The organism is Pseudomonas sp. NBRC 111130 (assembly GCF_001320485.1).
Taxonomy (GTDB): Bacteria; Pseudomonadota; Gammaproteobacteria; order Pseudomonadales; family Pseudomonadaceae; genus Aquipseudomonas; species Aquipseudomonas vlassakiae.
On record NZ_BCBG01000021.1, the window covers coordinates 1 to 56,946 of the forward strand.

General features: G+C 62.5%; 54 protein-coding genes (1 of these 54 only partly in view). 5 read left to right on the forward strand and 49 right to left on the reverse strand.

Annotated features, from left to right (window positions below; all coding sequences use genetic code 11):
- Positions 1-263 precede the first annotated feature (263 nt).
- The 19 genes from APH33_RS11910 to APH33_RS11995 all read right to left on the reverse strand — a co-directional run bounded on the left by APH33_RS11910 (position 264) and on the right by APH33_RS11995 (position 15,734).
- Positions 264-707, reverse strand: a complete 444-nt coding sequence (locus tag APH33_RS11910; RefSeq protein ID WP_054885402.1) for a lysis system i-spanin subunit Rz — start codon at positions 705-707, stop codon at positions 264-266.
- 35 nt (positions 708-742) lie between these two features.
- Positions 743-1,291, reverse strand: coding sequence for a glycoside hydrolase family 19 protein (locus tag APH33_RS11915; protein WP_054885332.1), 549 nt, complete (start codon positions 1,289-1,291; stop codon positions 743-745).
- 27 nt (positions 1,292-1,318) lie between these two features.
- Entirely contained in the window at positions 1,319-2,353 is a 1,035-nt protein-coding gene (locus tag APH33_RS11920) for a phage late control D family protein (protein ID WP_054885333.1), read from the reverse strand.
- Positions 2,354-2,357: 4 nt separating this feature from the next.
- On the reverse strand, positions 2,358-2,564 hold the full coding sequence (locus APH33_RS11925) for a tail protein X (protein WP_054885334.1): 207 nt from the start codon (positions 2,562-2,564) through the stop codon (positions 2,358-2,360).
- Complete coding sequence (locus tag APH33_RS11930) at positions 2,539-3,384, reverse strand: phage tail protein (protein WP_054885335.1); 846 nt, start codon at positions 3,382-3,384, stop codon at positions 2,539-2,541. Before APH33_RS11930 ends, APH33_RS11925 begins: the two co-directional genes overlap by 26 nt.
- A gap of 9 nt (positions 3,385-3,393) precedes the next feature.
- Positions 3,394-5,520: a hypothetical protein gene (locus APH33_RS11935; protein ID WP_054885336.1), complete on the reverse strand. Its 2,127-nt coding sequence runs from the start codon at positions 5,518-5,520 to the stop codon at positions 3,394-3,396.
- A gap of 125 nt (positions 5,521-5,645) precedes the next feature.
- A complete protein-coding gene (locus tag APH33_RS11940; protein ID WP_054885337.1) occupies positions 5,646-5,948 on the reverse strand; it encodes a phage tail assembly protein in 303 nt (100 codons plus the stop codon).
- Between the two features lie 10 nt (positions 5,949-5,958).
- Positions 5,959-6,468, reverse strand: coding sequence for a phage major tail tube protein (locus APH33_RS11945; protein WP_054885338.1), 510 nt, complete (start codon positions 6,466-6,468; stop codon positions 5,959-5,961).
- A gap of 13 nt (positions 6,469-6,481) precedes the next feature.
- Positions 6,482-7,648, reverse strand: coding sequence for a phage tail sheath family protein (locus tag APH33_RS11950; RefSeq protein WP_054885339.1), 1,167 nt, complete (start codon positions 7,646-7,648; stop codon positions 6,482-6,484).
- An 89-nt stretch (positions 7,649-7,737) separates the two neighbouring features.
- Complete coding sequence (locus tag APH33_RS26600; protein ID WP_082433577.1) at positions 7,738-8,145, reverse strand: phage tail assembly chaperone; 408 nt, start codon at positions 8,143-8,145, stop codon at positions 7,738-7,740.
- Positions 8,146-8,161: 16 nt separating this feature from the next.
- Positions 8,162-10,120: a phage tail protein gene (locus APH33_RS11955; protein WP_054885340.1), complete on the reverse strand. Its 1,959-nt coding sequence runs from the start codon at positions 10,118-10,120 to the stop codon at positions 8,162-8,164.
- Positions 10,113-10,721: a phage tail protein I gene (locus APH33_RS11960; protein WP_054885341.1), complete on the reverse strand. Its 609-nt coding sequence runs from the start codon at positions 10,719-10,721 to the stop codon at positions 10,113-10,115. Before APH33_RS11960 ends, APH33_RS11955 begins: the two co-directional genes overlap by 8 nt.
- Position 10,722: 1 nt before the next feature.
- A complete protein-coding gene (locus APH33_RS11965) occupies positions 10,723-11,604 on the reverse strand; it encodes a baseplate J/gp47 family protein (protein ID WP_054885342.1) in 882 nt (293 codons plus the stop codon).
- A complete protein-coding gene (locus tag APH33_RS11970; RefSeq protein WP_054885343.1) occupies positions 11,601-11,927 on the reverse strand; it encodes a GPW/gp25 family protein in 327 nt (108 codons plus the stop codon). Before APH33_RS11970 ends, APH33_RS11965 begins: the two co-directional genes overlap by 4 nt.
- A gap of 72 nt (positions 11,928-11,999) precedes the next feature.
- A complete protein-coding gene (locus tag APH33_RS11975; protein WP_054885344.1) occupies positions 12,000-12,560 on the reverse strand; it encodes a phage baseplate assembly protein V in 561 nt (186 codons plus the stop codon).
- Positions 12,557-13,054: a hypothetical protein gene (locus APH33_RS11980; protein ID WP_054885345.1), complete on the reverse strand. Its 498-nt coding sequence runs from the start codon at positions 13,052-13,054 to the stop codon at positions 12,557-12,559. Before APH33_RS11980 ends, APH33_RS11975 begins: the two co-directional genes overlap by 4 nt.
- A gap of 11 nt (positions 13,055-13,065) precedes the next feature.
- Positions 13,066-13,404, reverse strand: coding sequence for a phage holin family protein (locus APH33_RS11985; protein WP_054885346.1), 339 nt, complete (start codon positions 13,402-13,404; stop codon positions 13,066-13,068).
- A gap of 480 nt (positions 13,405-13,884) precedes the next feature.
- The gene (locus tag APH33_RS11990; protein ID WP_082433579.1) at positions 13,885-14,631 is read right to left on the reverse strand and encodes a S24 family peptidase; all 747 of its coding nucleotides are present in this window, start codon (positions 14,629-14,631) and stop codon (positions 13,885-13,887) included.
- A gap of 35 nt (positions 14,632-14,666) precedes the next feature.
- Positions 14,667-15,734, reverse strand: a complete 1,068-nt coding sequence (locus APH33_RS11995) for a hypothetical protein (protein ID WP_054885348.1) — start codon at positions 15,732-15,734, stop codon at positions 14,667-14,669.
- Positions 15,735-15,896: 162 nt separating this feature from the next.
- Between APH33_RS11995 and mutS the strand changes: the two genes are divergently transcribed.
- Positions 15,897-18,470 carry a DNA mismatch repair protein MutS gene (gene mutS, locus APH33_RS12000; RefSeq protein ID WP_054885349.1) on the forward strand — a complete coding sequence of 858 codons (2,574 nt, stop codon included), beginning with the start codon at positions 15,897-15,899 and terminating at the stop codon, positions 18,468-18,470.
- Between the two features lie 140 nt (positions 18,471-18,610).
- Complete coding sequence (gene fdxA / locus APH33_RS12005) at positions 18,611-18,934, forward strand: ferredoxin FdxA (protein WP_054885350.1); 324 nt, start codon at positions 18,611-18,613, stop codon at positions 18,932-18,934.
- Between the two features lie 610 nt (positions 18,935-19,544).
- On the opposite strand, the gene rpoS is transcribed toward fdxA, so the two are convergent.
- The 8 genes from rpoS to APH33_RS12045 all read right to left on the reverse strand — a co-directional run bounded on the left by rpoS (position 19,545) and on the right by APH33_RS12045 (position 26,783).
- On the reverse strand, positions 19,545-20,552 hold the full coding sequence (gene rpoS, locus APH33_RS12010) for an RNA polymerase sigma factor RpoS (protein ID WP_016392283.1): 1,008 nt from the start codon (positions 20,550-20,552) through the stop codon (positions 19,545-19,547).
- Positions 20,553-20,661: 109 nt separating this feature from the next.
- Positions 20,662-21,525, reverse strand: coding sequence for a peptidoglycan DD-metalloendopeptidase family protein (locus tag APH33_RS12015; RefSeq protein WP_054885403.1), 864 nt, complete (start codon positions 21,523-21,525; stop codon positions 20,662-20,664).
- Between the two features lie 160 nt (positions 21,526-21,685).
- Complete coding sequence (locus tag APH33_RS12020) at positions 21,686-22,324, reverse strand: protein-L-isoaspartate(D-aspartate) O-methyltransferase (RefSeq protein WP_176506620.1); 639 nt, start codon at positions 22,322-22,324, stop codon at positions 21,686-21,688.
- A gap of 41 nt (positions 22,325-22,365) precedes the next feature.
- Entirely contained in the window at positions 22,366-23,115 is a 750-nt protein-coding gene (gene surE, locus APH33_RS12025; protein WP_054885352.1) for a 5'/3'-nucleotidase SurE, read from the reverse strand.
- Positions 23,103-24,161 (reverse strand): tRNA pseudouridine(13) synthase TruD, encoded by a 1,059-nt coding sequence (gene truD, locus APH33_RS12030; RefSeq protein WP_054885353.1) that lies wholly within the window; start codon positions 24,159-24,161, stop codon positions 23,103-23,105. Before truD ends, surE begins: the two co-directional genes overlap by 13 nt.
- Positions 24,158-24,631: a 2-C-methyl-D-erythritol 2,4-cyclodiphosphate synthase gene (ispF, locus tag APH33_RS12035; RefSeq protein ID WP_054885354.1), complete on the reverse strand. Its 474-nt coding sequence runs from the start codon at positions 24,629-24,631 to the stop codon at positions 24,158-24,160. Before ispF ends, truD begins: the two co-directional genes overlap by 4 nt.
- Positions 24,632-24,807: 176 nt before the next feature.
- Positions 24,808-25,662, reverse strand: a complete 855-nt coding sequence (gene fghA, locus APH33_RS12040) for an S-formylglutathione hydrolase (RefSeq protein WP_054885355.1) — start codon at positions 25,660-25,662, stop codon at positions 24,808-24,810.
- Positions 25,663-25,670: 8 nt separating this feature from the next.
- Entirely contained in the window at positions 25,671-26,783 is a 1,113-nt protein-coding gene (locus tag APH33_RS12045; protein ID WP_054885356.1) for an S-(hydroxymethyl)glutathione dehydrogenase/class III alcohol dehydrogenase, read from the reverse strand.
- 108 nt (positions 26,784-26,891) lie between these two features.
- Here APH33_RS12045 and APH33_RS12050 point away from each other — a divergent pair, with 108 nt between their 5' ends.
- Positions 26,892-27,788, forward strand: coding sequence for a LysR substrate-binding domain-containing protein (locus APH33_RS12050; protein WP_054885357.1), 897 nt, complete (start codon positions 26,892-26,894; stop codon positions 27,786-27,788).
- Positions 27,789-27,914: 126 nt separating this feature from the next.
- Here APH33_RS12050 and ispD read toward each other — a convergent pair whose 3' ends face one another.
- The 22 genes from ispD to rpsB all read right to left on the reverse strand — a co-directional run bounded on the left by ispD (position 27,915) and on the right by rpsB (position 53,189).
- Positions 27,915-28,622, reverse strand: a complete 708-nt coding sequence (gene ispD, locus APH33_RS12055; RefSeq protein WP_054885358.1) for a 2-C-methyl-D-erythritol 4-phosphate cytidylyltransferase — start codon at positions 28,620-28,622, stop codon at positions 27,915-27,917.
- Positions 28,619-28,900 (reverse strand): cell division protein FtsB, encoded by a 282-nt coding sequence (gene ftsB, locus APH33_RS12060; RefSeq protein WP_054885359.1) that lies wholly within the window; start codon positions 28,898-28,900, stop codon positions 28,619-28,621. The genes ispD and ftsB overlap by 4 nt, the downstream gene beginning before the upstream one ends.
- A gap of 169 nt (positions 28,901-29,069) precedes the next feature.
- Positions 29,070-30,359, reverse strand: coding sequence for a phosphopyruvate hydratase (gene eno, locus APH33_RS12065; RefSeq protein WP_054885360.1), 1,290 nt, complete (start codon positions 30,357-30,359; stop codon positions 29,070-29,072).
- Positions 30,360-30,559: 200 nt separating this feature from the next.
- A complete protein-coding gene (locus tag APH33_RS12070) occupies positions 30,560-32,188 on the reverse strand; it encodes a CTP synthase (RefSeq protein ID WP_054885361.1) in 1,629 nt (542 codons plus the stop codon).
- Between the two features lie 269 nt (positions 32,189-32,457).
- Positions 32,458-33,741: a tRNA lysidine(34) synthetase TilS gene (gene tilS, locus APH33_RS12075; protein WP_054885362.1), complete on the reverse strand. Its 1,284-nt coding sequence runs from the start codon at positions 33,739-33,741 to the stop codon at positions 32,458-32,460.
- 141 nt (positions 33,742-33,882) lie between these two features.
- A complete protein-coding gene (gene accA / locus APH33_RS12080; protein WP_054885363.1) occupies positions 33,883-34,830 on the reverse strand; it encodes an acetyl-CoA carboxylase carboxyl transferase subunit alpha in 948 nt (315 codons plus the stop codon).
- A 105-nt stretch (positions 34,831-34,935) separates the two neighbouring features.
- Positions 34,936-38,460, reverse strand: coding sequence for a DNA polymerase III subunit alpha (dnaE, locus tag APH33_RS12085; protein ID WP_054885364.1), 3,525 nt, complete (start codon positions 38,458-38,460; stop codon positions 34,936-34,938).
- 182 nt (positions 38,461-38,642) lie between these two features.
- Positions 38,643-39,266, reverse strand: coding sequence for a ribonuclease HII (rnhB, locus tag APH33_RS12090; protein ID WP_054885365.1), 624 nt, complete (start codon positions 39,264-39,266; stop codon positions 38,643-38,645).
- Between the two features lies 1 nt (position 39,267).
- The gene (gene lpxB, locus APH33_RS12095; protein WP_054885366.1) at positions 39,268-40,395 is read right to left on the reverse strand and encodes a lipid-A-disaccharide synthase; all 1,128 of its coding nucleotides are present in this window, start codon (positions 40,393-40,395) and stop codon (positions 39,268-39,270) included.
- 1 nt (position 40,396) lies between these two features.
- Positions 40,397-41,173 carry an acyl-ACP--UDP-N-acetylglucosamine O-acyltransferase gene (gene lpxA / locus APH33_RS12100; RefSeq protein ID WP_054885367.1) on the reverse strand — a complete coding sequence of 259 codons (777 nt, stop codon included), beginning with the start codon at positions 41,171-41,173 and terminating at the stop codon, positions 40,397-40,399.
- The gene (gene fabZ / locus APH33_RS12105) at positions 41,170-41,610 is read right to left on the reverse strand and encodes a 3-hydroxyacyl-ACP dehydratase FabZ (RefSeq protein ID WP_003252314.1); all 441 of its coding nucleotides are present in this window, start codon (positions 41,608-41,610) and stop codon (positions 41,170-41,172) included. The genes lpxA and fabZ overlap by 4 nt, the downstream gene beginning before the upstream one ends.
- A gap of 113 nt (positions 41,611-41,723) precedes the next feature.
- Complete coding sequence (gene lpxD, locus APH33_RS12110) at positions 41,724-42,779, reverse strand: UDP-3-O-(3-hydroxymyristoyl)glucosamine N-acyltransferase (RefSeq protein WP_054885368.1); 1,056 nt, start codon at positions 42,777-42,779, stop codon at positions 41,724-41,726.
- A 1-nt stretch (position 42,780) separates the two neighbouring features.
- Positions 42,781-43,284 carry an OmpH family outer membrane protein gene (locus APH33_RS12115; RefSeq protein ID WP_054885369.1) on the reverse strand — a complete coding sequence of 168 codons (504 nt, stop codon included), beginning with the start codon at positions 43,282-43,284 and terminating at the stop codon, positions 42,781-42,783.
- 44 nt (positions 43,285-43,328) lie between these two features.
- Complete coding sequence (gene bamA, locus APH33_RS12120) at positions 43,329-45,677, reverse strand: outer membrane protein assembly factor BamA (protein ID WP_054885370.1); 2,349 nt, start codon at positions 45,675-45,677, stop codon at positions 43,329-43,331.
- A 74-nt stretch (positions 45,678-45,751) separates the two neighbouring features.
- Positions 45,752-47,104, reverse strand: a complete 1,353-nt coding sequence (rseP, locus tag APH33_RS12125) for a sigma E protease regulator RseP (protein ID WP_054885371.1) — start codon at positions 47,102-47,104, stop codon at positions 45,752-45,754.
- Between the two features lie 48 nt (positions 47,105-47,152).
- Positions 47,153-48,343, reverse strand: a complete 1,191-nt coding sequence (ispC, locus tag APH33_RS12130) for a 1-deoxy-D-xylulose-5-phosphate reductoisomerase (protein WP_054885372.1) — start codon at positions 48,341-48,343, stop codon at positions 47,153-47,155.
- Positions 48,340-49,155, reverse strand: a complete 816-nt coding sequence (locus tag APH33_RS12135) for a phosphatidate cytidylyltransferase (protein WP_054885373.1) — start codon at positions 49,153-49,155, stop codon at positions 48,340-48,342. Before APH33_RS12135 ends, ispC begins: the two co-directional genes overlap by 4 nt.
- On the reverse strand, positions 49,155-49,910 hold the full coding sequence (uppS, locus tag APH33_RS12140; RefSeq protein WP_027920033.1) for a polyprenyl diphosphate synthase: 756 nt from the start codon (positions 49,908-49,910) through the stop codon (positions 49,155-49,157). Before uppS ends, APH33_RS12135 begins: the two co-directional genes overlap by 1 nt.
- Before the next feature lie 15 nt (positions 49,911-49,925).
- Complete coding sequence (gene frr, locus APH33_RS12145; RefSeq protein WP_054885374.1) at positions 49,926-50,483, reverse strand: ribosome recycling factor; 558 nt, start codon at positions 50,481-50,483, stop codon at positions 49,926-49,928.
- Entirely contained in the window at positions 50,480-51,223 is a 744-nt protein-coding gene (gene pyrH / locus APH33_RS12150) for a UMP kinase (RefSeq protein WP_003252294.1), read from the reverse strand. The genes frr and pyrH overlap by 4 nt, the downstream gene beginning before the upstream one ends.
- A 180-nt stretch (positions 51,224-51,403) precedes the next feature.
- Positions 51,404-52,267, reverse strand: coding sequence for a translation elongation factor Ts (tsf, locus tag APH33_RS12155; RefSeq protein ID WP_054885375.1), 864 nt, complete (start codon positions 52,265-52,267; stop codon positions 51,404-51,406).
- Between the two features lie 184 nt (positions 52,268-52,451).
- Positions 52,452-53,189, reverse strand: coding sequence for a 30S ribosomal protein S2 (rpsB, locus tag APH33_RS12160; protein WP_027920037.1), 738 nt, complete (start codon positions 53,187-53,189; stop codon positions 52,452-52,454).
- A gap of 347 nt (positions 53,190-53,536) precedes the next feature.
- Here rpsB and map point away from each other — a divergent pair, with 347 nt between their 5' ends.
- Entirely contained in the window at positions 53,537-54,319 is a 783-nt protein-coding gene (gene map, locus APH33_RS12165) for a type I methionyl aminopeptidase (RefSeq protein WP_016712936.1), read from the forward strand.
- Positions 54,320-54,354: 35 nt separating this feature from the next.
- Positions 54,355-56,946, forward strand: partial view of a [protein-PII] uridylyltransferase gene (locus tag APH33_RS12170; RefSeq protein ID WP_054885376.1) — the 5' portion only. 111 nt of this gene lie beyond the right edge of the window; the window shows 2,592 of its 2,703 coding nt (coding positions 1-2,592); its start codon is at positions 54,355-54,357; the stop codon falls past the right edge of the window.

Sequence of the window (56,946 nt, forward strand, 5' to 3'; positions counted from 1 at the left end):
CCATGCTCCTGTTGGCTTCCGCCGATGCATCGCCATGCCCTTATTGGCTTCCGCCGATGCATCGCCATGCCCCTATTGGCTTCCGCCGATGCATCGCCATGCCAACAAGGCGGTCCCTGTTGGCTTCACAGGAGTAACTGGCCCGAAACAGATGTGGGAGCGGGCTTGCCCGCGATGCGCCGCGCGGGCGGCGCTCGATCTCACAGGCGCTGGAGCTTTCAAGGCATGCATATCCACAGGCGCTGCAGAACCCAAGGCCTGAACTAAGGCCCCCCACGCACTTCCCGCACATAATCCTGACAAGCCCGCAACGCCATCAACCCCCGGTCCCCTTCATCGGTGATGGCGATAATTCGTCGAGCATGCGCCGGCTCAAGTCCGGCGCGTACGGTTGCATGATCCACGCTGCCGGCGCTGGTGGCGGCTGGCACTGCGCTGCAGACGGCGCCACGTTCGACCAGGACCGACAAGCGCAGATCGGCAGTAGCAAGGCGATCACGCAGGCGAGCCTGAGACTGCTCGGCATCGGCAAGCTCCTTGTAATGACGGTTTTCACTTTGTTCCAGGCGTTGTTCAAGTACCTGACGCGCCTCACGTTCGGCGAGCAGCCGGGCCAGCTCGGCATCGGCCTGTGCTTGCGCCAGTTGCGCCAGTTGCCGCCCGCAGCGCCAGCCCTGCAGTTGCCAGGCCAGCGCAGAGCACACCATCAACAGCAACACACCAAGGCCAAGTTGCAATCGGCTCAACACAACACCTCGCGCGCACGCGCCCAAAGCCTGAGGCGATCCTCCAGCCCGTTGAGCCCACCATTGATATGGCGCGTGATGCGGTTGAACTCACCGCGATCAGCCAAGGCATTGAGCCCCCGCGAATGCCAGAACCACGCCGCCGACTCGCAGGCCCAGCGCGGTTGTTCGAGCAACTGCGGTTGCGCCAGCAAGCGCTCGTCGCCGAACAGCGCACGGCTGCAGGCCTGATAGTTGTTGCGCCCTGTGACCTGGATCAGGCCGCGCCCGCAGTACAACTGGCCATCGCCATCGGCCTGCGGCGTGTTGCCCAGGCGCAAGGCCTGGCTGCCGGTGTCATAGCGCGCCAGGTAGCGGTCGTTGCCCAGCTCCTTCACATAGCGGAACTGGCCGGACTCATGGCCGACCTGGGCGATGAACGCTGCCACACGCTTGGGGTTGTCGATTTCCCAGCGCGGCAGGGTAACGTTCAGTGCCGAAAGAAAAACGCCCGCAACGGGGCGGGCGTTCGGCAAAATCTGTAGCAATTGCGTTTCAGTGAGCATGTCTGACACTCCTTCCCTGTATCGTCCTCAAGCCTTGATCGCAGCCTTGCGACGGGGCGCTGCGCCCTTGGCCTGTACCTTGCCCGCCTTGCCGCCATTACCCAGCAGCGTGGTGCGCCAGCCCGAGGCGGTGAACACCTGCTCCACCGAGTCGATCTGGTATGGCCCGTCGAGGCCATCGACAAAGCCCTGCAGGTCGATGCTGCGTTCGGCGAACAGGTCGGTGCGCCCAGGCAGGTCGAGGCGCACATGGGCGGTGCTGCGGTTGAAGCTGGCCAGCCGCGCCCTGGCCGCCTGCTCGGCGGCGGCGCGGTTGGGGTACAGGTGACGGTCGGTGTGCACCGGCCGCTGGCCGTCCGCAGCGCCGTCGTTGGCCAGTTCGACCGTCACCAGCTCACCGCTGGCACTGTCCTGGTGACGGGTGCGTACGGCCTTGCGGGCGGATTTGTCGTCCAGGCGGAAATACCACTGGCTAACATCGCTACGGGCGATAGCGACTACATCCAGGGGCTTGCCACTGGCGCTTTGCCCGCCCTGGCGCGGCAGCACCAACAGCTGGCCGTTGGCGAGCTTGGCGGTGCTGTCGTACTGCAGGGCCAGACGGGTGATGAAGTTGAAATCCGATTCGTTGTACTGATCGACTCGCGGCACCAGGGTGAGCACCGGGCAGATCGCCTGCCAGCCATTGCGCGCACCAATTTCAGCGACGATGCGCTGCAACGGCACGGCCTCCCAACTGCCGCTGCGGATGGTCCGGCCCGTGCCACGCAGGTCACTGGCCTTGCCTCGGATCACCAGGGTGTCAGGCGGGCCGGACAACTCGACCTCATCGACGGTGTAACGCCCCAGCCGGGTCAGCGGCTGGCCGGCGTACCCCAGATGCACCTCGATCAACGCGCCGCGCGCGGGCAGCGCCAAGGCGCCGTCACGGGCGTCGATGCGCAGTTCGAAGTCGTCCGACTCCATGCCCGGCTTGTCGGTGGTGCGCAGCAACAACAGGCGGTCGTTGATCAGCGCAGTGATGTCCTTGCCGTCGGCCTGGATGCGAAATTGCGGTTGCATGGCATCAATCCCACAGCTGCACGACGTTGGCCTGCGCCAGCGCCAACATCGGCAAACGAATCATCACCCCGCTGCGAAACGGCTGGGCCTCGTCGGCCAGCCCCTGATTGGCTTGCAGCACCGCTTCGACACTGCCGTCGAGGTGCCCGTAATAGTGGTGGCAGAGGGTATCGAGCACATCGCCCTCAGACGTTTTGCAGGTCTTGTCCATAGCTGACGAACTCCAGTGAGAAGCCTTGTTTGCGGGGAATGCCGCCGGCCAGCAAGACGCCCTGGTCTTCCTCGATGCTGGTCAGGCACCAGGTACCGAGCACTTCGCCGTAACCGGTGGTCAGCGACAGCGGCAGCAACTGGCGGCCAATGCCGCGCAGGGCCTGCAACTGGCCGAGGCCACCTTTGAAACCGGGGAATATCGCGCCGTGGATGCTGATGGTTTCTTCACCCAGGCTGACCGCCTGCTGGGCGTTTTCCCGGCTCAGGCGCTCCTGCCCCGCCCAGCGAAAACGCGTTTGCCGGCGCAGCTGGTCGAAAGCGGCGGTGTCGAGGTTGAAGTAGTAAGGCGCGGCGTTGGCCTTCAAGGGTTGCAGCACCAGCAGGTGCGGGAACGGCTTGATCGCCTCGGCCGCCGGCGTGGCCTCGGGCGCGAAGCCAAAGGTCGACAGCACACCCTTGGCCACCGCCTTCACATCGCCGACCACTCGGCGAATGGCCGCCCCGGCCTTGCCCAGGTGCTCGGCAAAGGCATCGACCTGGTCACGCACCTTGCGCACCACCGCCAAGGTCTGGTCGTACTTGGCAATCACCTTTTCGACGCGCTGCTTGGCCGAGTCGATGGCGCGCATCGTGCGTTGCAGGCGCTTGCCGATTTCCTTGCCGATCCATGGCAGGGCTTCGAGTTCCGCGGCCGCCTCCTTGGCGTGGCCGACCGCCTGCTGCATCGGGTCGAGCATGGCGTCGGCACGCCGACGCCCCTCCTCGCCCGCCTTGACCAGTGCATGCAAGCCGCCTTGCAACTGTTCCAGGTAGGTCATGGGTCCTCCTCAGGGTTGGGGTTGATCGGCCATCTGCACCGAACGCGCCTGGCGCATCAGGTCTTCGAGCATGCGCCGGGCGATGGCTTCCAGTTGTTGCAGGGTGGTCGGGTCGTCGAGGCTGTTGTTGAAGGTCACCGGCATGTTGGCGGTGAAGGTGAATTGCTGGTTGATGGTGGGAGGGGCAACAGGCTGCGCGGTTTGCCCCGACGTGCCGATCGGCGGAGCGGATACGTCAGCGCGCTCCCTGGCTGTCTTGAGTTGACCTGCAGCGTCATTGCTCGAACCAGGCGCAGCGTTGCCGGTGATGGACGCCACCGTGCGGCCCAGCCAGCCACCTGCGGACTCACCGCCCATGCCGCCCAGCACACCACCGATCAGCCCACCGATCGCGGTGCCGATGACCGGCACCACCGAGCCAATCGCAGCACCCGCTGCCGCCCCTGCGAGCGTTCCACCCAAGCCTCCGGCAGCACTGCCGTACGCGTCCATCTTCTGAGCAGGCGTGCCGTCGCTGTTGTAGGTTTCCACCATCTGCAGCGACGCATCCACCAGCGCGGCACCGGGTACTTTCTTGAACAGCTTGCCAAAGCCGGGCAACCGAATGCCTGCACCTTTCTTCAGCAACGAGGGCAAGCTAAGGCCTACAGGCATTCCTGCCTCATCATCCTGCCCGGTGAGTTGTGGCGTTGCGGCTTCTTGAGCCTGCGGCTGCGCCTGAACTTGCGAGCCTTGAATAGCGCTTGCTGTTCGCGCGGCAGCCGGGTCAGGCGTAACTTCGGCATCCGGCTCAGCCTTGGCATCCTGGTTCACCCAGCCATACAGCGTGCCACCGAGCAGCGAGCCGAAAGCGTCGCCCAGATAGGCGCCGGCTTCGGCGCCATGTTTTCTGGCCAGTCGACTTTTGGTCAGCCTGGCCAGTACGGCACCCAGAACACGACCGCCGACTTCGCCGACCGCAGCACCAACACCCTGTGCCTGTTCTTCACCACTCTCACCTTCGACCAGCGCCTTGCCGGCCTTGCCGATGGCATCGACACGGTGTTTCTGCCACTCCTTGCCGGCGACCCTGGCAATCCTTCGCTGAGTGTTACGGGGCTGACGACGCATGACTGCTCGAGCGCCGCGACGACTAGCCAGCGCTGTCAACCCGAGCCCTGCGGCGACCACCGCGCCTCTGGCCACAGCCAGTTGCGGTGGTTCCTGGTCTTGCTCAGCAGGCAATGCGCTTGCCGCTTGCGGGTCAGGACTGGCCGGTGCCGCCCCCGTGTCCGGTTGGGCAACAGTAGCCTGGGTTACCCAGCCATACAGCTTGCCACCCACCCACTTGCCGAAAGCGTCGCCCAGATAGGCACCGGCTTCGGCGCCATGTTTTCTGGCCTGCCGGCTCTTGGTCAGCCTGGCCAGCACGGCACCCAGCACACGACCGCCGACTGCGCCGACCGCAGCACCAGCGCCCTGCGCCTTTTCCTCACCACTCTCGCCTTCAACCAGCGCCTTGCCGACCTTGCCGATGGCATCGACGCGGTGTGCCTGCCATTCCTTGCGGGCGACCCGGGCGATCCTTCGCTGGGTATTGCGAGGTTGGCGCCGAATGACTTCGTGAGCACCACGACGGCCGGCCAGCGCCGTCAATCCCAGCCCGGCGGCTACTGCAGCGCCTTTGACCAGAGACACCTTGGGATCAGCTGGGGCAGCTTTGCCCGGCGTCGCAGCATCTGACTGCGGGTCCGTTGCTTCACCCTTTTCCTCTCGCGCCACAGAAATCGACGCGCGAAAAATACTGAGGATCAAGCTTGCCTTGAACGGCTTCAACCGGGCCAATCCGGCAATCACCCGGTCCAGCATCAGGTAATGCTGACGTAAACGCTCGACGGCCTCGGTCTCATCGCCCAGCCGGGCGATCTGGTCTTCATGTTGCTGTTCCTGGTCCAACGCCAGCTGACGTTCGACCTGACGTACCTTGCCGAGCTCCAACCCCAGGCGGATCACCTCGCCGATGAGCCGGCCGAGCCGGGTGCCGTCGGCCTGCCTGCGCAGGCGTTCGACATCCCGGCGCAGCAGGTCGATGGCCTGGCCCAAGGGGTTGATGACGGTGACGCCGAGCCCGAGGGTGAACACCTGTGTGTTCGCCATAGGTTCCTCCTGGTCACGGCGCGAGCCACCAGACCATGTCGCTGTACGACATGGTCATGATTTCGCTCGCGGAAAAGTTCAGCTCCTTGGCCAGCCGCTTGGCGGCGGCCTTCTGCCGGGCCGGGTCAAAGTTCGTCGTCCTGCACCAGGCGAAAATAGCCGCTCTGCAAACGGCTATAGTCCTTCAGGGCCAGGCCTTCGAGGTCCTTGATGCCGACCTCGGCCAGCGACGCGAACAGGTTCAGCTCGCGCTGCTCGTCATCGACGCCGCCACCGGCCTGGGCATTGCGGATATCGCGCACGGTCGGTGCGCGCAGCGACAGGCTGTCGACCTGCACGCCATTGGCTTCGCTGGGGCGCGACAGGCGTACGCTGACGCGGTCGGCACTCAGGGTCAGCCACTGTGGCTGCTTTTTCACTTGAGCCATGGTCGCCCCCTTACAAGCCGAGCGCGGCGCGCTGGGCGGCCAGCTGATCAACGCCGTCGATCACGCGCTTCATGCCCAGCGCGTCGATCTCGTAGAGCAGGCGGCCATCGACTTCCAGCTTGTAGTAGCTCAGGCCGACGCTGTGCTTGATCTCGGCCTTGTCGCCGGACTTCCAGTCGCCCATGTCGATTTCCTTGAGGGTGCCACGCAGGGTCACCACCACCGGAGTGATGTTGCCCTTGAGGCCCTTGAAGGCACCGCGGAAGGTGCCGTTGAAGCCGCTGCCATCGGCCAGGCCGAAAAATTTCAGCGCTTCACGGCGCACGCCGGTGGTGGTGAAGGCCGCTTCCTGCTTCTCCATGCCCAGGTCCATCTCGACCGGCATGTCCATGCCACCGGGGCGGTGTTCTTCCATCTTCAGGGTGAGTTTGGGCAGGGTCAGGCTGGGTACATCGCCCTGGAAGCTGACACCATCGACGAACAGGTTCAGGTTGGCCAGGGTTTCGGGAATCATTGCCATGTAAGTGCGCTCCTTAAGCAGCGGAATCGAGGACTTCGGTCAGCCACTGGTTAGTGACTTCAACGCGGAAATTGGGGTTTTCGGCAGGCGGCACGTCGGTGAAGCGGATGTTCCAGTACACCTTGCCCTGCTCAAGCTGGCTGGCGGTGTTCAGCTCCGGGTCGGCGAAGACCTCGAAGTTGATGATCGCGCCCTGGTTCTTCAGGTCGCGCATAAAGGCCTGCAGGCCCTCGGTGACGTCCTTGACGTAGGTGGCAGTGATGGCGCGGTCGACGGCCCACTTGTGGCCGTAGAGGATCGCGTCCATGACGATGTCCATGGTCCGCACACGGGTGACAAAGGCCCATTTCGGGTCGCTGGACAGGGTGCGGTTGCCCCACAGGCGGAAGCCGTCATCGCGGATGATGGTGGCGATGTTGGCGTTGTTCAGCAGGTTGGCGCGGCAGCTGTCGTCGCCATCGAGGAACTCCACCGGGCGGGTGGTACCGGTGATGCCGACGAACTCCTTGTTCGACGGCGAGGCCCAGAAGCCATATTCGCTGTCGGTCCAGGCGAACAGGCCGGCGACCCAGGCCGAGCCCGGCGCGTCGACGGTAGCTTCCTCGCCGTTGTCGAAGTACTGCACGCCCGGGTCGACCAGGAAGGCGCGCTTGGCGCCAAAGTTCTTGGCGTAGTCGATGGCCGCTTCGTCGGTGGTGTTGGGGCCGTCGATGATGGCAATACCGCGCAGCTTGTCGGCCAGGGCCACCAGTGCGGTGCCGACCGCCTGGGTGGCGCTGTGGCGCGGGGCTGCCAGCAGGCGTGGCTGGGCGTTGAAACGGCTCTTGCCGTCGAGCAGCGCCTGCAGGCCGGTGCGCTTGCCGTCGGCCTGCACGCTGCCGATGATCGCGGCGGTCTGCTCGGCGGCATCGTCCAGCTTGGCAACGCCACAGGCGACGATGACTGCCTTGGCGCGGGTGAAGATGGCGCGGCAGGCCTTGGTGATGGCCGCGTTTTCGCCGAAGGCGGCAACGGCTTCACGTTCGCTGGTGATCAGTACCAGGTCGTTGGCCTTGGCGGTGGCGCCAGCACCTTCGGTGAAGGTGTCGACCAAGCCGATGATCGAGGAAGACGGCAGCGCGATGCTGCGGGCGCCAGTGTCGACGTTGGTTACGGTGACGCCGTGGAAGAATCCACTCATGTAGGTTTACTCCAGATATGAAAAGGCCCCGCGGTGCAGGGCCATGTGGTACAGCGGAAAAAGAAAACGCCCCGTCAATACGGGGCGTTTCAGATTTGATCAGAAAACCAATCAGGTGCCATGGGGCGCTGCGAAGTGTCAGGGAAGGCGGCCGACTGCGGCCAATCGCGCAGCTTTTGGATATACTCAAGTAGTTGCACGTACTGCTCGGGGTTAAGACTAGTGGTCCTGAATAGCTCTTGCTCATCGCGATGACGGTCGCGCACTGCACAAAATTTGATCAGTGCAACGTCGCGCCAAGCGCGCTCTTTTGACGGATGTATCTTAAGTTCAGGATCTTTAAGGGAGGGTGGCGAAGTATTCCAGTTGATCCATCTTCCCGACACCTCACCCTCTAAAAGATTCTGATGAAGATCCTCGCCGATCGCTCTTGAGCCTTGCGGCCTATTTTCCTCCGTCCAGAAACCCTTCTCACCTTTTAATACGTAAACTGTCATTCCATCCACCCGTTCATCAGTAGCCTATTGCTCGCCATACAACACTTCGACCCTGGTATGGGTAGTTCTCCATGATTGCCTGCCCTTCAAAGCCCACTTTTGTAGGACGGCCCGCATGTATTTGTTGCTTGCAAAGCCGGTACTCAACGCTTGCGTCATAATCAACGATGTTTACCCCAATACTGGTCTGAAGATTCAGGCAGGCATTAGGGAACGCAAGTGGGAATGTTACATTCACCGCTTGGGTTTCTATTGGCGCCGCAATAGTCACCGTCCCCCACTGCTCCAGCATACCGTTTGGGGAAAATGCGTAGCCGATAGTGTTTGGCAGCTTGTTCCACGGCACCCTTAAATAATCGACGCCGCTTCCATGCATGAGCCATACACCCGATCCGATGTGTAGTAAATCGACAAAACTATCAGGGGGTATTGTTCGAGCGGTACTGGATGCAGCATACGCGCTACTTTCTTGCAGCTTGTCATTGCCTTGTGGCGTGATCTGGAGCCGCCCGGAGGACCAATTCTGCACCCTGACAACCGCGCCCGTAGCGGCACCAGTGGTTACCGAGTTCGGGACGCTATAGGCCATCTGTGCATCGCCCCAGAAATGTACCACCCCTCCGATGTGCGCCACGGTACCAGCGTATGTCCCGGCCTGACTTGTCGCTGAAAACGTATTGAACTGCATGCCTCTCGACTGAACGAAGTCGGTCGTCGCCAATGTCGTGTCAGCAGTGAAACGGGGCCGCGTAGGGGCGGTTGGCTGGCCGGAAAAGACCGGGCTGGCCAGAGGAGCCTTGAGTGTCAGAGCATTCGTCACAGTAGTGGCAAAATTCGGATCATTACCCAATGCCGCCGCCAACTCGTTGAGTGTATCCAGCGCTCCGGGGGCTGACGCTATCAATTTCGCAATGGCCGCCTGGACAAACGCCGTGTTTGCCAACTGAGTTGAGTTGTTGCCTGCAATTGGCGTCGGTGCGGTTGGCGTCCCAGTAAAAGCGGGGCTCGACAGAGGCGCTTTTAGCACTAGAGCCTGATCGAGGTCTGACTTGGTATATACATCAGTGAGCCCATATCCGGCCGTTGTAGTAGGGTTGGTTGCTGAAGTTACTCGGCCATAAGCATCCACCGACACGCTGCGATAGGTGCCAGCGGACACTCCCGTACGTCCAAATGCCATCTGATAGGCCAGAGAGGAAACCCCCAAGCTGATGGGTGCATCAGTCACTAGCTGCCACGCACTATCCCCGTTGGCTGTCCCTCGCTCAACGATTACCAGCATGCCCGGACTCACTTTTTCAGTGGTATCAGCATCAGTGCAGCGGCTCCATGCCCCGCCAGCCACCAGATATACACCATTGTCCTTGGCTTCAGCCTGATTTTTCACCAGAACCCGAGCACCTGCTGTTAGCGCCACACCATCGATAGTCTGCAATCCGTTTAGGGCAATGTTCGCAGTTGTCGCCGCCAGCACCGAATGCTTGAAATCCTGCTTCGCCAACTCTTCGGTCACCCATTCACGAGTAGCCAGCACCACCGCCGGATCAATCTTCAACTGCACGTTACTGGCACTGCTGACCACCAGGTTCATCCGCACCACCTGGGTACGCCCCGAGCCCTGGCTCAGTAACGGTTTATAGGTCGGCGCACAGTTGGCCACGGCCACCATGTCGCCATCGGCATCATAAAGCGCGATCTCGCGGATCCACTTGCCGCCGACATCAGCCGGAATGACCTGCTCGGCAATGATGATCGCGCTGTTCTTGTCATCCACCTTCAGCTGGTTCAACGGCGCGCGGCGCCATTCGTTGATCAGGCTGGTCTGGCTGGCGTTGGGGGTGGGGTCGGAGCCGTTGGCGTCGCCGACACCCATCTGGGTGATTTTCCAGGCAATGCCCAAGGCATCGGCATTGGCCTGTTTCGCCGCGCCCACATTGGTGAGGATGGCGTAGAACTGAGAAGTCTGGTCAACCATGTGCAATGTCCAAGGTATCGATTGTATGTTCGCGGCCGCCCCGCCCTACGACGCCAATGACCTCGATGTCACGTGGCGTCAGCGGGTAGATGTCCAGTTCGTCGCCGTCCTGGATCGCGCAGCCGACATGAATGGCGCCTCGGCTTTCGAGGCTGATCACCAGGCCGGTCAGGTGGCGGCTGACTGGCCGGGCGTCATCGATCAGCGATGACAGTTCCTGGTAGGTGCTTTCACTGATGCCCGCATCGGAAACACCGATCTTCAGTGCGAAGGTGCCGGCCTGAGCCGGTGGCGTGGCCTGCCACCACTCTTGCACTTCGATCAGGTAGCCAAACGGCTCGACCACCCGCCTGAGCGCACCGAGGGTGCCTTTGTGGGCGTGGACGAAGAATGCCGAGCGGATCACCGAGCGCTTGATCTCGTCGCTCCAGCTGTCTTCCCAGCGGTCCACCGACCAGGCCCAGGCCAGGTGATAAAGCAGGTGCGCGGGGCAGCTGTCCGGGCTGTAGAGACGGCGCAGGCTGACTCTCAGGTCCTCATCGGCCGCCACTTCGATGGCTCGCTCCAGCGCTGTGCGATTGAGCGGCAACAAGCTCTGCATGTCAGCCACCCCGCTTGAGCGTGTAGCCCGCGCACCAGGCCGCCTGCGCCTTGCTTGGGCGGATGTCGGTCCATCCGCTCAACTCGACCCGGCTGACACCGTCGATATGCAGCTGGGCATCGATGCCCGAGCGGGCCACTTCCACGCCCAGGCGACGCCGTGGATTGATCCAGGCCTCGAGACGGCGCTGGCACTCGGTGAGGATCGCCTCGTACTCAGGACCGCTGTCGGCCAGGTACAGCACGGCATCGATGCGATAAGGCAGGATTTCGGCGCTGCGCACATTGACCCGATCGGCGACCGGGCGGATGTCGTCGTCATTAAGGTAGCTGGCCACCTGCGCCAGCAGCTCGGCACTGGCCTGGCCATTGCCCTCCAGCCCCAGCACGGTTACATCCACCACCGCCGGCGACGGGCTTTCGGCGGTGCCGTCAGCCACCTGCCCCGAAGCGTTGCGGGCGTGCAGGATGTAACTGTTGCGTGGACCGGCCGTGGTCAGGCCTTCGTAGACCAGTTGTACCCGCTCACGCAGGGCATCGTCGGACTCCAGCAAGGCCTCGACGGGCGGCACGCTGGCCAGGTCCTCGGCCTGGATCACCAGGCGCTGCAGGCTGACGTTGGCCGCCAGTTGGTCCAGGTCACTGCCTTGGGCGTAGGCCAACAGCAACGCCTTGGCAGCGTCGTTGATACGGGCCCGGTTGAGCAGCTTGCGATAGGCGCCGACCTCGAGCAGTTTGGTGACCGGATCGCTCTCCAGGCTGGCGGTCCAGCCGTCGCCCAGGTATTCGCGAAAGGTCTGCAGATCGGCCTGATAGAGGGCTTCGTAATCGAGGTCCTCCAACAGTTGCGGAGCTGGCAGTTGTGACAGGTCGACCTGGCTCATACACGCACCTCCAGCAACGCTTCATCGCCCAGGTAGCGCCCCTTCAAGGCCAGGCTGACCTGGCCATCGAGCACGGCGACGACCTTGACCCGATCCAGTTGCAAACGGGGCTCCCAACGGCCCAGTGCGCGAGCCACTTCGGCCTGCACGGCACTCTTCCAGCCCTCGTTGACCGGCAAGTCGACGAAACGCCGCAGCTGGCTGCCGTATTCAGGGCGCATGCGCCGGCTGCCCAGCGGCGTGGTCAGGATGTCTTCAATGGACTGGCGCAAATGATCGATGCCGGCCAGCGGCTGGCCGGTGCGGCGGTCCATGCCGATCATGGTGCACCGCCCTGTTCATGGGTATGCATGGCATTCTCCTGTTATGAAAAAGCCCGCATACGCGGGCTTGATTCAATGTTTGTGGTTGGCCGTATTGCCGGCGGTGTCGATGATCCGCCCACCGCCATTGATGTCGCCGCTCACCTGCAGTGGGCCGTCGACCGTGACATTGCCTGTGAGATGTATCGCTGCCGCCTGCAGGCTGATCGCCGCTTCACTGACCTGCGCGGTGCTGGCGCCGACCTTGATCGTCGCGCTGCCGCCAGGTAGTTCGATGTCGTAGTGGCTGGCCTGCCAGTCGTAGCTGAGCGAACCGCCATCGGCGAAACGCCAGACCTCGACATGCGCGCGGGCGTCCGGCGCACTGCCGGCATTGCCATAAAGCCCTGGCAGGAAGGTGCCCTGGGCCGGCTCGCCGCTGGGGCTGAGCAACACGCCCTGCTCGCCCAGGCTGGGGGCTCGCCAGTGCCGCGCCTGGCCGGCCGCCTGGGCGTGCCAGCGCAGCCAGGCGCTGGTCCAGCCGCTGCCGTCCGACACCCGCACCCGGGCGGCGGCAAGGTCAACTGCCACCACCCGGCAGGGAATGACCAGGCAGGCGAGCATGCGGTCATGCATGGCGCTGACATAGCTCATGACAGCTCCTCGGGGGCGATGTACTGCGCTTCATTGCCCACCCCGACTTCCGGCGCGAAACCCAGCACCAGGCTACCGGGAGGCTGGTCCGGCCAGTTCCAGCGGGCCTCGCCAAGCAGCACCGGCTGGTCCCAGCGCACGGTCCAGGCGCTGCCCTCGAACTGCGCCTGCACGTTGCGGCTGGCCTCGACGAAGTCCAGTGCCCAATGCTGCTGGCGCAGCAGGTCCATCAGTTGTGCGGCGAGCAGGCTGCCCTGCAGGCGCGCTTGCGGGTTAGCGCTGTCGGCGGTGATGTCGGCCTCGAAGGTGGCGATCAACACCGAGCGGCCATCACGCGGCGCTGCATCTGCCGTCATTTGCACGATGCCGTGGCGCAGTGCCGGTCGTTCCGGGGCATTTCCTACAGCGGTATAGGCATCGACCGAGGCCAACTCCGGCATTGCCTCACGAATGGTTGCGGTCACGGCCGCATGCAAAGTGGCCAGTTCGCTCATGCATATTCTCCTTATCGCTCGTCGGCCTGGGTGCTGTCGCGCAAGCCCAGGCGTCGAATCGCCCAGCGTTCGTACAGGCGCATGGCGACATCGGCGCCGCCAACCGCAGTCATGCAGCCCAATGCACTGGCCGCCCAGATCGACAGGCCACCGGCATACAGCAGCATCACCGTCGACACGCCGCAGACCATGCAGGCCCCGGAGCGCAGCGCCAGCCGTCGCAGCAGCGACCAGCCCGTGGCACCGGCCTTGTCAGCCCGCCACATCTCTCCGCTGAGGCCCCCCAGCAATGCCAGGACGATTACCAGCCAGAGCGGCATTTCCAGCAACGCTTGTTGCTCGTTCGTCACTGTCCTGTCTCCTGTGTAATGCCTGTTGGCGGGGGCCAGCAGGCGGGTTGTGGGTACTCTGTCTCTTTCAAAAGCCTCGGCATTCCAAAAGGCCCGGCTCGCCAGGCCTTTCAGTAATGCGTTGTCGAACCGCCGGACACGACTGGTGACGCCGCGCGGTTCCGCTCCAAATTGGTGACTCCGACCGCGGCCGCCTGCCCGCCGGATAACTGTTCGTGGTGCTTTACGCTGCACACCCGGGCCAGTTGCCAACCCTCTGGACAGTTGAGGCCTGTCCATCGCTGCCTGTGTAACAACCGGTTTCCGTCCGGCTTGAGACACAGGCTATGCATTTGTGCATATGCAGTCAATGCATTTCTTCACTTTTCTATGCATTGATTTTTGTTGATATGCATGCAAGCCATGCGCGGCCTGGTTTGTAGGGCTTTTCCGCAGACGAAAAAAAACCCGCCGAAGCGGGTTTGTTTGGCAGTGAGACTGTCAGCGAGCGTACATGCCCCACCAGAATACATGCCCAAGCAGGCTGATCTGCTCGTCCTGCATCTGCTGGAAGCTGTAATCCTCGTCGGGATGCTCATCGCGGTTGAAACTGCGCAGGCGGATGCCGGTAGGCAGGCGGTAGACCTGCTTCACCCGCAGCTGGCCATTATGGTTGATGGCGTAGAGGTCACCATCGATGATGTCGCCAATCGAACATTTGCCGGTATTCACCCCGACCGTTGCCCCGTCCCGCAGCACAGGCAGCATGCTGTTGCCACGCACGGTCACACACTTGGCCTGGTCGAACTGCACGCCATTGTGACGCAGGCTGCGCTTGCCGAAACGCAGCCGCGCACGCTCGCTCTCTTCGATGACGAATCTTCCTGATCCTGCTGCCAATTCGACCTCACGAAGGAAAGGTACCGACACCTCGTCATCCTCGACGGGGGTTTCATCGTCCCACAAGCTGATGTCGCTTAGGTCCGCGTGGCCGTGGGCCGGCAGCGCGGCGTCGCGCGACTCGCCAAGCTCGGCACGTCCGCGCAACTGTTCGGTGCTCACGCCGAAGTATTCGGCGATCTTCGACACGTGCTTGTCGGAAGGGTCGACGATCTTGCCGCCGAGAATCCGCGACAAGGTGGATTGAGGGACACCCGTGCGCCGGTACAGCTCCGTCGGGGACAGGCCGTGGCGGTCGAGCAGTTCTCTGAGTACGGAGGCTACGTTGCGTTTTTGCATAGCGTGCATAATGCAGGCATACGGCAGTGAATGCAATGCAGCGTTCAGGACGCCTCGAGGCTTTCACGAGCCATCGCCATGACCACTTGTTCGTCGGTCTCTGGCAGGCGTGGCAAGCCCCGGGGCCAACCGGTCGACCAGTCGCAACCACCCAGCCGGCGCATGTCCTCGATCGCCGAGCGCCACCAGATCACCTTGCATGCCTGTTGATACTCATCGTTGCCGATGAAACTGCCGTACAGCAGCTTGCGGCCGATGCCACGCATTTCTGGCGGCAGCCGCTTGAGGCTCCACTTGGCGATAAGGCGATCGAACCACGAAGGTTCTGGCCTTTGCACCGGCACCTGCAACGCCAGCTCGAGCATGCGCGCATCGAAGCGATCACCATAGCACGCGAAGAAGACCTCGAGAACGGCATGAATAAACGGCTTAATCGCGAAGTAGTGGCTGATGACGCCCCGCGCCTGGTTGATCTGCTTACCATGTAGCTCGAATGAAAAGGCGATCTGCTCAATGGTATGCAGGGTAGCAGCATAAGGCGTCCAGGCGTCTATGCGATGCACGGCACGCTCGGCGATACCGGCGTTTTCCAGGGAAAAGCCCAGTACTCCGCTGTTACAAAGCCGCAAGTCGCTTGCCGGCGCGTCCCCGCAGTCGGTCAGCGCCTGGGTGAAGCTTGCGTAGTAGTTGGCGCGTGAAGCCTCTACCCAGCTCATCTCGATTTCATCCACCAGGAACTGGCGAGCATCGACCTGCTGGAACAACTGCATCGGTGACTGCAGGAACACGGTATCGGTATCGATGAAGATGGTCTTTTCTGCCCAGGGCGCAGCATGGGCGATTGCGCATGCCTTGCGGCGGTGAATATAGCCACCGTCGCCGCTCCAGGCCTGGAGCTGTTCAGCCTCAAGAGTGATCACTTCCACCGGCCAGCCATCGAAGGCCTGTGGCTGGTCGGTCAGCACGCGAATGGTCGGCAGCTCCCCAGGCTTGTTGCGCGCCAGCGCAGTGAGGATGCTCAGCTTCGCCTCCAGCTGGTAGATCCGCCGCTCACCATAAAGTAGGTAGATCAGCTGCTGTTTGGCAAAAGAGACCGTGCTGGAAACATTCATCGTGAAATTCAGGAATCGCGCTGCAAAGGGGGGGCATTGTAGGGAAGTGCGCGGCGCTTAACCACACTGCTTGCCGCGCGCCTCGCCTGCAACTCGGCGAAAAAGCCTGTACCATTGCCGGTTTCACAATCGCCAACCAGATCACCCGCTGTAAGGCCCCGAATGTCTGATCTTTCCGCACACACACCGATGATGCAGCAGTACTGGAAGCTGAAAAACCAGCACCCGGACCAGCTGATGTTCTACCGCATGGGCGACTTCTACGAAATCTTCTACGAAGATGCGAAGAAAGCCGCGAAGCTGCTGGACATCACCCTGACCGCGCGCGGTCAGTCGGCCGGCCAGTCGATCCCCATGTGCGGGATTCCGTTCCATTCGCTGGAGGGCTATCTGGCCAAGCTGGTCAAGCTTGGCGAGTCGGTGGTGATCTGCGAGCAGATCGGCGACCCGGCCACCAGCAAGGGCCCGGTGGAACGCCAGGTGGTGCGTATCATCACCCCCGGCACGGTCAGTGACGAGGCCTTGCTCGACGAGCGCCGCGACAACCTGATTGCCGCCCTGCTCGGCGACGAACGCCTGTTCGGCCTGGCGGTACTGGACATCACCAGCGGCAACTTCAGCGTCCAAGAGATAAAAGGCTGGGAAAACCTGCTGGCCGAGCTCGAGCGCCTGAACCCGGTGGAGCTGCTGATCCCCGACGACTGGCCACGCGACCTGCCCGCCGAGAAGCGCCCGGGTGCCCGTCGCCGCGCGCCGTGGGACTTTGACCGCGATTCGGCGCGCAAAGCCTTGTGCCAGCAGTTCGCGACCAAGGATCTCAAGGGCTTTGGCTGTGACAAACTGACCCTGGCCATCGGTGCCGCCGGTTGCCTGCTGACCTACGCCAAGGAAACCCAGCGCACGGCACTGCCGCACCTGCGCAGCCTGCGCCACGAGCGCCTGGATGACACGGTGATCCTCGACGGCGCCAGCCGCCGTAACCTGGAGCTGGACATCAACCTGGCCGGTGGCCGCGACAATACCCTGCAATCGGTGATCGACCGCTGCCAGACCGCCATGGCCAGCCGCCTCTTGACGCGTTGGCTGAACCGCCCGCTGCGCGACCTCAAAGTGCTGCAGGCACGCCAGGACTCGATCCGCTGCCTGCTCGACGGCTACCGCTTCGAAAAGCTGCAGCCGCAGCTCAAGGAAATCGGCGATATCGAGCGCATCCTCGCGCGTATCGGCCTGCGCAATGCCCGACCGCGAGACCTGGCGCGCCTGCGCGATGCTCTCGGTGCCTTGCCCGAACTGCAGAACGCCATGAGCGAACTGGAAGCACCGCACCTGGCACGCCTGGCCGCCATCACCGGCACCTACCCGGAGCTGGCCAGCCTGCTGGAGCGTGCGATCATTGACAACCCGCCAGCGGTCATCCGTGATGGCGGCGTGCTCAAGGCCGGCTACGACAGCGAGCTGGACGAGCTGCTGGCGATCAGCGAAAACGCCGGGCAGTTCCTCATCGACCTGGAAACCCGCGAAAAGGCCCGCACCGGCCTTGCCAACCTCAAGGTCGGCTACAACCGTGTGCACGGCTACTTCATCGAGCTGCCGACCAAGCAGGCCGAGCAGGCACCGGGCGACTACATCCGCCGCCAGACCCTCAAAGGCGCCGAGCGTTTCATCACGCCCGAACTCAAGGCCTTCGAGGACAAGGCGCTATCGGCCAAGAGCCGTGCCCTGGCGCGCGAAAAGATGCTCTACGACGCGCTGCTGGAAACCTTGATCAGCCACCTGGCTCCGCTACAGGACAGCGCCGCCGCGCTGGCCGAGGTCGACGTGCTGAGCAACCTTGCCGAACGTGCGCTGAACCTCGACCTGAACTGCCCGCGCTTCACCGAAGAGCCGTGCCTACGCATCGAGCAAGGCCGCCACCCGGTCGTCGAGCAGGTGCTGACCACGCCGTTCGTGGCCAACGACCTGAGCCTGGACAACAGCACGCGCATGCTGATCATCACTGGCCCGAACATGGGTGGTAAGTCCACCTACATGCGCCAGACCGCCCTGATCGTGCTGATGGCGCATATCGGCAGTTTCGTTCCGGCCGCCAGCTGCGAGCTGTCACTGGTCGATCGCATTTTCACCCGTATCGGCTCCAGCGACGACCTGGCCGGTGGGCGTTCGACGTTCATGGTCGAGATGAGCGAAACCGCCAACATCCTGCACAACGCCACCGACCGCAGCCTGGTGCTGATGGACGAAGTCGGCCGCGGCACCAGCACCTTCGACGGCCTGTCGCTGGCTTGGGCTGCAGCCGAGCGCCTGGCCGAATTGCGTGCCTACACCCTGTTCGCCACCCACTACTTCGAACTGACCGTGCTGCCGGAGAGTGAACCACTGGTGGCCAACGTGCACCTGAATGCCACCGAGCACAACGAGCGTATCGTCTTCCTGCACCACGTGCTGCCTGGCCCGGCCAGTCAGAGCTACGGCCTGGCCGTGGCGCAGCTGGCGGGCGTGCCGGCGCCAGTGATCCTGCGCGCACGCGAGCATTTGGGCCGGCTGGAAACCACCAGCCTGCCCCATGAAGCCCCGCTGAGCAAAAAGGCCAAGGACGAGCCGCAAGTCCCGCACCAGAGCGACCTGTTCGCCAGCCTGCCACACCCGGCCATCGAGAAGCTGGGCAAGCTGGACCTGGACGACATGACCCCGCGTCAAGCTATCGAAACGCTATATCAACTAAAGAACCTGTTATAACGGCGCCCACTACAAGCTGGTAGAATCCGCCGCGGTTTGCTGGTGCTGCAGGCTATTAGCCTGGCCTGCAGCCACATGCCCGTAAACCGCGCGGCCCTGAGAGGAAGGGCCGCCGCCGTCGCCTGAGGAGAGAACTAGAAATGACCTTCGTCGTCACCGACAACTGCATCAAATGCAAATACACCGACTGCGTGGAAGTCTGTCCGGTGGACTGCTTCTACGAAGGCCCGAACTTCCTGGTGATTCACCCGGACGAGTGCATTGACTGTGCACTGTGCGAGCCTGAATGCCCGGCCCAGGCGATCTTCTCTGAAGACGAGATCCCCGCAGGCATGGAAAACTTCATCGAGCTCAACGCCGAGCTGGCAGAAATCTGGCCAAACATCACCGAGCGTAAGGACGCCCTGCCCGACGCAGAAGAATGGGATGGCAAGCCTGGCAAGATCGACGCTCTGGAGCGCTAAGCGCCCGGACACGAAAAAGGCCCGCAATGGGCCTTTTTTCATTTTCTGCAGGCGAAAAAAAGGGGCGGTTTGACCCGCCCACATTTTTTCCGTAGTCCCTGCTTGTCCCAAACATCGTCCTGATGAAATCGCTTCTTGCGATGTCCTTGGCTTTCTTCCTGAAAGCCTGTGCATGTCCGTGTGCACAGTTCGAATACTAGCGAGTTCCCCAAGCCGGGCAACTGCCAGATATCTCAGGATATTACTGGGGACACATTTCCACATAGCCAAAAAATTCATGAATTTCAGATGGTTACGAAAAAACCTGATGTGAAAACGGCTTTGATTTACTGGCAGTTACACTGATGGCTTACATAAAGAGTAAGCAAAGGCTTACACGCCATGCATCAAGGGTAGCGCCGTACATAGTGCTCGGCTCCGGATTACCGCCAGTCTGTCCCGGCCTCTTCGCGGGTAAACCCGCTCCCACAAAGGGAGTGCGAGACCTGAAGACTTTGCAAAACCAGTGGCAGCGGGTTTACCCGCAAAGAGGCCGGAACAGGCTGGCTCAATCTTGAATACAAAAACGCCCCGAGGTGATCGGGGCGCTACAGATGCGGTGAAACCTGTCTTACTGGAACAGCGACTCGCTGGAAAGCCCGTTCTTCTCAAGGATCTCCCGCAGGCGCTTAAGCCCCTCCACCTGAATCTGCCGCACGCGTTCACGGGTCAGGCCGATCTCCAGGCCAACATCTTCGAGGGTGCTGCTCTCATGCCCACGCAGGCCGAAGCGGCGTACCACCACCTCACGCTGCTTGTCGGTCAGCTCACCCAACCACTGATCGATGCTTTGCGACAGGTCGTCATCCTGCAGCAATTCGCACGGATCGGTCGGGCGGTCGTCGGTCAGCGTATCGAGCAGGGTCTTGTCCGAGTCCGGGCCGAGCGACACGTCCACCGAAGACACTCGCTCGTTCAGGCCCAGCATGCGCTTGACCTCGGCGACCGGCTTTTCCAGCAGAGTGGCGATTTCTTCGGGCGAAGGCTCGTGGTCGAGCTTCTGGGTCAGTTCCCGCGCGGCACGCAGGTAGACGTTGAGCTCCTTGACCACATGGATCGGCAGGCGGATGGTGCGGGTCTGGTTCATGATCGCCCGCTCGATGGTCTGACGGATCCACCAGGTCGCGTAGGTCGAAAAGCGGAAGCCGCGTTCCGGGTCGAACTTCTCCACCGCGCGGATCAGGCCCAGGTTGCCCTCCTCGATCAGGTCGAGCAGTGACAGACCACGATTGACGTAACGGCGGGCGATTTTCACCACGAGGCGCAGGTTGCTTTCGATCATGCGCTTGCGGCCGGCAGGGTCACCCTTTTGCGACAGGCGCGCAAAGTGCACTTCTTCTTCCGGCGAAAGCAGAGGCGAGAATCCGATCTCGTTGAGATACAGCTGGGTGGCATCGAGCGCCCGGCTGTAATCGATGTACTTGTGTTGCTTGAGCGAAGAGCCCGATTTCGCTCTGGTCCGAACCGAAGGTACAGCAGGTTCGTCTGACACCACATCCGTTTCCAAAACGATGCCCGTCTCCATGAGGAGGACGTCATCGTCGATGTCAAACTCCGGCGCTTCTTTACTGAGAGCCATTGTTATAGTCCTTTGCTGAGTTCGAACTCAGACTCTTGCGGCGCCTGTCTCCCTGGCATCGCAGGAGCCTGTCCCCTCTACATCCAAGGAACAGGCCGGGGTACAACGATCAACGGCGTGGCAGGAACTGGAGCGGATCGACGGGTTTGCCCTGGCGGCGAATCTCGAAATGCAGCTTCACCCGATCTGTGCCCGTAGACCCCATTTCAGCAATCGACTGCCCTGCTTTGACCTGCTGCCCCTCCCGAACCAACAGCCTGCGGTTGTGACCGTAGGCACTGACGTAGGTGTCGCTGTGCTTGATGATGATCAGTTCGCCGTAGCCCCTCAAGCCACTCCCGGCGTAGACCACCGTACCATCAGACGCAGCAAAAACAGGCTGTCCCAAATCACCGGCGATATCAATGCCTTTATTCAAACTACCGTTTGAAGCAAATTTTCCAATCAGCACGCCATTGGCCGGCCACGTCCAGTTCCCCACCGCACGCTCTGCGGCGGGCACCGTGGTAACCACCGGAGCAGGCGTGGCGGGTGTTGTTGGCGTCGACTTTCCGCCGTTTCCAGCGGGGCTGATAGGTGTCCCGGCAGGGCGACGAATGACCGTTGTCCGGCTCGATGAGGACGGGCTGGAGACCACGGTACTGCTGCCGGAGGAGCCACTGCTGAAACGAATGGCCTGGCCCGGGCGAATGGTGTAAGGCGCGGCAATGCCGTTACGTGCCGCCAGCTCCTTGTAGTCCCATCCATAGCGGAAGGCGATGGAGAACAGCGTATCGCCAGGCTTGACCACGTACTGCCCCGACGTCACGGCCGGCCGCTTGGGCGCTGCAGCGTTTCGATCGACCACGCGCGCACCGCTGGAACTGCTGCTGGTGCTGGAGCAACCTGTCAGCAAGGTGCCCATGGCCAGTGCAATCAGCAGAAGCTTGAAAGCCGACCGATCCTTGCGCTGCCGAATGACTGTGTGCCCCACCCGCGCTCCCCTCATGGTGCCGAAAATCGATAAGACGAAAAGAAATGCAATATTGTTGCAATTATAACCAAGCCACACGATATTGGCAGGGCTCTGGCCCCGCCAGATAGACAGGGCCGTGCCGCAAGAATTCGTTGCTGCTGCAAATATTCCCGGCGCTTCAGGCCAGTGGGCCGTTGAGCAGCGGCACGAACCGGACCGCGCCCAGGACGCGACGGGAGAAACCGTGCTCTTCGCGCACGATCAGCATCAACTGCTGCACCTCACCGGCCTGGCCTACCGGGATCACCATGCGCCCTCCCGGCGCCAGCTGATCGAGCAGCGCCTGCGGCACTTCCGCCGCCACCGCCGTGACGATGATGCCATTGTAGGGCGCCAACGCCTGCCAGCCGTCACAGCCATCCCCCCAGCGAAACACCACGTTACGCAGGTTGAGTTCGACCAGGCGCTCCTTGGCTCGATCCTGCAGCACCTTGATCCGTTCCACCGAGAACACCCGCTCGACCAGCTGGGCCAGGATCGCGGTCTGATAGCCGGAACCGGTGCCGATCTCCAGCACCTTGTCTAACGGCCCGGCTTCCAGCAGCAGCTCGCTCATGTGCGCCACCATGAACGGCTGGGAGATGGTCTGGTTGTGCCCGATCGGCAGCGCAGTGTCTTCATATGCCCGATGCGCCAGCGCCTCGTCGACGAACAGATGGCGCGGGGTACGGCGAATCACCTCGAGCACCTTGGCGTTCGACACGCCTTCCTCGTAGAGGCGCTGGATCAGCCGCTCGCGGGTGCGCTGAGAGGTCATGCCGATACCGCCACGGCGCTGCAGATCGTCCTGTTCACGCATCAGAGCAGGCCCTCCAGCCAGCCGTCGAGCTGTTCGAAGGCATCGTTGAACGTGCGGTCCAGCTGCAAGGGCGTTATCGACACATAGCCTTGCATGACCGCATGGAAATCGGTGCCAGGCCCACCGTCCTCGGCATCGCCGGCCACGGCGATCCAGTAGCCTTCCTTGCCGCGCGGGTTGACGACCTTGGTCGGTGCCGCCGCCCGCGCCCGATGGCCGAGGCGGGTCAGCTGGATGCCGCGGATGTGCTCCAGCGGCAGATTGGGGATGTTGACGTTGAGCACGGTGCGCGGCGGCAATTGCAGGCGTGGCAGTGCCTCGACCAGGCGCCGGGCGATGTGGGCAGCAGTCGGCAGGTTGTCGGGCTGGCGCGACAACAGCGAGAACGCCAGCGAGGTACCGCCCAGGAAGCGGCCCTCCAGCGCGGCGGCCACCGTGCCGGAATAGATCACGTCATCACCCAGGTTGGCCCCCAGGTTGATGCCCGAAACCACCAGATCAACCGGCTCGGGCAACAACCCATTGAGCCCCAGGTGCACACAGTCGGTCGGCGTGCCGTTGAGGCTGATGAAGCCGTTGGACAGGGTCTGCGGGTGCAGCGGCCGGTCCAGCGTCAGCGAACTGCCGGCGCCGCTCTTGTCTTGATCCGGGGCGATCACCACGCACTCGGCATAATCCGCCAGCGCACCGTGGAGCGCGGCGAGGCCAGGTGCCGTAACACCGTCGTCATTCGAAATCAGAATACGCATGGGCTGTCCGTCTGCCCTGCCGGCACCAGATCGACGAGTTCGCGCACCACCACGGTGGCGAAGCATCCGGCCGGAAGGACGAATTCCAGTTGCAGGATATCAGGCTCGGGATAATGCCACGTCAGGCCGCCAATAGGGAGCCGCAGGATGCGCCGTTCGTGACTCATGCCCGCATATGCCAGCCATTGGCATAGCGCCAGGTGCTGCTCGCCGATCGCCGCTTCCCGCTCGAAAGTCGCACCGGTTGCGGGCGACGGCCCTTCTCCCCACATCGGGCCGGTGGGATGCAAGTCAAGTATTGCCAGGCGAGGATCAGAACATTCCTGCTCACCCGCCAGAAAGAAACTACGGCTGTCGGTGAATGCCAACAGATCCCCGACCTGAGCGCGTTGCCAGCTGCCATCGGCGACTCGCGCCGCCAGCACCTGGTTGAACACGTAGCTGCGTGCTGCCGAAAGCAGGCGCGAACGCACGTTGCGCTGCTCTGGCAGGGCCTTGCGCGATGCCCAGTCCTGAGCATCGTGGACATTGCCACCGCCGTAGCCGAAACGCTGGCTGCCAAAGTAGTTCGGTACGCCCTGCACCTTGAGCTGTTGCAGGCGTGCATCAAGGGCCTGGTGGTCGGCTGCCAGGGCGGTCAGGCGCAGGGTGAAGCCGTTCGCCGAATGAGCGCCGCGCTGCAGCTTGCGCTGGTGGCGCACTTGCTTCAATACGCGCAGGCTGTCGTCTTCGGCACGCGACAGGTCCGGGTCGGCCTTGCCCGGCAGGTGCAGGCTGAACCACTGGCGGGTCAGGGCCTGGCGGTCCTTGAGGCCGGCATAGCTGATGGCACGTACCGGTACGCCAGCAGCACGGGCCAGGCGGCGCGCGGCTTCTTCGGTGTTGAGGTCACGCTTCTCTACCCACAGCCACAGGTGCTCGCCCTGGCCGGACAGCGGTATGTCCAGCACCTCGTCGACCTGGAAGTCTTCGGCGACGGCTTTGAGCACTGCGCTGCCCAATGATTCACCCGACGCGCGCGGGCCCAGCAGGTCCAGTTCGGTCATGCTGGCAGCAGCAGGGCGACCGCATGCACGGCGATGCCCTCCTCGCGACCGGTGAAACCAAGCTTCTCGGTGGTGGTGGCCTTGACGTTGACCTGGTCGAGTTCGACCTGCAGGTCTTCGGCAATCAACTGGCGCATGGTTTCGATATGCGGAGCCATTTTCGGCGCCTGGGCGACGATGGTGGCGTCGACATTGCCGACCTTCCAGCCCTTGGCCTTGACGATAGCGACCACATGACGCAGCAACACGCGGCTGTCAGCGCCCTTGAATTGGGGGTCGGTATCCGGGAAGTGCTTGCCGATGTCGCCCAGCGCCGCAGCACCGAGCAAGGCATCGCTCAAGGCGTGCAGCAGCACGTCACCGTCGGAGTGGGCCAGGAGGCCGTATTTGTGAGGGATACGCACCCCACCCAGGGTAATGAAATCACCGTCGCAGAAACGGTGCACATCGTAGCCGTGGCCAATACGCATAGAAAAACGCCCTGATTGAGTCAGGGCGTGATTCTACCTGCTTTGGCCGCTATTGGGGCCGTCATGTAGGAGCGGCCTTGCGTCGCGAAAGGGCTGCGCAGCAACCCCAGCGACTGAAGCGGTGGCGCCGAAATCCCGCGGCCGCTTTGCGGCCCATTCGCGACACAAGGCCGCTCCTACAGCCGTCCGAGTGCCATCGCATGATGGCGCAGGTGCTCATCGATGAAGCTGGCGATGAAGTAGTAGCTGTGGTCATAACCAGGCTGCAGGCGCAGGGTCAGCGCATGCCCACCTTTGCGTGCAGCCTGCTCCAGCGTTTCAGGCTTGAGCTGCTTCTCGAGGAAGTCGTCACGGTCGCCCTGGTCCACCAGCAACGGCGGGCACTCGCCTGCAGCGGTTTCCGCCAGCAGCACACTGGCATCCCACTCGCGCCAGCGCGCGCGGTCTTCGCCCAGGTAGCGGCTGAAGGCCTTCTCGCCCCACGGGCAATCCATCGGGTTGCTGATCGGCGAGAACGCCGACACCGAGCGATAGCGCCCTGGGTTGCGCAAGGCACACACCAGCGCGCCATGGCCACCCATGGAGTGGCCACTGATGCTGCGCTGGTCGGACGCCGGGAAGTGCGCCTCGATCAGTGCCGGCAGCTCCTGCACGACATAGTCGTGCATGCGGTAATGCTGCGCCCAAGGCTGCTGGGTGGCATTGAGGTAGAACCCTGCGCCGAGGCCGAAGTCCCAGGCGCCTTCAGGGTCGCTTGGCACCTGCTCGCCACGCGGGCTGGTGTCGGGGGCGACGATGATCAGGCCGAGCTCGGCAGCCAGGCGCTGGGCGCCGGCCTTCTGCATGAAGTTCTCGTCGGTGCAGGTGAGGCCGCTGAGCCAGTACAGCACCGGCAGCTTCTCGCCCTGCTCGGCCTGCGGCGGCAGGTAGACGGCGAACACCATGTCGCAGCCCAGCACCTTGGAGTGATGCCGGTAACGCTTGTGCCAGCCGCCGAAGCTCTTCTGGCAGGAGATGTTATCCAGGCTCATGGCTCACCTCAGAAGTGGATCACGCTGCGGATGCTCTTGCCTTCGTGCATCAGGTCGAAGGCCTTGTTGATGTCTTCCAGGCCCATGGTGTGGGTGATGAAGGTGTCCAGCGGGATCTCGCCCTTCTCGGCCATGTCCACGTAGCTTGGCAGTTCGCTGCGGCCACGTACGCCGCCGAATGCCGAACCACGCCAGACACGGCCCGTCACCAGCTGGAACGGACGGGTGGCGATTTCCTGGCCAGCACCGGCGACACCGATGATCACCGACTCGCCCCAGCCCTTGTGACAGCATTCCAGGGCCGCGCGCATCAGTTGCACATTGCCGATGCACTCGAAAGAGAAGTCCACGCCACCGTCGGTAAGGTCGACGATCACTTCCTGGATCGGGCGGTCGTAGTCTTTCGGGTTGATGCAGTCGGTGGCACCCAGCTGGCGGGCGATCTCGAACTTGGCCGGGTTGATATCGATGGCGATGATGCGCGAGGCCTTGGCCTTGACTGCGCCGATCACTGCCGACAGGCCGATGCCGCCGAGGCCGAAGATGGCCACGGTGTCACCGGGCTTGACCTTGGCGGTGTTGAGCACGGCGCCGATCCCGGTGGTGACGCCGCAGCCGAGCAGGCAGACCTTCTCCAGCGGCGCTTCCTTCTGGATCCTGGCCACGGAAATTTCCGGAAGCACGGTGTACTCGGAGAAGGTCGAGGTGCCCATGTAGTGGAACAGCTGCTGGCCTTTGTACGAGAAGCGAGTGGTGCCGTCCGGCATCAAGCCCTTGCCCTGGGTGGCACGGATGGCCTGGCACAGGTTGGTCTTGCCCGAGAGGCAGAACTTGCACTTGCCGCATTCGGGCGTATACAGCGGGATCACGTGATCGCCCACCGCCACCGAGGTCACGCCCTCGCCCACTGCTTCGACGATCGCACCGCCTTCATGACCCAGGATCGACGGGAAGATGCCTTCCGGGTCAGCGCCGGACAAGGTGTAGGCGTCGGTGTGGCAAACACCGCTGGCGACCACGCGCAGCAGCACTTCGCCGGCCTTGGGCATGGCCACGTCGACTTCGACGATTTCCAGGGGTTTCTTGGCCTCGAAGGCTACGGCAGCACGGGACTTGATCATCACAGGGTCTCCAGACAGAGGATCGGTTCAGTCCCGCAGTGTAATCCAGGCGCTTTTGGGGAATAATCCAGGCAAAGCCAAAACATTATTGCCATACAGGGATAATCCATGAGCAGCCGTTGGGAAGGCATCGACGAATTCGTCGCCGTGGCCGAGTCGGGCCAGTTCACGGCGGCAGCCGAGCGCCTGGGCGTGTCGTCGTCGCACATCAGCCGGCAGATCGCCCGCCTGGAAGAACGCCTGCAGACCCGCTTGCTGTACCGCAGTACTCGCCGGGTGGCGCTGAGTGAAGCCGGACAGACCTTTTTGCAGCATTGCCAGCGCCTGCAGGACGGCCGCGAGGAAGCGCTGCGCGCCATGGGCGACTTGGCCAGCGAACCCAAGGGGCTGCTGCGCATGACCTGTGCGGTAGCCTATGGTGAGCGTTTTATCGTGCCGCTGGTGACGCGTTTCATGGCGCTGTACCCGCAGCTGCGGGTCGAAGTGGAACTGAGCAACCGTACCCTGGACCTGCTGCACGAAGGCATGGACCTGGCGATCCGCCTCGGCCGCCTGGCAGACTCACGGCTGGTGGCCACCCGCCTTGCACCGCGGCGCATGTACTTGTGCGCGTCGCCAGCGTACCTGGAGCGTTACGGGCGGCCGCACAGCCTGTCGGAACTGGCCCGGCACAATTGCCTGATCGGCAGTTCCGACCTGTGGGCCTTGCAGCAGGATGGCCGCGAGATCAGCCAGCGGGTGCAGGGCAATTGGCGCTGCAACAGCGGCCAGGCAGTGCTGGATGCGGCGCTGCTGGGGATGGGGTTGTGTCAGTTGCCGGACTACTACGTGCTTGAGCACTTGAACAGTGGCGCACTGGTATCGTTGCTGGAAGGGCATCAGCCGCCGAATACGGCGGTGTGGGCGCTGTATCCGCAGCAGCGGCATCTGTCACCGAAGGTCAGGCGGCTGGTGGATTATCTGAAGGAAGGGTTGGCGGGGTTACCGGAGTATCGGCATGGCTGATGTACTGGCTTTACCGCCCTCTTCGCGGGCACGCCCGCTCCCACAGGATCTGCACCGGTTCTGAACTCTGTGCAATCCCTGTGGGAGCGGGCGTGCCCGCGAAGAGGCCAGAACCGATCTGAAGATTCAGCGCCGCCCGGCCCAGCGCTGGCGCAGCCATTCCAGGTCTTCCGGCCGGGTGACCTTGATGTTGTCACTGCGCCCTTCGACCAGCCGCGGCGCCTGCCCCGACCATTCGATGGCCGACGCTTCATCGGTCACCACCACATCGGAAACCAGGCTCTCGGCCAGGGCCCGATGCAGCGCACCCAGGCGGAACATCTGCGGCGTATAGGCCTGCCAGATGGTGCTGCGGTCGACCGTCGCGGCCACCCGCCCATTGGCATCGGCACGCTTGAGGGTGTCGCGCGCCGGCACCGCCAGCAGCCCGCCTACCGGGTCGTCGGCCAGTTCCGACAGCAACTTGTCCAGGTCGCTGCGCGCCAGGTTCGGCCGCGCCGCATCGTGCACCAGCACCCAATCGTTGTCCGACGCCCCTTGGGCATGCAGCAGCAACAAGGCATTGAGCACCGAGTCGGCACGCTCGTCACCACCCGCCGCCCGCTGGATACGCGGGTCGCTGGCACAACGCAGGCCTGGCCAGTAAGGGTCGTCTTCGGCAATGCTGACCACCACGCCCTTGAGCGAGGGGTGGCCAAGAAAACAGTCGAGGCTGTGCTCGAGAAGGGTCTGCCCCGCCAGCTCCAGGTATTGCTTGGGGCGGTCGGCAGCCATGCGGGCACCGACGCCCGCTGCAGGAATCACGGCCCAGAAGGCCGGCAGTGTTTCAGTCATTTTTGCGGCAACTGGAAGAGGGTTTCGCCCTCTTTGACCATTCCCAGTTCATGACGAGCCCGCTCTTCGACGGTCTCCATACCTTTCTTCAACTCCATCACCTCGGCATCGAGCACACGGTTACGCTCCAGCAGCCGTTCGTTCTCGGCATGCTGTTCGTCGATCTGCTGCTTGAGCTCGGCCACTTGCGCCAGGCTGCCGTTACCCACCCAAAGGCGGTACTGCAGGCCACCGAGCAGCAGGAGCAGGACAAGGAACAACCAATAGGGACTGCGCATCAAGGTATCCAGGTTAAAGACCGCCGCACACGGGCCTCATATAGCACGAAGCCTGGCCGAGGCCAGGCTTCGTTGACAGAAACCCGCATGAAGCGTCAGATGATTACGTACGAAAGCTCAGTACGGAAGATCCGACAACCTCGGCAGCTGTCTTTTTACCATCTCTTGCTTAGCCGCGAAACTCGGCACGACCACGGTAAACCGCTTTGGCGCCCAGCTGCTCTTCGATGCGCAGCAGCTGGTTGTACTTCGAGACGCGGTCGGAACGGCACAGCGAGCCAGTCTTGATCTGGCCAGCAGCAGTACCCACGGCCAGGTCGGCAATGGTCGAGTCTTCGGTTTCACCGGAACGGTGCGAGATCACCGCGGTGTAGCCGGCAGCCTTGGCCATCTGGATGGCTTCCAGGGTTTCGGTCAGCGAGCCGATCTGGTTGAACTTGATCAGGATCGAGTTACCGATGCCCTTCTCGATGCCTTCCTTGAGGATCTTGGTGTTGGTCACGAACAGGTCGTCGCCGACCAGCTGGACCTTGGCACCGATCTTGTCGGTCAGGATCTTCCAGCCAGCCCAGTCGGACTCGTCCAGGCCGTCTTCGATCGAGATGATCGGGAAGCGCTCGGTCAGGCCTTTCAGGTACTCGGCGAACCCTTCGGCGTCGAACGACTTGCCTTCACCGGACAGGTTGTACTTGCCGTCTTCGTAGAATTCGGAAGCCGCGCAGTCCAGGGCCAGGGTCACGTCGGTGCCCAGCTTGTAGCCGGCTTTCTCGACCGCTTCGGCGATGGCAGCCAGTGCGTCTTCGTTGGACGCCAGGTTAGGGGCGAAACCACCTTCGTCACCCACGGCAGTGTTCAGGCCACGGGCCTTCAGCACGGCTTTGAGGTGGTGGAAGATTTCGGTACCCATGCGCAGGCCGTCGGAGAAGGTCTTGGCGCCAACCGGCTGAACCATGAACTCCTGGATGTCGACGTTGTTGTCGGCGTGTTCGCCACCGTTGATGATGTTCATCATCGGAACCGGCATCGAGTACTGGCCCGGGGTGCCGTTGAGGTTGGCGATGTGCGCGTACAGCGGCAGGTCCTGATCCTGTGCAGCGGCCTTGGCGGCAGCCAGGGACACGGCCAGAATGGCGTTGGCGCCCAGCTTGGCCTTGTTCTCGGTACCGTCCAGTTCGATCATGGCGCGGTCCAGGGCTTTCTGGTCGGAAGGATCCTTGCCCAGCAGCAGGTCACGGATCGGGCCGTTGATGTTGGCGACGGCCTTCAGCACGCCCTTGCCCAGGTAACGGCTCTTGTCGCCATCACGCAGCTCCAGCGCTTCGCGCGAGCCGGTGGAAGCACCGGACGGCGCGCAAGCGCTGCCGATGATGCCGTTGTCGAGCAGTACATCGGCTTCCACGGTGGGGTTGCCACGCGAATCGAGAACTTCACGACCTTTGATGTCGACGATTTTTGCCATTGTTGTAAGCACTCCAGAATTGACGAAAACAACGCAACTGTAGGGAATTCTTGCCTTGCACCAGGCGGGGACGCAGCAGGCAGGCCTGGCAGAAGCAACCCCTGACCGAGCGGTCAGGGGTAGATCGGGGCGTACTTTACCCGAGAAATGAGCCTTGCGCGGCTTTAACCGTCGGAAAACTCATCAAAGACCTGAAAAAATCAGGCCTTGTTCTTCTGCGCCAGGGCCGCCTTGACGAAGCCGCTGAACAGTGGGTGACCGTCACGCGGGGTGGAGGTGAACTCCGGGTGGAACTGGCAGGCAACGAACCATGGATGGTCCTTGGACTCGACCACTTCAACCAGCGCGCCGTCTTCGGAACGACCGGAAACCACCAGGCCAGCGTCCACCAGCTGTGGCAGCAGGTTGTTGTTGACCTCGTAACGGTGACGGTGACGCTCGGTGATCACATCCTTGCCGTAGCAGTCGTGTACCTTGGAGCCGGCAGCCAGTTGGCAATCCTGCGCGCCCAGGCGCATGGTGCCGCCCAGGTCGGAGGCTTCGGTACGGGTCTCGACGGCACCGGTGGCATCAGCCCACTCGGTGATCAGGCCGACCACGGGGTGGCCGCTGTTGCGGTCGAACTCGGTGGAGTTGGCGTCTTTCCAGCCCATCACGTTACGGGCGAACTCGATCACGGCTACCTGCATGCCCAGGCAGATCCCCAGGTACGGCACCTTGTTCTCACGGGCGTACTGCACGGCGGTGATCTTGCCTTCCACGCCGCGCAGGCCGAAACCACCCGGTACCAGGATGGCGTCGGCGCCTTCGAGCAGGCCGGTGCCCTGGTTCTCGATGTCTTCGGAATCGATGTAGCGCAGGTTGACCTTGGTACGGTTGGTGATGCCGGCGTGGCTCATCGCTTCGATCAGCGACTTGTACGCATCCAGCAGCTCCATGTACTTGCCGACCATGGCGATGGTGACTTCCTGCTCAGGGTTGAGCTTGGCATCGACCACCTTGTCCCACTCGGACAGGTCGGCGCTGTTGCACTGCAGGCCAAAGCGCTCGACGACGAAGTCGTCCAGGCCCTGGGCGTGCAGCACGCCTGGGATCTTGTAGATGGTGTCGACGTCTTCCAGCGAAATCACCGCACGCTCTTCGACGTTGGTGAAGAGGGCGATCTTGCGGCGCGACGATGCGTCGACCGGGTGGTCGGAACGGCAGATCAGCACGTCAGGCTGCAGGCCGATGGAGCGCAGCTCCTTGACCGAGTGCTGGGTCGGCTTGGTCTTGGTCTCGCCAGCGGTGGCAATGTACGGGACCAGGGTCAGGTGCATCAGCATGGCGCGCTTGGAACCCACTTCGACACGCAGCTGGCGGATCGCTTCGAGGAACGGTTGCGACTCGATATCACCCACGGTACCGCCGATTTCCACCAGGGCCACGTCGGCATCGCCGGCACCCTTGATGATGCGACGCTTGATTTCGTCGGTGATGTGCGGGATGACCTGGATGGTTGCGCCCAGGTAGTCACCACGGCGTTCTTTACGCAGCACGTGCTCGTAGATACGACCGGTGGTGAAGTTGTTGTTCTGGGTCATGGTCGTGCGGATGAACCGCTCGTAGTGGCCCAGGTCAAGGTCGGTTTCGGCGCCATCGTGGGTGACGAACACCTCACCATGCTGGAACGGGCTCATGGTGCCCGGGTCGACGTTGATGTACGGATCCAGCTTGAGCATGGTGACCTTCAGGCCCCGCGCTTCCAGGATGGCCGCCAGGGATGCCGAGGCAATGCCTTTCCCCAATGAAGAAACAACACCGCCCGTGACGAATATGTAGCGCGTCATGAAAAACCCTAGAAGTCTGCGTTAAGGCGGCCAGCGCCGCCGGAGAAAGCGAAGGAAGGCCGAAGCCCCCGATCACCTGCGTCAATCACAGTGCATCTCGAAAAACTGCCGCGTCTGTACAGACCAGGGGTATCCCCGGCATGGAGCTCGCTCGTCATTTCCAGAATCAGCCCAGCAAAAAACTGCTTGGTAATCGGCAACTGCTGTGTTTCCGGGGAAGCCACAGAAGTTGTATCAAGAAGGGAGGGTAGTCTACCGGAATGTACCCTTCAGCTCAAACCTTGCGCGTTCGTCGGCGGCTGCCAGTGAAGCTGGCAATCGGCCTGCGCCAGTGAAGGCAGATTGGCCACCGCCAGCAGGCGCTCGCCACAATATAGCAACGGCAGTCGCGGGCGCACGAAGTGCGGGACCTGCAGCTCGTTGAGCAGGCGCTTGAGGTCGCGCCGGCCGCGGCCAGGGATGTCCAGTACCTCGCCGCCCTGGCGGTAGGCGATACGCAGTTCGCCCAGCGGCGCGGTGACATCAAGACGCACACTGCCATTGCCCGGTAATGCCAGGACCGTTCCAGGGTCGGCCCAGGCGTACTCGCCCATGGGTTGCTGCAGCCAGTCACCACCCAACCACCAGATACGGCCATGACTACGCAGCAACCGACCGTCGGCCAGCCGCCAGACCGGCTGCGCATCTGCCGCAGCATCGCGCAGATCGGCCCAGCCGGCCCAATGACGGGTATCGGGCAAGCGGGTTCGCGGGCGTAACCAGTGCTGCAGGGCATTGCGCTGCCGAGCAGGCGACAAGCGGGTGAGCGCCGCCAGGTCGAGTGACGGCAAGGCTGCCCAGGCGGGTGCAGCGCCCTCCCCGGCCTCGGCCAGATCGCCCTGCGCCAGTTCGTCGAGCAGGCCCAGTGCCTCACCCAGATGCTCCGCACAACGGGCGAAGTTCTGGCTGGCCTGTGGCCAACGCTGGTGCAAATGCGGAAACACCTCTGCGCGCAGATAGTTGCGGTCGAAGGCGGTATCAACGTTCGTCGGGTCTTCGATCCACACCAGCTCATTGACGTGGGCGTAGTCATGCAGCTGCTGGCGCGCGGTGGCCAGCAGCGGCCGGACCAGGCTGCCCAGCCCTAGCCTGCGCTGCCCGGGCATCGCCGCCAGGCCACGCAGGCCGGCACCGCGCAGCAGGCGGAAGAGCAAGGTCTCGGCCTGGTCGTCGCGGTGCTGGGCAGTGAACAGGATGTCGCCAGGACCGAGGACTTTCCCCAAGGCGGCATAGCGGGCATCACGGGCGGCCTGTTCGAGGCTGGCGCCGGAGGTGACCTGGACGTGGATGACCTGTAGCTCGATACCGAGCTGGTCGCAGATGGACTGGCAGTGGGCAGGCCACGCGTCGGCGGCGGATTGCAGGCCGTGGTGGATGTGCAGGGCGCGTAGCGGGGGGGATGCGTGGTTGCGGGCGTGGTTGGCCAGCAGATGCAGCAGGACGGTGGAATCGAGGCCGCCAGAGAAGGCGATGTACCAGGCGGGGGCGTTGAGCCAAGGGGTGAGGTTGATCATCTGGGCCTCACTTGGCTTGAGATTGCCGGGGGTGCTTTGCACCCCTTTCGCGACACAAGGCCGCTCCTACAGGCGATCGCGTACCCATGTAGGAGCGGCCTTGTGTCGCGAAAGGGCCGCGAAGCGGCCCCCCAGGGCATATCAGAGGCCGTAGCTCATCAAGCGCTCGTAACGACGGGCCAGCAGCGCATCGTTATCGAGCTTGCCGAGCATGTCCAGCTGCTGCACCAGGTCGGCGCGGATGCTTTCGGACATCTTGACCGGGTCGCGGTGGGCGCCGCCCAGCGGCTCCTGGATGACCTTGTCGACAATGTTCAGGCTCTTCAGGCGCTCAGCGGTGATGCCCATGGCTTCAGCGGCGTCGGCGGCCTTGTCGGCAGTCTTCCACAGGATCGAGGCGCAGCCTTCCGGCGAGATCACCGAGTAGGTGGAGTACTGCAGCATGTTCAGCTGGTCGCACACGCCAATGGCCAGTGCACCGCCGGAACCACCCTCACCGATCACCGTGGCGATGATCGGGGTCTTCAGGCGGGCCATGACGCGCAGGTTCCAGGCGATGGCCTCGCTCTGGTTGCGCTCTTCGGCGTCGATGCCCGGGTAGGCGCCCGGGGTGTCGATGAAGGTCAGGATCGGCATCTTGAAGCGCTCGGCCATTTCCATCAGGCGGCAGGCCTTGCGGTAGCCCTCCGGGCGCGGCATGCCGAAGTTGCGGCGCACCTTCTCGCGCACTTCGCGACCTTTCTGGTGGCCGATGACCATGACTGGCTTGCCGTCCAGACGCGCCGTACCACCGACGATCGCGGCGTCGTCGGAGAAGTGGCGGTCACCGTGCAGTTCTTCGAACTCGGTGAAGATGTGATCCAGGTAGTCCAGGGTGTATGGACGACGTGGATGACGGGCCAGGCGGGCGATCTGCCAGCTGGTCAGGTTGCCGAAGATGCTTTCGGTCAGGGTGTTGCTCTTGTCTTGCAGACGGGCAATTTCATCGCTGATGTTCAGCGAGTTGTCGTTGCCTACCAGGCGCAGGCCTTCGATCTTGGCTTGCAGGTCGGCAATCGGCTGTTCGAAATCGAGAAAATTCGGGTTCATAGTCATCCGTCTTGGGTCTACGGCCAGGCGGCCGGCCGGTTGATCCGTTTGGCGCCCTACCTTAAGGGATCAGGCGCATATAGGTCGAGATTAAATTTCGTCGATTCAACGATATTGCAGGAAGACGTTCTCACGCCCGAACTGGTCACGCAGCGCCTGAATCAGGCCATCAGCCGGGTCGATCTTCCACTGCTCGCCGAACTGCAACATGGCCTTGGCATCGCAGCCGGTGTACTCCAGCGTGATCGGGCAAGCCCCACGATGGCGGGTGATCAGTTCGCCCAGCCACTTCAGGCGGTCGCCCTTGAGCGCCTCGTGTGCCACTTTCAGGCGCAGGCTTTCGGCCAGCTTGGTGCGTGCGTCCTCCATGGTCATCACCTGCTTCACCCGCAGGCGCAGGCCGCCAGAGAAGTCATCGTTGCTGACCTCGCCCTCGACCACCACCATCGCATCCGTCTGGAGCAAGGACTGTGCCGCCATGTAGGCGTCGGCAAACAGCGAGGCCTCGATGCGCCCGGAACGGTCATCGAGGGTGACGAAGCCCATCTTGTCGCCTTTCTTGTTCTTCATCACCCGCAACGCAATGATCATCCCGGCGATGGTCTGGGTCTCGCGCGACGGCTTGAGGTCGATGATGCGCTGGCGAGCGAAACGGCGAATCTCGGTCTCGTATTCGTCGATCGGGTGGCCGGTAAGGTACAGGCCCAGCGTGTCCTTTTCGCCCTTCAGGCGTTCCTTGAGGGTCAGTTCGCGCACCTTGCGGTGGTTGGCGTAGACATCGACATCCGCCGCGTCGAACATGCCGCCGAACAGGTCGACGTGGCCGCTGTCAGCGGTATGCGCCGCCTGCTCGGCGGCCTTGATGGCTTCGCCCAGTGCCGACAGCAGGGTCGCGCGATTGCGGTCGATATTGGCCTGATAGGCCTTGATCTCGTCATGGAAATACGGGCCCAGGCGGTCCAGCGCACCACTGCGGATCAGCGCATCGAGGGTGCGCTTGTTGACCCGCTTGAGGTCGATGCGCTCGCAGAAGTCGAACAGGTCCTTGAACGGGCCTCCCTGGGCACGCGCCTCGACGATGGCCTCCACCGGGCCTTCGCCGACGCCCTTGATCGCACCCAGGCCGTAGACGATGCGCCCGTCGTCGTTGACGGTGAACTTGAAGTCGGAGAAGTTCACGTCCGGCGCATCGAGGCGCAGTTTCATGCTGCGCACTTCCTCGACCAGCACCACCACCTTGTCGGTGTTGTGCATGTCCGCCGAGAGTACCGCAGCCATGAACGGCGCGGGGTAGTGGGTCTTCAGCCAGGCAGTCTGGTACGACACCAGGCCATAGGCAGCGGAGTGGGACTTGTTGAATCCGTACCCGGCGAACTTCTCTACCAGGTCGAAGATGTTACCGGCCAGATCCGCATCGATGTTGTTGGCCACGCAACCTTCGATGAAGCCGCCGCGCTGCTTGGCCATCTCCTCCGGCTTTTTCTTACCCATGGCTCGACGCAGCATGTCGGCGCCACCGAGGGTGTAGCCTGCCATCACCTGGGCAATCTGCATCACCTGTTCCTGATACAGAATGATGCCGTAGGTCGGTGCCAGTACCGGCTTGAGGCCTTCGTACTGGTAGTCGGAATGCGGGTAGGCCAGCTCGGCGCGGCCGTGCTTGCGGTTGATGAAGTCGTCCACCATGCCGGACTGCAGCGGGCCCGGGCGGAACAGTGCCACCAATGCGATGAGGTCTTCCAGGCAGTCGGGCTTGAGCTTCTTGATCAGCTCCTTCATGCCGCGGGATTCGAGCTGGAACACCGCCGTGGTCTCGGCTTTCTGCAGCAGCTCGTAGGTCTTGCGGTCGTCCAGCGGGATGAAGTCGATATTGACGTTGGGCAGGTTCTTCTTGGCCTGCTCGCGGTTGATGATCTCCATCGCCCACTTGATGATGGTCAGCGTCCGCAGGCCGAGGAAGTCGAACTTCACCAGGCCGGCAGCCTCGACATCATCCTTGTCGAACTGAGTCACCAGGCCGCCGCCTTCTTCGTCACAAGCGATCGGCGAAAAGTCGGTGAGCTTGGTCGGGGCAATCACCACGCCACCGGCGTGCTTGCCGGTACCACGGGTGACACCTTCGAGCTTGAGCGCCATGTCCCAGATCTCGCGGGCATCCTCGTCGCCCTTGAGGAAGTCGCGCAGGATTTCTTCCTGCTCGTAGGCTTTCTCCAGGGTCATGCCCACTTCGAACGGAATCATCTTCGACAGGCGGTCGGCGAGGCCGTAGGACTTGCCCTGCACCCGCGCCACGTCGCGCACCACGGCCTTGGCGGCCATGGTACCGAAGGTGATGATCTGGCTCACGGCGTTGCGGCCGTAAGCTTCGGCCACGTAGTCGATCACCCGGTCACGGCCGTCCATGCAGAAGTCGACGTCGAAGTCGGGCATGGAAATACGTTCAGGGTTGAGGAAGCGCTCGAACAGCAGGTCGTAGGCCAGCGGGTCGAGGTCGGTGATCTTCAACACGTAGGCTACCAGCGAGCCGGCACCCGACCCCCGCCCCGGGCCAACCGGCACGTCGTTGTTCTTGGCCCACTTGATGAAGTCCATAACGATCAGGAAGTAACCGGGGAAGCCCATCTGGATGATGATGTCCAGTTCGAACTTCAGGCGGTCCAGGTAGACCTGGCGCTTCTCTTCGTAATTCGGTGTGGTCTCTTTCGGCCACAGCACCGCCAGGCGCTCTTCCAGGCCTTCGTAGGAGACGTGCCGCAGGTAATCGTCGATACCCATGCCGTTCGGCGTCGGGAAATCGGGCAGGAAATATTTGCCGAGCTGCACCTGGATGTTGCAGCGTTTGGCGATTTCGACAGTGTTGGCAAGGGCGTCGGGCAAGTCGCTGAACAGCTCGGCCATTTCCTCGGCCGATTTCAGGTACTGCTGGTCGCTGTAGATACGCGGCCGGCGCGGATCGTCGAGAGTCCAGCCCTCGCCGATGCAGACGCGGGTTTCGTGGGCGTCGAAGTCGGACTGCTTGATGAAGCGCACGTCGTTGGTGGCGACCAGTGGAGCGCCGAGTTGATCGGCCAGGGCCACGGCAGCGTGCACGTATTCTTCGTCGCCGGCACGATTGGTGCGTTGCACTTCGACATAGAAGCGCTCCGGGAACATGCCCATCCAGTCGCGCAGCAAGGCTTCGGCTTCATCCTGGCGACCACTCATCAGGGCCATGCCGATATCGCCTTCCTTGCCGGCTGACAGGGCAATCAGCCCCTCGCTCGCGGGCGCGATCCATTCACGCTGGAGGATCACCAGGCCGTTGCGCTGGCCCTCGGTCCAGCCACGGGAGATCAATTCGGTGAGGTTGCGATAGCCCTTGGGGTCCATGGCCAGGAAGCAGATACGCGACAACGGAGCTTCCGGGTCGTTGCCGGCCAGCCACAGGTCGGCACCGCAAATCGGCTTGATCCCGGCGCCCATGGCGGTCTTGTAGAACTTGACCAGCGAGCACATGTTGCTCTGGTCGGTGATCGCCACCGCGGGCATGTTCATGCCCGCCAGCGCCTTGGCCAGCGGCTTGATCCGCACCAGGCCGTCGACCAGCGAGAATTCGGAGTGGACGCGCAGGTGAACGAAGGGAACCGACATGGATAGTCCTGTAGCAGTGCTGAACGACAAGGGCGGGATTGTAGCGTAATTGAGTGGGGAATTTGGGGCCGCGTTGCGGCCCTTCGCGGGCACGCCCCACAGGAGAGAGTAACCCTCAGGAATAGCGCTGTACCTGTGGGAGCGGGCTTGCCCGCGAAGGGCCGCAACGCGGCCCCCTTTCATCAGATAAGAGAATCGATAATGCCTTCGCGGGCTTCCCAGGCGGCCCGCACCGGGGCGAACGAGCGCCGATGAATGGGCGTCGGGCCAAGGCGCTCGAGGGCTTCGAGGTGCACAGGCGTTGGATAGCCTTTATGCCCGCCAATGCCGTAACCCGGGTAGATCAGTTCGAATGCGCTCATCTCCCGGTCCCGGGTCACCTTGGCCAGGATCGATGCGGCAGCGATTGCCGGCACCTGGCTATCGCCTTTGACCACTGGCGACGCCGGCACCGCCAGCTTGGGGCAACGGTTACCGTCGATCAGTGCCAGCTTCGGCGTCACATGCAACCCTTCCACCGCGCGCTGCATGGCCAGCATGGTGGCATGGAGGATGTTCAAGCGGTCGATTTCCTCGACTTCGGCGCGGGCGATGCAGAAGCTCAAGGCTTTTTCGCAGATCTCGTCGAACAGCGCCTCGCGCTTGGCTTCGGTGAGTTTCTTCGAATCGTTCAGGCCAAGAATCGGCCGAGCCGGGTCGAGGATCACCGCCGCCGTGACCACCGCACCGCACAGCGGGCCGCGGCCAACTTCGTCGACGCCGGCGACCAGGTCTTCGACCAGGTTGAAGTCCAGTCCAATCTGCATGTCAGCGGTCCTTGAGCAGGGCCAGCACTGCGTCGGCAGCCTGGTTGGAGGCGTCGCGGCGCAGGGTGCGGTGAATCTCGTCGAAGCGTTCGGTCTGCTGGGCACCGTCGGTGACCAGCGGCGCCAGGGCCTGGGCCAGGGCTTCGCTGGTCGCGGCATCCTGCAGCAGCTCAGGCACCAGTTCACGCTGGGCCAGCAGGTTGGGCAGCGACACGTAGGGACTTTTCACCAGACGCTTGAGAATCCAGTAGGTCAACGGTGCCAGGCGGTAGGCTACAACCATCGGCCGCTTGTACAACAGCGCCTCCAGCGTGGCGGTACCCGAAGCGATCAACACCGCGTCGCAGGCAGCCAGGGCCCGGTGCGACTGGCCATCGAGCAAGGTCAACGGCAAATCGCGCCCTTCGAGCATCTGCTCGATCTGAGCACGACGCGCTGCGTTGGCGCAAGGCAGCACGAAGCGCACGCCAGGCACCCGTTCGCGCAGGCGCTGGGCGGCGTCGAGGAACAGCGCGCCCAGACGCCCGACCTCTCCACCACGGCTGCCCGGCATCAACGCCACCACCGGCCCTTCGGCGAGGCCCAGTTCGTTACGCGCAGCCTGACGGTCTGCCGCCAACGGAATGGTGTCGGCCAACGGATGGCCGACAAACCGCACCGGCACGCCCTGCTCTTCGTAGAAGCGTGCTTCGAAGGGCAACAGCGTGAGCATCAGGTCGCAACCTTCGCGAATCTTCAGCACGCGCTTCTGCCGCCACGCCCACACCGACGGGCTGACGTAATGTACGGTCTTGATCCCGGCCTGACGCAGTTTCAGTTCGATATTGAGAGTGAAATCGGGGGCATCGATGCCGATGAACACATCGGGCTTTTCGCCGATCAAGGTCTGGATCAGCAGCTTGCGTCGCTTGAGCAACTCACGCAGGCGCCCCAGCACTTCGACCAGGCCCATGACCGCCAGGCGTTCCATGGGGAAGTAAGACTGAAGGCCTTCGGCCTCCATCAACGGGCCGCCCACACCGATGAAACGCACATCGGGATGGCGCGCCTTGAGGGCGCGCATCAGACCAGAACCGAGGATATCGCCGCTGGCCTCACCTGCGACCAGGGCTACGCAAAGCTGCGCCATGTCAGCGGGTGATGCCGCGGGCAGAATTCACGATCGACTGGCGGAACAGCTCGACCTGTTCGTGCTTGGCGGCCAGTTCGTCCAGCTCTTTGATCGCCTCTTCCACGGTCAGACCCTGGCGGTAGACGATCTTGTATGAACGGCGCAAGGCATGGATGACCTCGTCGCTGAAACCACGGCGGCGCATGCCCTCGAAGTTCATGCTGCGGGCTTCGGCAGGGCTGCCGAACACCGTGACGAAGGCCGGCACATCCTTGCCGATCGCCGTGCCCATGCCAGAGAACGCATGGGCGCCGATGTGGCAGTATTGATGCACCAGGGTGAATCCGGACAGGATCGCCCAATCACCCACGTGTACATGCCCGGCCAGCGCGGTATTGTTGACCAGGATGCAGTGATTGCCGATGACGCTGTCATGGCCGATATGGGCATAGGCCATGATCAGGTTGTGATCGCCCAGGGTAGTTTCCGAACGGTCCTGGACCGTACCACGATGAATGGTCACCCCCTCGCGGATCACATTGTGATCACCGATCACCAAGCGTGTCGGCTCACCCTTGTACTTGAGGTCAGGGGTGTCTTCACCAATCGAGGAAAACTGGTAGATCCGGTTGTGCTTGCCAATCCTGGTCGGCCCTTTAAGCACGACATGGGGGCCAATGACGGTGCCCTCGCCGATTTCGACGCCGGGGCCGACGATCGACCACGGGCCAACCTCGACGCCCTCGGCCAGCTTGGCCGAGGGATCGATGATCGCCCGCGGATCAATCGAACTCATAGGGAGCGTTCCGCACAGGTGATCTCAGCCGAGCACACCGGCTTGCCGTCGACCAGGGCGCGGCATTCGAACTTCCAGATCATGCTCTTGCGGCTGAGGAACTTGGCTTCCAGCACCAGCTGGTCGCCCGGCAGCACCGGCTGACGGAAACGCAGCTTGTCGGAACCCACGAAGTAGTACAGGGTGCCATCGGCCGGCTTGGCATCGAGCATCTTGAAACCAAGGATGCCGGCCGCCTGGGCCATGGCTTCGATGATCAGGACGCCCGGCATGATCGGATGTGCCGGAAAATGGCCATTGAAGAACGGCTCGTTGATGCTGACATTCTTGTAGGCACGAATGCTCTGGGCCTCGAAGTCCAGATCCGTCACGCGATCTACCAGCAGGAACGGGTAGCGGTGAGGCAGGTATTCGCGAATCTCGTTGATGTCCATCATTTCGGGGGGAAGCCTGTAATAAGAATAGGGAGCGCAGGTGCTGACCACACGCTCCTTTTGCAGTCCAAAGAGGAGCCAGCTAGCGACTGTTCACTCTTGCTCAGGAAATGGTATCAGCCTTCTGATGTCGGCTGGCCACCTGAGGTCACGGTATCGACACGTTTTTCCAGCTGCTGGAGCCGTTTGGCCATGTCATCGAGCTGGCGAATGCGCGCCGCGCTCTTACGCCAGTCAGCCAGGGGCTGCATGGCCGTGCCGGATGAATAGGAACCAGGTTCGGTGATCGAGCGGGTCACCATGGTCATTCCGGAAACAAATACGTTATCGCAGATATCGATATGCCCCACCAGGCCCACACCACCCGCCAGCATGCAATGCTTGCCGATGCGCGCACTGCCGGAGATGCCGACACAGGCAGCCATGGCCGTGTGATCACCGATCTGCACGTTGTGGGCGATCTGGATCTGGTTGTCGAGTTTTACCCCATCACCGATCCGGGTATCGGACAGCGCGCCTCGGTCTACGGCGGTGTTGACGCCGATCTCGACGTCATCGCCGATGGTGACCCCGCCAATCTGGGCGATCTTGCGCCAGATGCCCTTCTCGTTGGCGAAGCCGAAGCCCTCACCGCCGATCACTGCGCCCGACTGGATGACCACACGCTTGCCAATGGTCACGTCGTGGTAGAGCGTGACGCGCGGGGCCAGCCAGCCACCTTCGCCGACCACGCAACGCGCACCGATGAAGCAATGCGCCCCGATGCTGACGTTGGCGCCGATGCGCGCACCGCTTTCGATGACCGCGAACGGCCCGATACTGGCGCTCGCATCCACCTGGGCATCCTCCGCCACCACGGCGCTGGGATGAATACCCGCCACAGCCTTGGGTTTGGGGTCGAACAGGTGGGAGATACGCGCATAAGCCAGGTACGGGTCAGCCACGACCAGGGCATTGCCGGCGAAGCCTTCGGCGTCCGCAGCCTTGAGCAGCACCGCGGCGGCCTGGCAGTTGTCCAGGTATTTGCGGTATTGCGGGTTGGCGAGGAAGCTCAATTGACCGGGGCCAGCCTCCTGCAAGGTAGCCAGCCCGGTAATCTGCAGCGCTTCAGGGCCTTTCAGTGTGGCCCCGAGGGCCTCGGCCAGCTGGCCGAGCGTCATGGTCACGGTCATATCAACGCGCTTGGTTCATACGCTCGATGACTTGGCGGGTGATGTCGTACTGAGGTTTGACATCGATGACCGCGCCGCGCTCGAGAACCAGGTCGTAGCCGCCTTTCTTGATCACTTCCTCGACAGCGCCGTCCAGCTTCGGCTTGAGCTGCTTGAGCATGTCGCGGTCAGCAACGGCCTTGGCCTCGTTCAGTTCCTTGGACTGGAACTGGAAGTCACGGGCTTTCTGCTTGAATTCGAGCTCCAGACGCTCACGCTCCTGCTGCTGCATCTTGTCGCCACCCTTGATCAGGCGGTCCTGGATGCCCTTGGCGCTGCTTTCCAGGCTCTTCAGCTTGGTCAGTTGCGGGCCGAACTTCTTCTCGGCGTCGACCGCGTACTTCTTGGCGGCATCGGATTCGAGCAGGGCCATCTGATAGTTCAGCACGGCGATCTTCATTTCGGCGAAAGCCGGGGTGGCGACCAGCGCCGCGGCCACTACGGCCAGTTGAGCCAATTTACGCACGATGCACTCCTGGAAAAACCGTTGTCGTTAAGCAAGGGCCGACCTTAGAAGGTCTGGCCCAGAGAGAATTGGAACACCTGGGTATCGGCATCGGTCGGCTTCTTCACCGGCATCGCCAGGCTGAAGCTCAACGGGCCCAGGGCCGTGATCCAGGTGACACCCAGGCCGACCGAACTGGCCATGCCCGAGAAGCCCACCTTCTCGCAATCCGGCTTGCTGCCGCAGTTGGTGTCGAACACGTTACCCACGTCCCAGAATACCGAGGTACGCAGGGAACGCTGGTCCTTGACGAACGGCAGCGGGAACAGCAACTCGACACCACCTTGCACGAGCACGTTACCACCGAACGGCAATGGATCCTGATCCGGGTCGGCGATGGTACCAGGGTTGGTCCCCTTGCTCGGCGTACTGCGCGGGCCCAGCGTACTGTCTTTGAAACCACGCACGGAGTTGAAGCCACCCGCGTAGTAGTTTTCATAGAACGGCAGGCCCGAGGTGCTACCGTAGCCATCACCATAGCCCAGTTCGGTATGCAGGCGCAGGGTGTAATCGTTGGTAATCGGCTTGAACAGCTGGCCGCGGTAGTCGAGCTTGTAGAACGACAGGTCGCTGCCTGGAATGGTGCTCTCGAGCGTCAGGCTCTGGGAGTGACCACGGGTCGCCAGCACACCTTTGTTCAGGGTCGACTCGGACCAGCCGATCGAGGCCTTGAAGTTGGTGAAGTTGTCACCTTCCTGCTTGAGGAAGTCGAAGATCTCGTCAACGGTGTACTTACCGGTCTTGATCTTGTCCTGCTGAACGCTCAGGCCGTAGGTCAGACGCGAGGTTTCGCTGATCGGGTAACCGAGGCTGACACCGGCACCCAGGCTGTCCACCGCATAGCTGGCCACGTCGACGTCAAGGTCGCTGTAGTCGGTGCTGCGGTAGAAGGCGTTGTAGCCCAGGCTCACGCCGTCGGCAGTGAAGTAGGGATCAACGAAGCCGAAGTTGTAGCGGGTCTGGTACTCCGAACGGGTCAGGCCGATGGATACCTTGTTACCGGTACCGAGGAAGTTGCTCTGGCTGATCGAACCACCGAGGATCAGGCCGGCGCTCTGGGCGAAACCGACGCTGGCGGTGATCGAACCGGAGGCTTGCTCTTCGACGCTGTAGTTGACGTCGACCTGGTCGTCGGTGCCTGGCACCGCCGGGGTCTCGACGTTGACTTCCTTGAAGAAGCCCAGGCGCTCAAGACGGGTCTTGGACTGGTCGATCAGGTAAGTCGAAGCCCAGCCACCTTCCATCTGGCGCATTTCACGGCGCAGCACTTCGTCTTCGGTCTTGGTGTTACCGCGGTAGTTGATGCGGTTGACGTAGGCACGCTTGCCCGGGTCGACCACGAACATGATGTCGACGGTGTGGTCCTGGTCGTTCGGCTGCGGCACGCCGTTGACGTTGGCGAAGGTGTAGCCTTCGTTGCCCAGGCGGCGGGTGATCAGCTCGGAGGTGGTGGTCATGACCTTGCGCGAGAACACCTGGCCCGGCTGCACCAGCAGCAGCGACTTGACCTGGTCTTCCGGCACCTTCAGGTCACCCGACAGCTTCACGTCGCGAACCGTGTACTTCTCGCCTTCGTTGACGTTTACGGTGATGTAGACGTGCTTCTTGTCCGGGGTGATCGACACCTGGGTGGAGGCGATGTCCATATTGATGTAGCCGCGGTCCAGGTAGTAGGAACGCAGGCGCTCCAGGTCACCGGAGAGCTTTTCGCGGGCGTACTTGTCGTCGTTCTTGAAGAACGATAGCCAGTTGGTGGTCTTCAGTTCGAACAGCTGCTGCAGCTCTTCATCGCTGAACACGGTGTTGCCAACGATGTTGATGTGCTGGATGGCGGCAACGGTACCTTCGTTGATCTTGATCTTCAGCGCCACACGGTTGCGCGGCTGCGGCACGACTTCGGCGTCGACCTCGGCCGAGTAGCGGCCCTGGGCCACGTACTGGCGCTGCAGCTCGTTGCGCACGCCTTCGAGGGTGGCGCGCTGGAAGATCTCGCCTTCGGCCAGGCCCGACTGCTTCAGGCCCTTCATCAGGTCTTCGGTGCTGATCGCCTTGTTGCCTTCGATCTCGATGCTGGACACCGACGGGCGCTCGACCACGTTGATGATCAGGACGTTGCCATCGCGGTTCAGCTGGATGTCCTGGAAGAAGCCGGTCTTGAACAGCGAACGGGTGGAATCCACCAGGCGGCGGTCGTCAGCCTGGTCGCCAACGTTGAGTGGCAAGGCGCCGAACACGCTGCCGGCGGACACCCGCTGCAGGCCGTTGACACGAATATCGGAGATAGTGAAGGACTCGGCGTGAACTTCAGCGATCATCAGTGCGGACATGACCGCAGTTAGCAGCAGACGTTTCATGAAGTCCTTTTATTCCAACTGGCAATAAACAACCCGCCGCATGGTGACGGCAGGTTCGCAATTGAGCGAAGCTTTTAAAGTCGACCCAGATCGTTGATCAGGGCGAGCAACATCACCCCTACGACCAAACTGATACCGATCTGGACCCCCCAACCTTGCACCCGTTCTGACAATGGACGACCGCGCGCCCACTCGACCAGGTAAAACAGCAAATGCCCCCCATCCAGTACTGGAATGGGCAGCAGGTTAAGAACCCCCAGGCTTATGCTCAGGTAGGCCAGGAAATTCAGGAAATCCCCCACGCCGGACTGGGCTGAAGCGCCCGCCACTTTAGCAATGGTTATCGGTCCGCTCAAGTTTTTTACCGAGAGCTCACCGAACAGCATTTTCTTCAGCGACTCGAGGGTCAGGACGCTCATGTTCCAAGTCCGCGAGAGCCCCTCGCCCACGGCATCCAGCGGGCCATAGCTGACTTCGCGAAGCATGCTGGCAGGCCATTCGGCGCCCTTCACACCCGCGCCGAGGTAGCCACCGGCCGCTTTGCCTTCGCCTTTGTGAGCCAGCGTGACCGGCACATCGAGGGCCGCGCCGTCGCGCTCGACTCGCAGCACCACCTGGGAATCAGGGCGCGCACGAACACTGTCTACCACCTGCTGCCAATCACTGAGCGCCGCGCCGTCGAGGGCGAGCAATTTGTCGCCGGCCTTCAGGCCAGCGGCAGCAGCCGGGCCTTTCGGATCGATCTCGGCCAGTACGGGCGATACCGCCGGCCGCCATGGGCGCAGGCCCAGGGACTGAATAGGGTCCGGCTCGTCGACACCCTTGAGCCAATGCTCCAGCCTCACCTGCAGCTGGCGCTCGGCGGTGGCGCCATCGTCGCGCACCCCAACCTGCAGGGCACCACTCTCACCCAGGCGACGAACCAGCTGCAAATTGACTGCCGACCAACCGCTGGTCGCCTTGCCATCGATAGATACAATTTCCTGACCAGCAGCCAGGCCTGCCGATGCTGCCAGGCTCCCCGGCTCGACCGCACCGATCACCGGGCGGACCTGCTGGGTACCGAGCATGGCCAGCAGCCAGAAGAAGACGATGGCCAGGAGGAAATTGGCGACGGGGCCTGCGGCTACGATGGCGATGCGCTGACGCACCGACTTGCGGTTGAACGCTTGATCGGCAAGCGCCGGAGGCACTTCGCCCTCACGCTCGTCGAGCATCTTGACGTAGCCACCCAGCGGAATCGCCGCCACCACGAACTCGGTGCCCTGGCGGTCATGCCAGCGCAGCAATGGCATGCCGAAGCCGACGGAGAAGCGCAGCACCTTGACCCCGCAACGCCGTGCGACCCAGAAGTGGCCAAACTCGTGGAATGTGACCAGTACACCCAGGGCCACCAGGGTGCCGACAATCATGTAGAGCGCAGTCATATCTATCTCCGAATGACGTTCAGCAGAACCCTGGTAGCGCGCCAGGCCTCAACGACCGTGACGCCTCAGCCACTCACGGGCCAGTTCTCGGGCACGCTGGTCGGCAGCGAAAACGGCCTCCAGCGATGGCAGCGGCACCACAGGTTCCTGATCAAGCACTTGCTCGATCATACCCGCGATCTCAGGGAAGCGGATACGCCGCTGGAGAAATGCCTCGACCGCGACCTCGTTGGCCGCGTTGAGCACCGCAGGCGCACTGTTACCGGCTTCGGCCGCCTCGCGCGCCAGGCGCAGGCAAGGGAAGCGTTGTTCGTCCGGCGCCTGGAAGTCCAGACGGGCGATGGCGAACAGGTCCAGCGGGGCAACCCCGGAATCGATACGCTCCGGCCAGGCCAAGGCATTCGCGATGGGGGTGCGCATGTCCGGATTGCCCAACTGGGCCAGCACCGAACCGTCGATGTAGTCGACCAGCGAATGGATCACGCTTTGCGGATGCACGACCACCTCGACCTTGGCCGGCGCCGCATCGAATAACCAGCAGGCCTCGATCAGCTCCAGGCCCTTGTTCATCATGCTGGCCGAGTCCACGGAAATCTTCCGCCCCATCGACCAGTTGGGATGAGCACAGGCCTGTTCCGGAGTGACATCGACCAAGGCCGCCTGCGGCGTCTCGCGGAACGGCCCACCCGAGGCGGTCAGCAGGATACGACGCACGCCGACCTGGCTCAGGCCGCGAGCATAATCGCCCGGCAGGCACTGGAAGATCGCATTGTGCTCGCTGTCGATCGGCAGCAGCACGGCGCCACTGCGCCGCACCGCGTCCATGAACAGCGCGCCGGACATCACCAGCGCCTCCTTGTTGGCCAGCAACACCTTCTTGCCCGCTTCAACGGCGGCCAGGGTCGGACGCAGGCCAGCGGCGCCAACGATGGCAGCCATCACCGCATCCACGTCAGGGGCTGCCGCGACCTCGCACAGACCTGCCTCCCCTACCAACACCTGGGTAGCGCAGCCGGCACCCACCAGACCATCACGCAGGCGCGCAGCGCCTTCGTCATCGGGCACCACGGCATAGACCGGGTGGTGCCGAACGCACAGGGCCAGCAGCTCGTCGATGCGCGAATAGCCGCTGAGCGCGAACACCTGGTAGCGTTCGGGGTGCCGCGCAATCACATCAAGGGTATTGAGACCGATCGAGCCGGTCGCACCCAGCACAGTAATACGCTGCGTGCGACTCACATCACACCCCATTCGGCAGCCCACAGCAGCACGGCGAAGATCGGGATCGCTGCGGTCAGGCTGTCGATGCGATCCAGCACCCCACCATGGCCAGGCAGCAGGTTACTGCTGTCCTTGATGCCGGCCCGACGCTTGAACATGCTCTCGGTCAGGTCACCGATCACCGACGACATGACCACCAGCGCAGCACCCAGCAGGCCTAGCAGAAGCTGGCCGAAGCCCCAGTCACGGCTGATGCCCACCACCAGGGTGATCACCAGGCTGACCGCCATGCCACCATAGACACCTTCCCAGCTCTTGCCCGGGCTCACTTGCGGCGCCAGCTTGCGCTTGCCAAATGCACGACCGGAGAAATAGGCACCGACATCAGCTGCCCAGACCAGCACCATGACCGACAGGATCAGCCAGTTGCCGAGCTGCCAATGCTTGAGCAGGATCAGCCCTTGCCATGCCGGCAACAGGATCAGCAAGCCGATCAGCAGCTTGCAGGCTGCACTGGCCCACAGTTCGCTGCTGCGTGGATAGGTGAGCACCAACCAGGTGGCCAGCGCCCACCAGATGACCGAAGCGCCAAGCACCCATGGTGCCAGGTCCGGCATGAGATGGAGCAGCATCAGCGCTCCGGCGACCACAGCGGCGTAGGCGATGCGCAATGGCTGAGCCACTAGCCCGGCCAGACGCGCCCACTCCCAGGCACCGAGGGTCACCACGAAGCCGATGAACAGGGCGAAGTCCCCGCCGTTGAGCAGGAAGAAACCACCCAGCGCGACCGGCAACAGGATCAGCGCGGTAATGATGCGTTGTTTAAGCATTAAGCACGAGCTCCAGCCTCGACCTGCTCGCTGGTCTTACCGAAGCGGCGCTGGCGCGAAGCGAAATCGGCCAGGGCTTTGCGCATGGCCTCGTGTTTGAAATCCGGCCAGTAGAGGTCGGAGAAATACAATTCGGCATAGGCCAGTTGCCACAGCAGGAAGTTGCTGATGCGATGCTCGCCACCGGTACGGATGCACAGGTCGGGCAATGGCAGCTCGCCTGTGGCCAGGCAGGTCTGCAGCAGGCCAGGGGTGATGTCGTCCGGGCGCAAATGGCCGGCCTGAACCTCACGCGCCAGGCGTTGGGCGGCCTGGGCGATATCCCACTGGCCGCCGTAATTGGCGGCGATCTGCAGAATGAAGCGGTTACTGCCCGCTGTCAGCGCCTCGGCTTCGCGCATGGCAGCCTGCAGCTCGGGGTGGAATCGCGAACGGTCACCGATGATGCGCAGGCTGATGTTGTTCTCGTTGAGGCGCCGGGCCTCACGGCGCAAGGCCGAGAAAAACAGCTCCATCAACGCACCGACCTCTTCGGCCGGGCGCTGCCAGTTTTCACTGGAGAAGGCGAACAGGGTCAGCACTTCGACCCCGGATTCGGCGCACACCTCGATGACTGCGCGCACCGCGTCGACGCCAGCCTTGTGCCCGGCGACGCCGGGCAGCAGGCGCTTCTTCGCCCAGCGGTTGTTGCCATCCATGATGATCGCGACATGACGCGGCACCGATGACGGTGCCGCCAACTTGGACTTTTCCATTAAAAAACCTCGGCCTTAAACGGCCATCAGGTCCTTTTCCTTGGCTTTGTAAGCGGCATCGACTTCAGCAATGAACTTGTCGGTCAGCTTCTGGATCTCGTCAGCGGCGCGACGCTCTTCGTCTTCGCTGATTTCCTTGTCCTTGGTCAGCTTCTTCAGATCACCCAGGGCATCGCGGCGCACGTTACGCACAGCCACCTTGGCATCTTCGGCAACGCTGCTGGCCTGCTTGGTGTAGCCCTTGCGGGTCTCTTCGGTCAGGGCCGGCATCGGTACACGGATGGTGGTACCGGCGCTGGAGGGGTTCAGGCCCAGGTCGGAGGTCAGGATGGCTTTCTCGATGGCAGCGCTGAGGTTCTTGTCGTGAGCGACGATCTTCAGGGTGCGGGCATCTTCGACGGTGATCGCAGCCACCTGGTTCAGCGGCATCTCGCTACCCCAGGCCGTGACCTTGACGCTGTCCAGGATGCTTGGGTGGGCGCGACCGGTACGGATCGCCGCCAGGTTGCGAGCCAGGGCTTCGATGGATTTGCCCATGCGCTCCTGCGCGTCTTTCTTGATGTCGTTGATCATGCTTGGCCTTCCTCGATCAGAGTACCTTCAGCGCCACCCACCACGATGTTCAGCAGGGCGCCAGGCTTGTTCATGTTGAATACCCGCAATGGCATCTTGTGGTCACGGCACAGGCAGATTGCGGTCAGGTCCATCACACCCAGCTTGCGATCCAGGACCTCGTCATAGGTCAGGTGATCGAACTTCTCGGCATGCGGATCCTTGAATGGGTCGGCAGTGTACACGCCATCGACCTTGGTCGCCTTCAGCACCACGTCGGCATCGATTTCGATGGCGCGCAGGCAGGCTGCTGAGTCGGTGGTGAAGAACGGGTTGCCGGTACCGGCAGAGAAAATTACCACATCCCCGGAGTTGAGGTGGCGAATAGCTTTGCGACGATCGTAATGATCGGTGACGCCAACCATGGAAATGGCCGACATGACCAGCGCCGGGATGTTCGAACGCTCCAGCGCATCGCGCATGGCCAGGCCGTTCATGACAGTGGCCAGCATCCCCATGTGGTCGCCGGTGACACGGTCCATGCCGGCTGCGCTGAGCGCTGCGCCGCGGAACAGGTTGCCACCACCGATCACCAGGCCGACCTGGACACCGATCCCCACCAGCTGGCCGACTTCAAGGGCCATGCGATCCAGCACCTTCGGATCGATGCCGAAGTCTTCCGAGCCCATCAGGGCCTCGCCGCTAAGTTTGAGCAAAATGCGTTTATAGCGAGGTTGGCGACCACTCACCTGCTGAGCCATTGCGAGTCTCTCCTGCGGCGTACTTTTAGAAAATTCGTGCGAGCCGTTTTCGGCTTGCTAACTGTAGCGTGGCACCGTTTTGGTGCCAGCGGCGTCGGGCCCTGTAAACCCTTCGCCGTTTTGACAAAGAGGCTGCGCGCGTGAGCGGGCAGCCTCTTTGGGGCGACAGACGGGGCTGTCTTACTGCTTGGCAGCAGCTACCTGAGCGGCAACTTCTTCAGCGAAGTTGTCGACTGGCTTCTCGATGCCTTCGCCAACCTTGAAGTAGGTGAAGGAAACGATTTCAGCACCGGCTTTCTTGGCCAGCTCGCCAACCTTGACTTCTGGGTTCATGACGAAAGCTTGCTCTTTCAGCGAGGCTTCGGCCTTGAACTTGGTGATACGACCGTTGATCATGTTTTCAACGATGTTTTCCGGCTTGCCAGCGATCTTGTCGGCGTTCAGCTGCAGGAAGACGTTCTTCTCGCGCTCGATGGCTTCAGCGGAGATTTCCGACGAATCCAGGAACTCCGGGTTCGAAGCTGCAACGTGCATGGCGATGTTCTTGGCCAGCTCGACGTCGCCGCCTTTCAGAACAACGGCAGCGCCGATCTTGTTGCCGTGCAGGTAGGCACCGACAACATCACCTTCAACGCGCACCAGGCGACGGATGTTGACGTTCTCGCCGCACTTGGCGACCAGGGCTTCACGAGCTGCTTCACGCGAGGCAACCAGGGGAGCGGCGTCGGTCAGCTTCTGAGCGAAAGCTTCTTCCAGGCTTTCGGCCACGAAGTTCTTGAAGTCGTCTTGCAGGGCCAGGAAGTCGGTCTGCGAGTTCACTTCCAGCAGGACGGCGGCTTTGCCGTCGGTCTTGACGGCGATAGCGCCTTCAGCAGCGACGTTGCCAGCCTTCTTGGCGGCCTTGATGGCGCCCGAGGCACGCATGTCGTCAATGGCTTTTTCGATGTCGCCGCCGGCCTTTTCCAGGGCCTTCTTGCAATCCATCATGCCTTCGCCGGTACGCTCGCGCAGTTCTTTGACCAGCGCTGCAGTAATTGCTGCCATTTCAAAATCCTCTTGGAAAGTTTTTCAACCATTCCACCCGCTCGTCACGGGCGTTAAATTCTGCAAATCGCTGCCTTTATATCAGCTCGCCCATCATGCGGGGCCGTTGCTGACAGCAGGATTTCAAGGTGGCAAAAAGGGGGCAGAGCCCCCTTTTCGCGTGCCAAGTAGACGCTAGCGCCTATTACTCAGCAGCAGGTGCAGCCGCTTCTTCAGCGTAGACTTCAGTACCGCCGGCAACGTTGTTGCGGCCGCGGATGACGGCGTCAGCCATCGAAGTCATGTACAGCTCGATAGCGCGGATGGCGTCATCGTTACCTGGGATAACGAAGTCAACGCCTTCTGGGCTGCTGTTGGTATCGACAACGCCGATAACCGGGATGCCCAGCTTGTTGGCTTCGGTGATAGCAATGCGCTCGTGGTCAACGTCGATCACGAACAGGGCATCAGGCAGACCGCCCATGTCCTTGATACCACCCAGGCTGCGGTCCAGCTTTTCCAGATCGCGCGAACGCATCAGGGCTTCTTTCTTGGTCAGCTTGGCGAAGGTGCCATCTTCGGCCTGGGTTTCCAGGTCGCGCAGACGCTTGATCGAAGCACGGATGGTCTTGTAGTTGGTCAGCATGCCGCCCAACCAACGGTGATCAACGTATGGCGAACCTGCGCGAGCAGCTTGCTCGGCAACGATCTTGCCGGCGGAACGCTTGGTGCCGACGAACAGGATCTTGTTCTTGCCCTGGGCCAGGCGCTCTACGAACGACAGAGCGTCGTTGAACATCGGCAGGGTTTTTTCCAGGTTGATGATGTGAATCTTGTTACGCGCGCCGAAAATGTACTTGCCCATTTTCGGGTTCCAGTAACGGGTCTGGTGGCCGAAGTGCACACCGGCCTTCAGCATATCGCGCATGTTGACTTGGGACATGATAGTTCCTTGATAAGTCGGGTTGGGCCTCCACGTATCCCAATGACCAACCCACGCTTCCGGAGAATCGGGGCACCCAGGCCATCGTGTCGACACGTGTGTGGGTTTGGAGCTGACGGGGTCGTCCCCGAAAGCGGCGCATTTTATACCACAGACCGCGAGCGAACGGAACCCGGATCAGGTTGCGTCCGTCAGCAGTTTTTGCAGCACCCTGCCAAACAGGCCAGAATGCCTCCTTATAGACAGCAGCATGACCGCCTTTATCCCGACAGAATGCCGCCCTGCTCTGCTAGAATCCGGCCTTTCCCGTTTGTTAGCGCCGTCTGCGGCGCCGTAGAGAGCCTGTAATGACCGTCACCATCAAGACTGCAGAAGACATCGAGAAGATGCGCATCGCCGGCCGCCTGGCCGCCGAAGTGCTGGAAATGATCGAAGAACACGTCAAGCCCGGTGTCACCACCGAAGCGCTCGACCGCCTGTGCCACGACTACATCGTCAACGTCCAGCAGGCCATCCCGGCGCCCCTCAACTACAAGGGCTACCCGAAGTCGATCTGCACCTCGATCAACCATGTGGTCTGCCACGGCATCCCCAACGACAAGCCGCTCAAGGACGGGGACACGCTCAACATCGACGTCACCGTGATCAAGGACGGCTACCACGGCGACACCAGCCGCATGTTCCACGTCGGCACCGTGCCAGTCTGGGCCGAGCGCCTGTCCAAGGTCACCCAGGAATGCATGTACAAGGCCATCGAACTGGTCAAGCCGGGCTGCCGCCTGGGCGATATCGGTGAAGTGATCCAGAAGCACGCCGAGAAGAATGGTTTCTCGGTGGTGCGCGAGTTCTGCGGCCACGGCATCGGCAAGGTGTTTCATGAAGAGCCGCAGATCCTCCACTACGGCCGCGCTGGCACCGGCATGGAGCTCAAGGAAGGCATGACCTTCACCATCGAGCCGATGATCAACCAGGGCAAGGCCGACACCAAGGTGCTGGGCGACGGCTGGACGGCCATCACCAAAGACCGCAAGCTCTCGGCCCAGTGGGAACATACCCTGGTGGTGACGGCTACCGGTTACGAGATATTCACCCTGCGCAAGGACGACACCATCCCGCGCACCTCGGCCTGATACCCAAGGCAACCTAAAGACAGGAACGCGACGCGATGCCCCAGGTGGATCCCGAGCTGTTCGACCGTGGCCAGTTCCAGGCGGAACTGGCCCTCAAGGCGAGCCCCATCGCCGCCTTCAAGAAAGCCATCCGCCAGGCCGGCGAGGTGCTCGACAAGCGCTTTCGTTCGGGCTGCGAAATCCGCCCGCTGATCGAAGCCCGCGCCTGGCTCGTGGACAACATCCTGCAACAGGCCTGGAACCAGTTCGACTGGGGCGACCCGAGCGGTATCGCGCTGGTGGCGGTCGGCGGCTATGGCCGCGGCGAGCTGCACCCGCACTCGGACATCGACCTGCTGATCCTGCTCGGGGCCGCCGAGCATGAACAGTACCGGGAGGCCATCGAGCGCTTCCTCACCCTGCTCTGGGACATCGGTCTGGAGGTCGGCCAGAGCGTGCGTACCGTCGACGAATGCGCCGAGCAGGCCCGCGCCGACCTGACGGTAATCACCAACCTGATGGAAAGCCGGACCATCGCCGGCCCCGAAGACTTGCGCCAGCGCATGCTCGAGGTGACCAGCACCGGCTACATGTGGCCGAGCAAGGATTTCTTCCTGGCCAAGCGTGCCGAACTCAAGGCCCGCCACCACAAGTACAACGACACCGAGTACAACCTCGAGCCCAACGTCAAGGGCTCGCCCGGTGGCTTGCGCGACATCCAGACGGTGCTCTGGGTCGCCCGCCGCCAGTACGGCACGCTGAACCTGCATGCCCTGGCCGGCGAAGGCTTCCTGCTGGAAAGCGAGAACGAACTGCTGGCCTCGTCCCAGGACTTCCTGTGGAAAGTGCGCTATGCCCTGCACATGCTCGCCGGTCGCGCCGAGGACCGCCTGCTGTTCGACCACCAGCGCAGCATCGCTGCACTGCTCGGCTACAGCGACGACAACCCCAAGCGCGCCATCGAACAGTTCATGCAGCAGTACTACCGGGTGGTGATGAGCATCAGCCAGCTGTGCGACCTGATCATCCAGCACTTCGAAGAAGTCATCCTCGCCGATGATGGCAGCGGCACCACCCAGCCGCTGAACGCGCGCTTCCGCCTGCATGACGGTTACATCGAAGCGGTCAGGCCGAACGTGTTCAGGCGTACCCCGTTCGCCATGATGGAGATCTTCGTGCTGATGGCTCAGCATCCGGAGATCAAGGGCGTGCGTGCCGATACCGTGCGCCTGCTGCGCGAACATCGGCACCTGATCGACGACACCTTCCGCAACGATATCCGCAATACCAGCCTGTTCATCGAGCTGTTCAAGTGCGAAATCGGTATCCACCGCAACCTGCGGCGGATGAACCGCTACGGCATCCTTGGCCGCTACCTGCCGGAATTCGGCCTGATCGTCGGGCAAATGCAGCACGACCTGTTCCACATCTACACGGTCGATGCGCACACCCTCAACCTCATCAAGCACCTGCGCAAGCTGCAGTACACGCCGGTATCGGAGAAATTCCCCCTGGCCAGCAAGCTCATGGGCCGCCTGCCCAAGCCCGAGCTGATCTACCTGGCGGGCCTGTACCACGACATCGGCAAAGGTCGCCAGGGCGATCACTCCGAGATCGGTGCGGTGGATGCGCAGAAGTTCTGCGAACGCCACCAGTTGCCGGCCTGGGACAGCCGGTTGATCGTCTGGCTGGTGCAGAACCACCTGGTGATGTCGACCACCGCCCAGCGCAAGGACCTGTCCGATCCGCAGGTGATCAACGATTTCGCCTTGCACGTGGGCGACGAGACGCGTCTGGACTACCTGTATGTGCTGACCGTGGCCGACATCAACGCCACCAACCCCAGCCTGTGGAACTCCTGGCGCGCCAGCCTGCTGCGCCAGCTCTACACCGAGACCAAGCGCGCCCTGCGCCGTGGCCTGGAAAACCCGTTGGACCGTGAGGAACAGATCCGCCAGACCCAGTCGGCCGCGCTGGACATCCTGGTGCGCGAGGGTACCGACCCGGACGATGTCGAGCAGTTATGGTCGCAGCTGGGCGATGACTACTTCCTCAAGCACAACGCCGCCGATGTGGCCTGGCACAGCGACGCCATCCTGCAGCAACCGGCCGATGGCGGGCCGCTGGTGCTGATCAAGGAAACCACCCAGCGCGAGTTCGAAGGCGGTACGCAGATCTTCATCTACGCGCCCGACCAGCACGACTTCTTTGCCGTGACCGTGGCCGCCATGTCGCAGCTGAACCTGAACATCCATGACGCGCGGATCATCACTTCGAGCAGCCAGTTCACCCTCGACACCTACATCGTGCTCGACAACGATGGCGGCTCGATCGGCGACAACCCGCAGCGGGTCAAGCAGATCCGCGACGGCCTGACCGAAGCGCTGCGCAACCCCGAGGACTACCCGACCATCATCCAGCGCCGGGTGCCGCGCCAGCTCAAGCACTTCAACTTCCCGCCGCAGGTGACCATCCTCAACGACGCACAGCGCCCGGTGACCATCCTCGAGATCACCGCGCCAGACCGCCCCGGCCTGCTGGCACGGCTCGGGCGGATCTTCCTGGAATTCGACCTGTCGCTGCAGAACGCCAAGATCGCCACCCTCGGCGAGCGGGTGGAAGACGTTTTCTTCATCACCGATGCCGAC

Excerpts from the sequence above, each read along its gene's own strand:
- APH33_RS11910 (WP_054885402.1), bottom strand. The coding sequence starts at position 707 with ATGGTGTGCTCTGCGCTGGCCTGGCAACTGCAGGGCTGGCGCTGCGGG.
- APH33_RS11915 (WP_054885332.1), bottom strand. The coding sequence starts at position 1,291 with ATGCTCACTGAAACGCAATTGCTACAGATTTTGCCGAACGCCCGCCCC.
- APH33_RS11920 (WP_054885333.1), bottom strand. The coding sequence starts at position 2,353 with ATGCAACCGCAATTTCGCATCCAGGCCGACGGCAAGGACATCACTGCG.
- APH33_RS11925 (WP_054885334.1), bottom strand. The coding sequence starts at position 2,564 with ATGGACAAGACCTGCAAAACGTCTGAGGGCGATGTGCTCGATACCCTC.
- APH33_RS11930 (WP_054885335.1), bottom strand. The coding sequence starts at position 3,384 with ATGACCTACCTGGAACAGTTGCAAGGCGGCTTGCATGCACTGGTCAAG.
- APH33_RS11935 (WP_054885336.1), bottom strand. The coding sequence starts at position 5,520 with ATGGCGAACACACAGGTGTTCACCCTCGGGCTCGGCGTCACCGTCATC.
- APH33_RS11940 (WP_054885337.1), bottom strand. The coding sequence starts at position 5,948 with ATGGCTCAAGTGAAAAAGCAGCCACAGTGGCTGACCCTGAGTGCCGAC.
- APH33_RS11945 (WP_054885338.1), bottom strand. The coding sequence starts at position 6,468 with ATGGCAATGATTCCCGAAACCCTGGCCAACCTGAACCTGTTCGTCGAT.
- APH33_RS11950 (WP_054885339.1), bottom strand. The coding sequence starts at position 7,648 with ATGAGTGGATTCTTCCACGGCGTCACCGTAACCAACGTCGACACTGGC.
- APH33_RS26600 (WP_082433577.1), bottom strand. The coding sequence starts at position 8,145 with ATGACAGTTTACGTATTAAAAGGTGAGAAGGGTTTCTGGACGGAGGAA.
- APH33_RS11955 (WP_054885340.1), bottom strand. The coding sequence starts at position 10,120 with ATGGTTGACCAGACTTCTCAGTTCTACGCCATCCTCACCAATGTGGGC.
- APH33_RS11960 (WP_054885341.1), bottom strand. The coding sequence starts at position 10,721 with ATGCAGAGCTTGTTGCCGCTCAATCGCACAGCGCTGGAGCGAGCCATC.
- APH33_RS11965 (WP_054885342.1), bottom strand. The coding sequence starts at position 11,604 with ATGAGCCAGGTCGACCTGTCACAACTGCCAGCTCCGCAACTGTTGGAG.
- APH33_RS11970 (WP_054885343.1), bottom strand. The coding sequence starts at position 11,927 with ATGATCGGCATGGACCGCCGCACCGGCCAGCCGCTGGCCGGCATCGAT.
- APH33_RS11975 (WP_054885344.1), bottom strand. The coding sequence starts at position 12,560 with ATGAGCTATGTCAGCGCCATGCATGACCGCATGCTCGCCTGCCTGGTC.
- APH33_RS11980 (WP_054885345.1), bottom strand. The coding sequence starts at position 13,054 with ATGAGCGAACTGGCCACTTTGCATGCGGCCGTGACCGCAACCATTCGT.
- APH33_RS11990 (WP_082433579.1), bottom strand. The coding sequence starts at position 14,631 with ATGCACGCTATGCAAAAACGCAACGTAGCCTCCGTACTCAGAGAACTG.
- APH33_RS11995 (WP_054885348.1), bottom strand. The coding sequence starts at position 15,734 with ATGAATGTTTCCAGCACGGTCTCTTTTGCCAAACAGCAGCTGATCTAC.
- mutS (WP_054885349.1), top strand. The coding sequence starts at position 15,897 with ATGTCTGATCTTTCCGCACACACACCGATGATGCAGCAGTACTGGAAG.
- fdxA (WP_054885350.1), top strand. The coding sequence starts at position 18,611 with ATGACCTTCGTCGTCACCGACAACTGCATCAAATGCAAATACACCGAC.
- rpoS (WP_016392283.1), bottom strand. The coding sequence starts at position 20,552 with ATGGCTCTCAGTAAAGAAGCGCCGGAGTTTGACATCGACGATGACGTC.
- APH33_RS12020 (WP_176506620.1), bottom strand. The coding sequence starts at position 22,324 with ATGACCTCTCAGCGCACCCGCGAGCGGCTGATCCAGCGCCTCTACGAG.
- surE (WP_054885352.1), bottom strand. The coding sequence starts at position 23,115 with ATGCGTATTCTGATTTCGAATGACGACGGTGTTACGGCACCTGGCCTC.
- truD (WP_054885353.1), bottom strand. The coding sequence starts at position 24,161 with ATGACCGAACTGGACCTGCTGGGCCCGCGCGCGTCGGGTGAATCATTG.
- ispF (WP_054885354.1), bottom strand. The coding sequence starts at position 24,631 with ATGCGTATTGGCCACGGCTACGATGTGCACCGTTTCTGCGACGGTGAT.
- fghA (WP_054885355.1), bottom strand. The coding sequence starts at position 25,662 with ATGAGCCTGGATAACATCTCCTGCCAGAAGAGCTTCGGCGGCTGGCAC.
- APH33_RS12045 (WP_054885356.1), bottom strand. The coding sequence starts at position 26,783 with ATGATCAAGTCCCGTGCTGCCGTAGCCTTCGAGGCCAAGAAACCCCTG.
- APH33_RS12050 (WP_054885357.1), top strand. The coding sequence starts at position 26,892 with ATGAGCAGCCGTTGGGAAGGCATCGACGAATTCGTCGCCGTGGCCGAG.
- ispD (WP_054885358.1), bottom strand. The coding sequence starts at position 28,622 with ATGACTGAAACACTGCCGGCCTTCTGGGCCGTGATTCCTGCAGCGGGC.
- ftsB (WP_054885359.1), bottom strand. The coding sequence starts at position 28,900 with ATGCGCAGTCCCTATTGGTTGTTCCTTGTCCTGCTCCTGCTGCTCGGT.
- eno (WP_054885360.1), bottom strand. The coding sequence starts at position 30,359 with ATGGCAAAAATCGTCGACATCAAAGGTCGTGAAGTTCTCGATTCGCGT.
- APH33_RS12070 (WP_054885361.1), bottom strand. The coding sequence starts at position 32,188 with ATGACGCGCTACATATTCGTCACGGGCGGTGTTGTTTCTTCATTGGGG.
- tilS (WP_054885362.1), bottom strand. The coding sequence starts at position 33,741 with ATGATCAACCTCACCCCTTGGCTCAACGCCCCCGCCTGGTACATCGCC.
- accA (WP_054885363.1), bottom strand. The coding sequence starts at position 34,830 with ATGAACCCGAATTTTCTCGATTTCGAACAGCCGATTGCCGACCTGCAA.
- dnaE (WP_054885364.1), bottom strand. The coding sequence starts at position 38,460 with ATGTCGGTTCCCTTCGTTCACCTGCGCGTCCACTCCGAATTCTCGCTG.
- rnhB (WP_054885365.1), bottom strand. The coding sequence starts at position 39,266 with ATGCAGATTGGACTGGACTTCAACCTGGTCGAAGACCTGGTCGCCGGC.
- lpxB (WP_054885366.1), bottom strand. The coding sequence starts at position 40,395 with ATGGCGCAGCTTTGCGTAGCCCTGGTCGCAGGTGAGGCCAGCGGCGAT.
- lpxA (WP_054885367.1), bottom strand. The coding sequence starts at position 41,173 with ATGAGTTCGATTGATCCGCGGGCGATCATCGATCCCTCGGCCAAGCTG.
- fabZ (WP_003252314.1), bottom strand. The coding sequence starts at position 41,610 with ATGATGGACATCAACGAGATTCGCGAATACCTGCCTCACCGCTACCCG.
- lpxD (WP_054885368.1), bottom strand. The coding sequence starts at position 42,779 with ATGACCGTGACCATGACGCTCGGCCAGCTGGCCGAGGCCCTCGGGGCC.
- bamA (WP_054885370.1), bottom strand. The coding sequence starts at position 45,677 with ATGAAACGTCTGCTGCTAACTGCGGTCATGTCCGCACTGATGATCGCT.
- rseP (WP_054885371.1), bottom strand. The coding sequence starts at position 47,104 with ATGACTGCGCTCTACATGATTGTCGGCACCCTGGTGGCCCTGGGTGTA.
- APH33_RS12135 (WP_054885373.1), bottom strand. The coding sequence starts at position 49,155 with ATGCTTAAACAACGCATCATTACCGCGCTGATCCTGTTGCCGGTCGCG.
- uppS (WP_027920033.1), bottom strand. The coding sequence starts at position 49,910 with ATGGAAAAGTCCAAGTTGGCGGCACCGTCATCGGTGCCGCGTCATGTC.
- frr (WP_054885374.1), bottom strand. The coding sequence starts at position 50,483 with ATGATCAACGACATCAAGAAAGACGCGCAGGAGCGCATGGGCAAATCC.
- pyrH (WP_003252294.1), bottom strand. The coding sequence starts at position 51,223 with ATGGCTCAGCAGGTGAGTGGTCGCCAACCTCGCTATAAACGCATTTTG.
- tsf (WP_054885375.1), bottom strand. The coding sequence starts at position 52,267 with ATGGCAGCAATTACTGCAGCGCTGGTCAAAGAACTGCGCGAGCGTACC.
- rpsB (WP_027920037.1), bottom strand. The coding sequence starts at position 53,189 with ATGTCCCAAGTCAACATGCGCGATATGCTGAAGGCCGGTGTGCACTTC.
- map (WP_016712936.1), top strand. The coding sequence starts at position 53,537 with ATGACCGTCACCATCAAGACTGCAGAAGACATCGAGAAGATGCGCATC.